The organism is Pseudomonas sp. GW531-T4 (genome assembly GCF_017349615.1).
GTDB lineage: Bacteria > Pseudomonadota > Gammaproteobacteria > Pseudomonadales > Pseudomonadaceae > Aquipseudomonas > Aquipseudomonas chlororaphis_I.
The window spans coordinates 57,137-113,125 of sequence record NZ_JACMZT010000019.1; the positions used below are offsets into that span (position 1 = coordinate 57,137).

The 55,989-nt window shown below is 62.3% G+C and carries 52 protein-coding genes (2 of these 52 only partly in view); 29 read left to right on the top strand and 23 right to left on the bottom strand.

Going from position 1 to position 55,989, the window contains the following annotated elements; genetic code table 11:
* Window positions 1–386, bottom strand: the 5' portion of a protein-coding gene (locus J4D28_RS16840; protein ID WP_009050207.1) for a MarR family transcriptional regulator. It extends 49 nt beyond the left edge of the window; only the first 386 of its 435 coding nucleotides appear in the window; it begins with the start codon at window positions 384–386; its stop codon lies off the left edge, out of view.
* Between the two features lie 82 nt (window positions 387–468).
* Here J4D28_RS16840 and J4D28_RS16845 point away from each other — a divergent pair, with 82 nt between their 5' ends.
* The gene (locus tag J4D28_RS16845; protein WP_103331202.1) at window positions 469–1,635 is read left to right on the top strand and encodes a PLP-dependent aminotransferase family protein; all 1,167 of its coding nucleotides are present in this window, start codon (window positions 469–471) and stop codon (window positions 1,633–1,635) included.
* A 12-nt stretch (window positions 1,636–1,647) separates the two neighbouring features.
* A complete protein-coding gene (locus tag J4D28_RS16850; RefSeq protein WP_053269691.1) occupies window positions 1,648–2,250 on the top strand; it encodes a glutathione S-transferase family protein in 603 nt (200 codons plus the stop codon).
* 172 nt (window positions 2,251–2,422) lie between these two features.
* Here the strand turns inward: J4D28_RS16850 and J4D28_RS16855 are convergent, their stop codons facing one another.
* From J4D28_RS16855 to J4D28_RS16875, 5 genes are all read right to left on the bottom strand, one after another.
* Window positions 2,423–2,794 carry a glutathione S-transferase N-terminal domain-containing protein gene (locus J4D28_RS16855; RefSeq protein ID WP_103331201.1) on the bottom strand — a complete coding sequence of 124 codons (372 nt, stop codon included), beginning with the start codon at window positions 2,792–2,794 and terminating at the stop codon, window positions 2,423–2,425.
* Between the two features lie 100 nt (window positions 2,795–2,894).
* The gene (gene folE, locus J4D28_RS16860; protein ID WP_003204506.1) at window positions 2,895–3,440 is read right to left on the bottom strand and encodes a GTP cyclohydrolase I FolE; all 546 of its coding nucleotides are present in this window, start codon (window positions 3,438–3,440) and stop codon (window positions 2,895–2,897) included.
* Between the two features lie 77 nt (window positions 3,441–3,517).
* Complete coding sequence (locus J4D28_RS16865; RefSeq protein ID WP_009050203.1) at window positions 3,518–4,075, bottom strand: Smr/MutS family protein; 558 nt, start codon at window positions 4,073–4,075, stop codon at window positions 3,518–3,520.
* A 75-nt stretch (window positions 4,076–4,150) separates the two neighbouring features.
* A complete protein-coding gene (locus J4D28_RS16870; RefSeq protein WP_007932271.1) occupies window positions 4,151–4,471 on the bottom strand; it encodes a hypothetical protein in 321 nt (106 codons plus the stop codon).
* Window positions 4,472–4,601: 130 nt separating this feature from the next.
* A complete protein-coding gene (locus J4D28_RS16875; RefSeq protein ID WP_009050202.1) occupies window positions 4,602–5,192 on the bottom strand; it encodes a cysteine hydrolase family protein in 591 nt (196 codons plus the stop codon).
* A 237-nt stretch (window positions 5,193–5,429) separates the two neighbouring features.
* Between J4D28_RS16875 and prmB the strand changes: the two genes are divergently transcribed.
* Entirely contained in the window at window positions 5,430–6,338 is a 909-nt protein-coding gene (gene prmB, locus J4D28_RS16880; protein WP_009050201.1) for a 50S ribosomal protein L3 N(5)-glutamine methyltransferase, read from the top strand.
* 126 nt (window positions 6,339–6,464) lie between these two features.
* Here prmB and J4D28_RS16885 read toward each other — a convergent pair whose 3' ends face one another.
* Window positions 6,465–7,253, bottom strand: a complete 789-nt coding sequence (locus J4D28_RS16885) for a hypothetical protein (protein WP_103331200.1) — start codon at window positions 7,251–7,253, stop codon at window positions 6,465–6,467.
* Between the two features lie 98 nt (window positions 7,254–7,351).
* Entirely contained in the window at window positions 7,352–8,305 is a 954-nt protein-coding gene (locus tag J4D28_RS16890; RefSeq protein WP_103331199.1) for an alpha/beta hydrolase, read from the bottom strand.
* Between the two features lie 141 nt (window positions 8,306–8,446).
* On the opposite strand from J4D28_RS16890, the gene aroC reads away from it, so the two are divergent.
* From aroC to mtnC, 5 genes are all read left to right on the top strand, one after another.
* The gene (aroC, locus tag J4D28_RS16895; protein ID WP_007932265.1) at window positions 8,447–9,538 is read left to right on the top strand and encodes a chorismate synthase; all 1,092 of its coding nucleotides are present in this window, start codon (window positions 8,447–8,449) and stop codon (window positions 9,536–9,538) included.
* Window positions 9,539–9,572: 34 nt separating this feature from the next.
* Window positions 9,573–10,721, top strand: a complete 1,149-nt coding sequence (locus J4D28_RS16900) for an MFS transporter (protein WP_096375119.1) — start codon at window positions 9,573–9,575, stop codon at window positions 10,719–10,721.
* Window positions 10,718–11,338 (top strand): methylthioribulose 1-phosphate dehydratase, encoded by a 621-nt coding sequence (locus J4D28_RS16905; protein ID WP_103331198.1) that lies wholly within the window; start codon window positions 10,718–10,720, stop codon window positions 11,336–11,338. Before J4D28_RS16900 ends, J4D28_RS16905 begins: the two co-directional genes overlap by 4 nt.
* A gap of 99 nt (window positions 11,339–11,437) precedes the next feature.
* Window positions 11,438–11,983 carry an acireductone dioxygenase gene (locus J4D28_RS16910; RefSeq protein ID WP_028683096.1) on the top strand — a complete coding sequence of 182 codons (546 nt, stop codon included), beginning with the start codon at window positions 11,438–11,440 and terminating at the stop codon, window positions 11,981–11,983.
* Between the two features lie 4 nt (window positions 11,984–11,987).
* Window positions 11,988–12,671, top strand: a complete 684-nt coding sequence (mtnC, locus tag J4D28_RS16915) for an acireductone synthase (RefSeq protein ID WP_103331197.1) — start codon at window positions 11,988–11,990, stop codon at window positions 12,669–12,671.
* Between the two features lie 95 nt (window positions 12,672–12,766).
* Here mtnC and J4D28_RS16920 read toward each other — a convergent pair whose 3' ends face one another.
* Window positions 12,767–13,045: a DUF3509 domain-containing protein gene (locus J4D28_RS16920; protein WP_009045039.1), complete on the bottom strand. Its 279-nt coding sequence runs from the start codon at window positions 13,043–13,045 to the stop codon at window positions 12,767–12,769.
* A 659-nt stretch (window positions 13,046–13,704) separates the two neighbouring features.
* Between J4D28_RS16920 and J4D28_RS16925 the strand changes: the two genes are divergently transcribed.
* The 5 genes from J4D28_RS16925 to J4D28_RS16945 all read left to right on the top strand — a co-directional run bounded on the left by J4D28_RS16925 (window position 13,705) and on the right by J4D28_RS16945 (window position 19,504).
* Window positions 13,705–15,537 (top strand): long-chain-acyl-CoA synthetase, encoded by a 1,833-nt coding sequence (locus J4D28_RS16925; protein ID WP_028683094.1) that lies wholly within the window; start codon window positions 13,705–13,707, stop codon window positions 15,535–15,537.
* A gap of 97 nt (window positions 15,538–15,634) precedes the next feature.
* A complete protein-coding gene (locus J4D28_RS16930) occupies window positions 15,635–16,153 on the top strand; it encodes an ankyrin repeat domain-containing protein (RefSeq protein WP_063432609.1) in 519 nt (172 codons plus the stop codon).
* A gap of 114 nt (window positions 16,154–16,267) precedes the next feature.
* The gene (locus J4D28_RS16935; RefSeq protein ID WP_009050191.1) at window positions 16,268–16,798 is read left to right on the top strand and encodes a hypothetical protein; all 531 of its coding nucleotides are present in this window, start codon (window positions 16,268–16,270) and stop codon (window positions 16,796–16,798) included.
* A 98-nt stretch (window positions 16,799–16,896) separates the two neighbouring features.
* Complete coding sequence (locus J4D28_RS16940; RefSeq protein WP_009050190.1) at window positions 16,897–17,088, top strand: PLDc N-terminal domain-containing protein; 192 nt, start codon at window positions 16,897–16,899, stop codon at window positions 17,086–17,088.
* Window positions 17,089–17,410: 322 nt separating this feature from the next.
* Window positions 17,411–19,504, top strand: coding sequence for an LTA synthase family protein (locus tag J4D28_RS16945; RefSeq protein ID WP_009050189.1), 2,094 nt, complete (start codon window positions 17,411–17,413; stop codon window positions 19,502–19,504).
* Between the two features lie 80 nt (window positions 19,505–19,584).
* Here the strand turns inward: J4D28_RS16945 and J4D28_RS16950 are convergent, their stop codons facing one another.
* Entirely contained in the window at window positions 19,585–19,737 is a 153-nt protein-coding gene (locus tag J4D28_RS16950) for a DUF3309 family protein (RefSeq protein WP_009045034.1), read from the bottom strand.
* Between the two features lie 303 nt (window positions 19,738–20,040).
* Between J4D28_RS16950 and J4D28_RS16955 the strand changes: the two genes are divergently transcribed.
* Window positions 20,041–20,856: an SDR family oxidoreductase gene (locus J4D28_RS16955; RefSeq protein WP_009050188.1), complete on the top strand. Its 816-nt coding sequence runs from the start codon at window positions 20,041–20,043 to the stop codon at window positions 20,854–20,856.
* 64 nt (window positions 20,857–20,920) lie between these two features.
* Window positions 20,921–21,253: a YnfA family protein gene (locus J4D28_RS16960; RefSeq protein WP_007932246.1), complete on the top strand. Its 333-nt coding sequence runs from the start codon at window positions 20,921–20,923 to the stop codon at window positions 21,251–21,253.
* Window positions 21,254–21,304: 51 nt separating this feature from the next.
* Here the strand turns inward: J4D28_RS16960 and J4D28_RS16965 are convergent, their stop codons facing one another.
* The 5 genes from J4D28_RS16965 to J4D28_RS16985 all read right to left on the bottom strand — a co-directional run bounded on the left by J4D28_RS16965 (window position 21,305) and on the right by J4D28_RS16985 (window position 27,094).
* A complete protein-coding gene (locus J4D28_RS16965; protein WP_007932245.1) occupies window positions 21,305–21,532 on the bottom strand; it encodes a YheU family protein in 228 nt (75 codons plus the stop codon).
* Window positions 21,533–21,633: 101 nt separating this feature from the next.
* Entirely contained in the window at window positions 21,634–22,818 is a 1,185-nt protein-coding gene (locus tag J4D28_RS16970; RefSeq protein ID WP_009050187.1) for an osmoprotectant NAGGN system M42 family peptidase, read from the bottom strand.
* Between the two features lie 127 nt (window positions 22,819–22,945).
* Complete coding sequence (gene ngg / locus J4D28_RS16975) at window positions 22,946–24,691, bottom strand: N-acetylglutaminylglutamine synthetase (RefSeq protein ID WP_103331196.1); 1,746 nt, start codon at window positions 24,689–24,691, stop codon at window positions 22,946–22,948.
* Between the two features lie 3 nt (window positions 24,692–24,694).
* The gene (locus J4D28_RS16980) at window positions 24,695–26,467 is read right to left on the bottom strand and encodes an N-acetylglutaminylglutamine amidotransferase (protein ID WP_103331195.1); all 1,773 of its coding nucleotides are present in this window, start codon (window positions 26,465–26,467) and stop codon (window positions 24,695–24,697) included.
* Between the two features lie 105 nt (window positions 26,468–26,572).
* Window positions 26,573–27,094 carry a site-specific integrase gene (locus J4D28_RS16985; protein WP_232290977.1) on the bottom strand — a complete coding sequence of 174 codons (522 nt, stop codon included), beginning with the start codon at window positions 27,092–27,094 and terminating at the stop codon, window positions 26,573–26,575.
* A 202-nt stretch (window positions 27,095–27,296) separates the two neighbouring features.
* Between J4D28_RS16985 and J4D28_RS16990 the strand changes: the two genes are divergently transcribed.
* Window positions 27,297–28,943: a glycosyl hydrolase family 28-related protein gene (locus J4D28_RS16990; RefSeq protein WP_009050184.1), complete on the top strand. Its 1,647-nt coding sequence runs from the start codon at window positions 27,297–27,299 to the stop codon at window positions 28,941–28,943.
* 15 nt (window positions 28,944–28,958) lie between these two features.
* On the opposite strand, the gene J4D28_RS16995 is transcribed toward J4D28_RS16990, so the two are convergent.
* The gene (locus J4D28_RS16995; protein WP_080577970.1) at window positions 28,959–29,960 is read right to left on the bottom strand and encodes an acyltransferase; all 1,002 of its coding nucleotides are present in this window, start codon (window positions 29,958–29,960) and stop codon (window positions 28,959–28,961) included.
* Window positions 29,961–30,477: 517 nt separating this feature from the next.
* Window positions 30,478–32,484 (bottom strand): bifunctional tRNA (5-methylaminomethyl-2-thiouridine)(34)-methyltransferase MnmD/FAD-dependent 5-carboxymethylaminomethyl-2-thiouridine(34) oxidoreductase MnmC, encoded by a 2,007-nt coding sequence (gene mnmC, locus J4D28_RS17000; protein WP_103331194.1) that lies wholly within the window; start codon window positions 32,482–32,484, stop codon window positions 30,478–30,480.
* 141 nt (window positions 32,485–32,625) lie between these two features.
* On the opposite strand from mnmC, the gene pap reads away from it, so the two are divergent.
* From pap to J4D28_RS17015, 3 genes are all read left to right on the top strand, one after another.
* Window positions 32,626–34,146, top strand: a complete 1,521-nt coding sequence (pap, locus tag J4D28_RS17005; protein WP_009050182.1) for a polyphosphate:AMP phosphotransferase — start codon at window positions 32,626–32,628, stop codon at window positions 34,144–34,146.
* Between the two features lie 143 nt (window positions 34,147–34,289).
* Complete coding sequence (locus J4D28_RS17010) at window positions 34,290–35,474, top strand: thiolase family protein (RefSeq protein ID WP_009050181.1); 1,185 nt, start codon at window positions 34,290–34,292, stop codon at window positions 35,472–35,474.
* A gap of 217 nt (window positions 35,475–35,691) precedes the next feature.
* The gene (locus J4D28_RS17015) at window positions 35,692–36,657 is read left to right on the top strand and encodes a DMT family transporter (protein WP_009050180.1); all 966 of its coding nucleotides are present in this window, start codon (window positions 35,692–35,694) and stop codon (window positions 36,655–36,657) included.
* A gap of 88 nt (window positions 36,658–36,745) precedes the next feature.
* On the opposite strand, the gene J4D28_RS17020 is transcribed toward J4D28_RS17015, so the two are convergent.
* Window positions 36,746–38,140, bottom strand: coding sequence for a class II fumarate hydratase (locus J4D28_RS17020; RefSeq protein ID WP_009050179.1), 1,395 nt, complete (start codon window positions 38,138–38,140; stop codon window positions 36,746–36,748).
* Window positions 38,141–38,333: 193 nt separating this feature from the next.
* Here J4D28_RS17020 and J4D28_RS17025 point away from each other — a divergent pair, with 193 nt between their 5' ends.
* The 7 genes from J4D28_RS17025 (at window position 38,334) to J4D28_RS17055 (ending at window position 46,157) form a co-directional block, all read left to right on the top strand.
* A complete protein-coding gene (locus J4D28_RS17025; RefSeq protein ID WP_009045024.1) occupies window positions 38,334–38,849 on the top strand; it encodes a DUF2059 domain-containing protein in 516 nt (171 codons plus the stop codon).
* A 12-nt stretch (window positions 38,850–38,861) separates the two neighbouring features.
* Window positions 38,862–39,161 carry a BolA family transcriptional regulator gene (locus J4D28_RS17030; RefSeq protein ID WP_009050178.1) on the top strand — a complete coding sequence of 100 codons (300 nt, stop codon included), beginning with the start codon at window positions 38,862–38,864 and terminating at the stop codon, window positions 39,159–39,161.
* Between the two features lie 101 nt (window positions 39,162–39,262).
* Window positions 39,263–40,204, top strand: a complete 942-nt coding sequence (locus J4D28_RS17035; protein WP_009050177.1) for a rhodanese-related sulfurtransferase — start codon at window positions 39,263–39,265, stop codon at window positions 40,202–40,204.
* Window positions 40,205–40,240: 36 nt separating this feature from the next.
* On the top strand, window positions 40,241–40,843 hold the full coding sequence (locus tag J4D28_RS17040) for a DsbA family protein (protein ID WP_172833393.1): 603 nt from the start codon (window positions 40,241–40,243) through the stop codon (window positions 40,841–40,843).
* Entirely contained in the window at window positions 40,836–42,662 is a 1,827-nt protein-coding gene (locus J4D28_RS17045) for an ABC transporter ATP-binding protein (RefSeq protein ID WP_009050175.1), read from the top strand. The genes J4D28_RS17040 and J4D28_RS17045 overlap by 8 nt, the downstream gene beginning before the upstream one ends.
* A gap of 204 nt (window positions 42,663–42,866) precedes the next feature.
* Entirely contained in the window at window positions 42,867–45,326 is a 2,460-nt protein-coding gene (locus J4D28_RS17050) for an EAL domain-containing protein (RefSeq protein WP_009050174.1), read from the top strand.
* 78 nt (window positions 45,327–45,404) lie between these two features.
* A complete protein-coding gene (locus tag J4D28_RS17055; RefSeq protein WP_219733907.1) occupies window positions 45,405–46,157 on the top strand; it encodes a TenA family transcriptional regulator in 753 nt (250 codons plus the stop codon).
* A 36-nt stretch (window positions 46,158–46,193) separates the two neighbouring features.
* On the opposite strand, the gene J4D28_RS17060 is transcribed toward J4D28_RS17055, so the two are convergent.
* From J4D28_RS17060 to J4D28_RS17080, 5 genes are all read right to left on the bottom strand, one after another.
* Window positions 46,194–47,120 (bottom strand): GGDEF domain-containing protein, encoded by a 927-nt coding sequence (locus tag J4D28_RS17060; protein ID WP_009050172.1) that lies wholly within the window; start codon window positions 47,118–47,120, stop codon window positions 46,194–46,196.
* A 369-nt stretch (window positions 47,121–47,489) separates the two neighbouring features.
* Window positions 47,490–48,230 (bottom strand): YciK family oxidoreductase, encoded by a 741-nt coding sequence (locus tag J4D28_RS17065; RefSeq protein WP_009050171.1) that lies wholly within the window; start codon window positions 48,228–48,230, stop codon window positions 47,490–47,492.
* A 38-nt stretch (window positions 48,231–48,268) separates the two neighbouring features.
* Complete coding sequence (mupP, locus tag J4D28_RS17070) at window positions 48,269–48,940, bottom strand: N-acetylmuramic acid 6-phosphate phosphatase MupP (protein WP_007932213.1); 672 nt, start codon at window positions 48,938–48,940, stop codon at window positions 48,269–48,271.
* Window positions 48,941–48,944: 4 nt separating this feature from the next.
* Window positions 48,945–49,643, bottom strand: a complete 699-nt coding sequence (ubiG, locus tag J4D28_RS17075) for a bifunctional 2-polyprenyl-6-hydroxyphenol methylase/3-demethylubiquinol 3-O-methyltransferase UbiG (protein ID WP_007932212.1) — start codon at window positions 49,641–49,643, stop codon at window positions 48,945–48,947.
* Window positions 49,644–49,707: 64 nt separating this feature from the next.
* Window positions 49,708–51,039, bottom strand: coding sequence for a TRZ/ATZ family hydrolase (locus J4D28_RS17080; protein WP_009050170.1), 1,332 nt, complete (start codon window positions 51,037–51,039; stop codon window positions 49,708–49,710).
* A gap of 108 nt (window positions 51,040–51,147) precedes the next feature.
* Between J4D28_RS17080 and mtnA the strand changes: the two genes are divergently transcribed.
* The 3 genes from mtnA to serC form a co-directional block, all read left to right on the top strand.
* A complete protein-coding gene (gene mtnA, locus J4D28_RS17085; protein ID WP_009050169.1) occupies window positions 51,148–52,224 on the top strand; it encodes an S-methyl-5-thioribose-1-phosphate isomerase in 1,077 nt (358 codons plus the stop codon).
* A gap of 354 nt (window positions 52,225–52,578) precedes the next feature.
* Window positions 52,579–55,248: a DNA gyrase subunit A gene (gene gyrA / locus J4D28_RS17090; protein ID WP_009050168.1), complete on the top strand. Its 2,670-nt coding sequence runs from the start codon at window positions 52,579–52,581 to the stop codon at window positions 55,246–55,248.
* A gap of 64 nt (window positions 55,249–55,312) precedes the next feature.
* A protein-coding gene (serC, locus tag J4D28_RS17095) for a 3-phosphoserine/phosphohydroxythreonine transaminase (RefSeq protein ID WP_009050167.1) crosses the window boundary here: on the top strand, window positions 55,313–55,989 show its 5' portion. 409 nt of this gene lie beyond the right edge of the window; 677 of the gene's 1,086 nt are visible here — the first part of the coding sequence; it begins with the start codon at window positions 55,313–55,315; its stop codon lies beyond the right edge, outside the window.

A 55,989-nucleotide genomic window follows, 5' to 3' on the forward strand; every position in this document is an offset into this window, starting at 1 on the left:
GCTGCTTCGCCGGCCTCGGCGAATACCCGTTGCAGCAGTTTCACCTGCTCGCGCCGCAGCGATTGCTCAAAGCGCGCGCCGTCCTCGGTCAGTTCCAGCAGGCGTTTACGCTTGTCGCTCTCTGGGGCAACGCTGTTGACCAGGTGCATCTCCATCAATTGGCGCAGCGGAATGTTCAGCGCCTGCTTGCTCACGCCCAGTGCCGTGAGCAGTTCCTTCACACTCAGCCCCGGATAACGGGCAATGAAAAACACGATGCGCTGATGCACGCGACTCAGGCCGCGGCGCTCGAGCATTTCGTCGGCCTTGGCGGTGAACGCCTGGTAACCAAAGAAGAAAGCTTCCATGGCGGCTTGTTGCGTGGTCTGGTTTTTAAGGTCAAGCATATTGACGTATCTGCGAAAGTCGGCGTAATTTCGGTCAAGCAGTTTGACGTATTTTCCTCCGCCTTCGCTACGGGTGACCCTCATGGCCTTCTCCGAACGTGTTTCGCGTCTTAAAAGCTCATTGATCCGTGAAATCCTTGCCGCCGCGCAGCGTCCGGAAGTGATGTCGTTCGCCGGAGGCCTGCCCGCCGAAGCGATGCTGCCGAAGACCGATTGGCAGGCGATGCCGGTGTCCATGGGCCAATACGGCATGAGCGAGGGCGAGCCACAGTTGCGCGAGGCCCTGGCGGCGCAGGCCCGGGCGCTGGGCGTGCCGTGCGAGGCGAGCCAGGTGCTGGTGGTCAGCGGTTCCCAGCAGACCCTCGATCTGGCGGCCAAGCTGTACATCGACAAGGGCACCGAGATCATGCTGGAAGCGCCGACCTACCTGGCAGCGTTGCAGATCTTCCAGCTGTTCGGCGCCGATTGCCTGACCGTGCCGCTTCAGGCCGATGGGCCGGACCTGGCGCAATTGCGCGCCCGCCTGGAGCAGCATCGTCCCGCGTTCATCTACCTGATCCCGACCTTCCAGAATCCTTCGGCGGTGCGCTACAGCGAGGCCAAGCGCGATGCCGTGGCGGCGTTGCTCGATGAGTTCGAGGTGACCCTGATCGAGGACGAACCTTACCGCGAGCTGACTTTCGATGGCGGCAGCGCCACGCCCATCGTCGGGCGCCTGCGCAAGGCCAGCTGGATCTACACCGGCACCGTGTCGAAGACGCTGCTGCCAGGGCTGCGGGTCGGTTACCTGATCGCCAGCCCGGACCTGTTTCCCCATCTGCTGCGGTTGAAGCAGTCGGCGGACCTGCACACCAATCGAGTCGGCCAATGGCAGGCGCTGCAATGGATAGGTACCGAGCAGTATCAGCAGCATCTGGGCGAGTTGCGTGATTTCTACCGGGTCCGCCGCGACGCTTTTCAAGCAGCCCTGCAACGTCATTTCGGCGATCTGGCCGACTGGCAGGTGCCCCAGGGCGGGCTGTTTTTCTGGTTGACCTTGAAACAGCCGCTGGACACCCGCACTTTGCTGAAGGCGGCGCTGGAGCAGGATGTGGCATTCATGCCGGGCGAACCCTTCTTCTCCGAGCCGGACCGCAATCCAGGTCACCTGCGGTTGAATTTCAGTCATATCGATCCGGCGCGTCTGGACGAAGGTCTCAAGCGGCTGGCCACCGTGGTACGTCAAGCACAGGCTGCACAGGCAGCCTAAGAGGAGAGGGCCATGTACAAGGTTTATGGGGATTACCGGTCCGGCAACTGCTACAAGGTCAAGCTGATGCTCAATCTGCTGGGCCAGCCTTATGAGTGGCACGCCGTGGATATCTTGAACGGGGATACGCAGACCGAGGCGTTTCTGGCGAAGAACCCCAACGGCAAGATCCCGGTACTGGAGCTGGAAGACGGCACTTGCCTGTGGGAGTCGAACGCGATTCTCAACTTCCTCGCCGATGGCAGCGAATTCCTGCCGAGCGAGCCGCGTTTACGCACGCAAGTGCTGCAATGGCAGTTTTTCGAGCAATACAGCCATGAGCCGTACATTGCCGTGGCACGTTTCATCCAGCTTTATCTGGGCCTGCCGCAAGAGCGCCTTCACGAATACGAGAAGCTGCAAAAGCGCGGCTACAAGGCCCTGGACGTGATGGAGCACCAGTTGGCGCGCACGCCGTATCTGGTAGGCGAGCAGTATTCGATTGCCGATATCGCGCTCTATGCCTATACCCATGTCGCCCATGAAGGCGGCTTCGATCTGGCGCGCTACCCGGGCATCCAGGCCTGGATGCAGCGGGTGGAAAGCCATCCACGGCATGTCGGGATGCTCGACTGAGCTTCTGCGGGAAACAAAAAACCGACCCTTGGGTCGGTTTTTTATGGTCTGGTTCTTGTGGGGGCTGTTCTGGCGCTATCGCGGGCAAGCCTCGCTCCTACAGAAACTCGGTCGTAAACCTGTAGGAGCGAGGCTTGCCCGTGCTGACGTCCTTCAGAACGCCACCAACCATTCAAGCTGTTGCAAAGCGCTTGTCCAGATAATCGATGATCACCTTGGACTCGTACATCCAGGTGGTCTGGCCGTTTTCTTCGATGCGCAGGCACGGCACCTTGATCTTGCCGCCTTGCTCCAGCAGGGTCTGGCGGTCCTGCTCGTTGTTTTTCGCGTCACGCAGGGTCACTGGAACGTTCAGGCGGTGCAGGGTGCGACGGGTTTTCACGCAGAAGGGGCAGGCGTGGAACTGGTACAGGGTCAGGCCCTTGGCGGCCTGTTCGACCTGGGTTTGGGCCGCGGCGGGGCGCTGCTGCTTGCGTGGGCGGGTGATGAAGTCGATGAAGATGATGAGCTGGCCCAGGCCGACTCGAAGCGCTTTGACGATCACGATATTGCCTCTTGCCCATGAAAGAAGGGGCGGCAGCTTACCTGATTTTTGCCAGGCGAAAAAAAACCGGCGATGAACGCCGGTTCTTTCGGGCAGCCGATTACTTGATCAGGCTGAGAAACTCGCTGCGGGTCGCCGCGTTTTCGCGGAATTCGCCCAGCATCACCGAGGTGATCATCGACGAGTTCTGCTTCTCCACACCGCGCATCATCATGCACATGTGCTTGGCCTCGATCACCACCGCGACGCCCAGGGCGCCGGTCACTTGCTGGACCGCATCGGCGATCTGGCGGCTGAGGTTTTCCTGGATCTGCAGGCGGCGCGCGTACATGTCGACGATGCGCGCGACTTTCGACAGGCCCAGCACCTTGCCGCTTGGAATGTAGGCGACGTGAGCCTTGCCGATGAAAGGCAGCAGATGGTGCTCGCACAGCGAGTAGAGCTCGATGTCCTTGACCAGCACCATTTCGCTGTTATCGGAGCTGAACAAGGCACCGTTGGTGACTTCTTCCAGCGTTTGTTCATAACCGCGGCAGAGGTACTGCATGGCTTTGGCGGCACGTTTTGGCGTGTCGAGCAGGCCCTCGCGGGAGACGTCTTCGCCCAATTGGCCGAGGATCGCCGTGTAATTCTGTTCCAGGGACATGAAACTACCTGTGGGATTTTACGCAAAGGGCAAGGGTACGGTGGCGGACTCGACGCTGCAAGCGCGACGAAGCGGCTTTACTCGTCGCGACCTTCCATCATGGTGCGTTTGAGCATCACATAAACGGCCCCAGCGCCGCCGTGCCTGGCCTGGCACGAGGTGAAGCCGAGCACCTGGGGATGCTGGCGCAGCCAGGTGTTGACGTGGCTCTTGATCATCGGCCGCTTGCCGTCCAGGCGCACGGCCTTGCCGTGGGTGACGCGCACGCAGCGGATTTCGAACTTGGTGGCTTCGGCGAGGAACGCCCAGAGGGTTTCCCGGGCCTTTTCCACGTTCATGCCGTGCAGGTCGAGGCTGCCCTCGAAAGGGATCTGGCCGACCTTGAGCTTGCGCATCTGGCTTTCCTGAACCCCGTCGCGGGCCCACATCAACTCGTCTTCCGGGCCGACGTCGATCACGAACTGATCGGACAGCCCGTCGACGGTCGTGGTCTCGGTGCGCACGCTGGCAGCCTGGCGCAGCTTGGCGATCTGCGCCCGGTCAGCCTTGGGTTTGCCGGTTTCGGCGCGATCGTGCTTGATCGGCTTGACGCCTTGGATCGCGCTTTTGAACAGGGAAAAATCGTCGTCTTGCATGTCAGCCTCCGCGAAGACCGAGCAGTTTACCCAACTCGAAGGGAGAGGGGCGGGACAAAACGTGTTGCCATCGATTCAGTCATGTTTCTTCATCAGGTGTGGAGCCATGTTCAAGGTCTGCGGCTGGCGCATGCGGCGCCGGCAGCGACGCCACAGCCAGACGCCGACATACAGCAGTAACAGACCGACCGCTAGAATCACCGCGGAACCTGCCGGACTTGCATTCAATTCGCCCAGCGCCGGAGGGCGCCCCAACAGGCTGGCGGCCCCGGCCATCGCCAGCAGCACACCGAAGGTCGCCAGCAACGCGGAGAATCCCGCGCCCAGGCGCAAACGCCAGTTCCGCGGGCCTTTGGGCCGCAGACGACGTGCGTCAAAACCATCGGATATCTTCATTCCGACCTTCCTCAATGGGTATCGGCCCTTCGACCGAAAGATGACCGGGTGGTTCCTGAGGCTAAGGCAATTACGGCAAATGAGAGGCTTTTACGGATGAGCGGCCCGTGGACCGCTCATTGCAGGTCGATCAGATCAGATCTTTGGTCAGGGCGAGGGTGGCGAAGTTGTCCGCCATGATGGCCATTTCGGTCTGCTGGACGTGCTCGGCGCTGAGGATGCCGCCTTTGTAGGGCAGGTCGCGGGTGGCGCAGGCGTCTTCCACCAGGGTGCAGCGAAAGCCCAGGTTCTTCGCCGCGCGCACGGTGGTGCTGACACTGGAGTGGCTCATGAAACCGCAGACGATCAGGTCCAGGGAGCCCAGGTCCTGCAGGCGCTTTTCCAGCTCGGTGCCATGGAAGGCGCTCGGCAGCAGCTTGCCGATGATGGTCTCGTCGCCCTGGGGTTCGAGGCCGGGGATGAATTCGCCGCGCTCACCCTGGGGGTCGAACAGACCGCCGACGGTGCCGAGGTGGCGCACGTGCACAACCGGGCGGCCGGCGGAGCGGGCGGCAGCGACCAGTTGCTTGATGTTGGCGACCGCGGCGTCCATGCCGGACAGGGCCAGCGGACCGCTGAGGTACTCTTTCTGGGCGTCGATGATCACAAGGGTCGCGTGGCTCAAATTAGCCGCTGCATAACCACGACCGCTGAGTTGAAACATCGTCTTTGGAACGGACATTCTGGGGCTCCTGTGAGTGGGGCTTTTGCGACATTGTCCTCTGGCGGAGCGCTTCTGTGAATCGCTACTAACGTAAGGTGCGTGGTTGCTGGCCTACAGCCGTGTCAAGGGCTATGGAGAATCGGGTCGAATGCGGGGAAAACCGCCTGGACGTCCCGCAGACTCAGATTTTTCATGCGTCGTCCTCAGACGTTTTGGCTGTTAGAATCGCCAGTCGTTTTTTCAGGAGTCTGTCCCGTGATCACTTCCCGCCTGCGCACCCTGCGCGACCACATCCGTTGGGCTGTCAGCCGCTTTCATGGGGAGGATCTGTTTTTCGGCCATGGGACCGACAACGCCTGGGACGAAGCCCGCCAGTTGGTACTGGGTGCCTTGCACCTGCCGTGGGAAATAGCCGACAGCTATCTGGACTGCGCGCTGGAAGATGACGAACTGGTCAATCTGCAGCGTCTGCTCAAGCGGCGCATCGAAGAGCGCGTGCCGACCGCCTACCTGCTGGGCGAGGCCTGGTTCTGTGGCCTGTCGTTCATTGTCGACGAGCGTGTGCTGATCCCGCGTTCGCCGATCGGCGAGCTGATCGAAAAACGTTTCGAACCCTGGCTGGGCGCCGAGCCTGCGCGGATTCTCGACCTGTGCACCGGTTCCGGCTGCATCGGCATTGCCTGCGCCTACGAATTCCGCCATGCGGAAGTGGTGCTGGCCGACTTGTCGTTCGAAGCCCTCGAGGTGGCGAACCAGAACATCGAGCGCCATGGCGTCGATGAGCGGGTGTTCACGGTGCAGGGCGACGGTTTCGAGGGCTTGCCGGGCCAGCGTTTCGACCTGATCGTGTCGAATCCGCCGTATGTGGATGCCGAGGACTTCGCCGACATGCCCGAGGAGTACCAGCATGAACCGGAGCTGGGCCTGGCTTGTGGCGACGATGGCCTGAACCTGGTGCGGCGCATGCTGGCCGAGGCGGCGGATCATCTGACCGAGAAGGGCCTGTTGATCGTCGAGGTCGGCAACAGCCAGGTCCATGTCGAAGCCCTGTACCCGGAAGTCGACTTCGCCTGGCTGGACTTCGAGCGCGGCGGCCATGGCGTGTTCATGCTCACCGCCGAGCAGTGCCGGCAGCACCAGGCGTTGTTCAGCTCCCGGGTCTGATCGGCGTTTCTGTAGGAGCGAGCGGGCGGCGATCCGACTTGCCCGCGATCCAGGCACCGGGGTGTGCCTGGACGGACGCTATCGCGAGCAAGCTTCGCTCCTACAGGTATCCGCGTAAGTCTGGAATCAGCGGTGGGTCGCGATCCAGATCAGCAACCCGGCCTGGAACACCGCAAAGGCCACCAGGCAGGTGATGGTAAAGCGCAGTCCGGTGTCTTCGCGCTTGTACTTGGCAACCTTTTCTTCGTGCTTGCGCAGTTTGACTTCCTGCTCTTCGAGGTTCTGCTCGGCCTGTTGCAGCATCTGCGCGGCTTCGAGGATCTCGACGAATTGCAGTTTTTCGGTGTTCCAGTTGGCCAGCAGTTCGCCGACCTGCACATCCTTGACGCTGCCCTTGAGATGCTGGGCATCGGCGTAAACCACATCGAAACCCTGGACCCTCAGGAAATGATCGCGTCGCAGGCGCGTGGCCTCGTTCAGCGCATCCTTGTTCGCCAGTTCGAAACCGTCCACGCGGTAGTGTGGCCATTTCTTCTGCGCCCAACTCGCCCCCTGCGCCAACAGAAAGCGGCCGATGCCACGGTTCGCCGGCTCGATCTGCAGGTTTTCCGGTTCGAAGCGCACCCGCCGAGTCGTATGGTCGACCCATACATCCAGGTGATTCTGTTCCTTGCGCACCCGTTGGCCCGGCAGCTGGAGGGTCATGCGCAACAGGCTGCGCTCCTTGTTGCTGCGCTCGGCATAACCGAACTCGATAAAGCGCAGCGGCCGTCCGCCCGTGGCGCGATCGGTTTGCAGCGGGGCCAGGCGAAGCATCCGGTGATGCTCGGCGTGGACATCCGCCCACGGCAACACCACGGCTTCGGGAGCGGGGTTTTCAACCTCGGTTTCGGGAGGGTTCTGGGTATCGGTCATAACGGCGAGATCCTGTCCAAGCGCTACTTGCCGACGGCAAGTGAACGGCCGGCAAAGGCTTATCGGCCGTTTTTTTCAGGACTGGAGGGGAAAACGCGTCAACGGGCGTGAAGTCCGTCAATAAAACCGATGATGCGGCTGCCGAGTTCCGAGGCCAGGGGCAGTTGCGGGTCCTTGTAGGAGGCCAGTTGCCGCTTGACGTCGTTGGGCACGATGCGCAGCACATGGTTCATGCCCTCGATCAGCGCCAGCTGGGCATCCGGCTTGGCGACCTTGAGCATCCGCGCGTCGTCGACGCCGACCTGGATATCGTTGCTGCCCTGGATGATCAGGGCCGGCATTTTCAGGCGGGCGAACGCGGCGGCCGGGTCTTCTTTGAACAGGGTGATCAGGTACGGCTGCACGCTGGGGCGGAAGATCACTTCCAGCGGCGGCGGCACGTCGGTGTCGACCCGGCCGGCCTTGAGGCTGTCGAGCAGTTCGTTGCTGCGCAGCATCAGCGGTGCCGGCAGGCGATAGCTCAATTGCTGGCGCAGCACCTGGTCCACCGGGCGGGCGGTGCCGGAGATGGAAATCACTGCCGCCGCATCGACCTGGGGCGCCGCCAGGGTGGCGATCAGCGCGCCTTCGCTGTGGCCGAGCATGATCAACGGGCCCAGGCGCGGGTCGGCCTTGAGTTTTTTGCCCCAGGCCACGGCGTCGGCGACGTAGGCGTCGAGGGTCAGGTTGCGTTCGTCCGGGGTGGCGGCAAGGCTCGCGGCCACGCCGCGCTTGTCGTAGCGCACGCTGGCGATGTTGTGCTTGGCCAGTACCCAGGCCAGGCGCTTGAGACTGTCGTTGCGCCCGCCGTCGGGGTTGTTGCCATCGCGGTCGGTAGGGCCGGAGCCGGAGACGATCAGCACCACCGGCACCGGGGCGTCGGACTTGGGCAACAGCAGCGAGCCGTATAACTCGCCATTGCCAGTGTCCAGGCTGATGGGACGTTGCAGCACGGCCGCGTGGACCAGGCCGGTGAACAGGGTAAGGCTCAAGAGAAGAACTCGCAGCATCATCACGCCATCATGGAGAAGGTGCCGGTTGGACTTCCCGGCACGGATAAGGTTCGAGGATGAACTAGTTGGGTAGGCTGCGTATACTGGCGCGCTCAGTAATCCAGATTGAGTTATTTCGGCTGATTTCACGGAGCGTCCCGCATGTCTGGCAATACCTACGGCAAGCTGTTCACTGTCACCACCGCGGGCGAAAGCCATGGTCCGGCGTTGGTCGCCATTGTCGACGGCTGCCCACCGGGTCTTGAGCTGTCGCTGGACGATCTGCAGCGCGACCTGGACCGGCGCAAGCCCGGCACCAGCCGCCATACCACCCAGCGCCAGGAAGCCGATGAAGTCGAAATCCTCTCCGGCGTGTTCGAAGGCAAGACCACTGGCTGCTCCATCGGCCTGCTGATCCGCAATACCGACCAGAAGTCCAAGGACTACTCGGCGATCAAGGACCTGTTCCGCCCGGCCCACGCCGATTACACCTACCACCACAAATACGGCATCCGCGACTACCGCGGCGGTGGTCGCAGCTCCGCGCGGGAAACCGCCATGCGCGTGGCGGCCGGGGCCATCGCCAAGAAGTACCTGGCCAGCCAGGGCATCGTGGTGCGGGGCTACATGAGCCAGCTGGGCCCGATCGAAATCCCGTTCAAGACCTGGGACTCGGTGGAAGACAACGCCTTCTTCAGCCCTGACCCGGACAAGGTGCCGGAGCTGGAAGCCTACATGGACCAGCTGCGTCGCGATCAGGACTCGGTGGGGGCGAAGATCACCGTGGTCGCCGAGGGCGTGATGCCGGGCCTGGGCGAGCCGATCTTCGACCGCCTGGACGCCGAGCTGGCCCACGCGCTGATGAGCATCAACGCGGTCAAGGGCGTGGAGATCGGCGCCGGTTTCGCCAGTGTCGCCCAGCGTGGCACCGAGCATCGCGACGAGCTGACCCCGCAAGGTTTCCTCAGCAACAACGCCGGCGGCATCCTTGGCGGGATTTCCTCCGGCCAGCCGATCGTCGCGCACCTGGCGCTCAAGCCGACCTCCAGCATCACCACCCCGGGCCGCTCGATCGACATCGACGGTAACCCGGTGGACGTCATCACCAAGGGGCGTCACGACCCGTGCGTCGGCATCCGCGCCACGCCGATCGCCGAAGCCATGATGGCCATCGTGCTGATGGATCACCTGCTGCGTCACCGTGGCCAGAACGCCGACGTGCGCGTCAGCACGCCGGTGCTGGGCCAGTTGTAATGGCGTCCCTGCCAGTCGCCACGGTCTGACGGCCGTGGCGGCGCTCCCGTACTGGCGGCTCTCCAGTTTCTATCTGTTCTATTTCGCCTTGCTGGGTTCGACCGCGCCATTTCTGGCGCTGTATTTCGATCACCTGGGGTTTTCCAGCGCGCGCATCGGCGAGCTGGTGGCGATTCCCATGCTCATGCGCTGCGTGGCGCCGAATATCTGGGGCTGGCTCGGCGACTACACCGGCCAGCGCCTGGCCATTGTGCGTTTTGGCGCGATCTGCACGTTGCTGAGCTTTTCGCTGATTTTCGTCAGCAAGAGCTACGCCTGGCTGGCGATGGTCATGGCCCTGCATGCGTTCTTCTGGCATGCGGTACTGCCGCAGTTCGAAGTGATCACCCTGGCGCACCTGCAAGGCCAGACCGCCCGCTACAGCCAGATCCGCCTATGGGGCTCGATCGGTTTCATCCTCACGGTGGTGGCGCTGGGGCGGCTGTTCGAGTGGCTGAGCCTGGATATCTACCCAGCGGCGCTGGTGTTGATCATGGCCGGCATCGTGCTCAGCAGCGCCTGGGTGCCCAATGCCCAGCCAGTGGCCCAGGGCAGTCGCCTGGCGGCTGGAGGCTTTCTTGGCCAACTGCGCAGCCCCGGCGTGCTGGCCTTCTATGCCTGCGTGGCCTTGATGCAAATGAGCCACGGTCCTTACTACACCTTCCTGACCCTGCACCTGGAACACCTGGGCTACAGCCGCGGCTTGATCGGCTTGTTGTGGGCGCTGGGGGTGGTCGCCGAGGTGCTGATGTTCCTGGCGATGAGCTGGATTCTCTCGCGCTTTTCGGTGCGGCGGGTGCTGCTGGCGAGTTTCCTGCTGGCGGCCCTGCGCTGGCTGCTGTTGGGCGCCTTTGCCGAGCACCTGTGGCTGCTGTTGTTTGCCCAGGTGCTGCATGCCGCGACCTTCGGCAGCTTTCATGCCGCGGCCATTCATTTCGTGCAACGCAGCTTCGGTGACCGTCAGCAGGGCCAGGGCCAGGCCCTGTACGCGGCCCTGGCCGGCACCGGCGGCGCATTGGGCGCGCTGTATTCCGGCTACAGTTGGAACGCCCTGGGCGCGACATTGACCTTTAGTATTGCAAGCCTCGCAGCGCTGGCGGCAGCCGTTATCATTGCCACACGTATGCAAGAGGAGAGGCCATGAGCCTTAGCCGCGAACAGCTGGCACAGGACATCATCGAGGTCGGGCGCTTTCTGTATGCCCGCGGTTGGTCCCCGGCCACCAGCAGCAACTATTCCACGCGCCTGTCGCCAAGCGCGGTATTGCTCACGGTCTCGGGCAAGCACAAAGGCCAGTTGGGCCTGGATGACGTGCTGGTCACCGACTTGGCGGGCAACAGCCTGGAGCCGGGTAAAAAACCGTCGGCCGAAACCCTGTTGCACACCCAGCTGTACAACTGGAACCCGCAGATCGGCGCCGTGCTGCATACCCATTCGGTGAATGCCACGGTGCTGTCGCGCCTGACCGCCGAGGACTTCATCGAGTTCGAGGGTTACGAGCTGCAAAAGGCCTTTGCCGGCATTGCCAGCCACGAGTCGCGGGTGCGCGTGCCGATTTTCGACAACGATCAGGACATCGCCCGGCTGGCGAGCAAGGTCCAGCCCTGGCTCGACGCCCATGCCGATTGCGTTGGCTACCTGATTCGCGGTCATGGCCTCTATACCTGGGGCGCGCGCATGAGTGACGCGCAGCGCCAGATCGAGGCCTTCGAGTTCCTGTTCGAGTGCGAGCTGAAGACTCGCGCCCTGTTAAACCGTTAAGGCTTTCTTCGACTGAAGTAGCCACCGCCTGATGACATGCACTGCCTGGCCGGCCTGGAAAAAGCCGGAGGGCACTGCCGATAACGAGGAATTGCCAAGATGAGCAGCCTGTCCGTTTACCACGTATCCAGCCCGGACCTGCCGAACAAGGTGCTGACCCATTTCGACGATATCGCCGCGACCCTGGCCGAGCAGGGCGTGCGTTTCGATCGTTGGCAAGCCGCCACCAGGATCCAGCCGGGCGCCAGCCAGGAGGAAGTGATAGGCGCCTATCAGGAACAGATCGACCGCCTGATGACCGAACGCGGCTACATCAGCGTCGATGTGATCAGCCTCAATAGCGATCACCCGCAGAAGGCCGAGCTGCGCGCCAAGTTCCTCGACGAACACCGCCACGCTGAGGACGAAGTGCGCTTTTTCGTCGCCGGTCGTGGTCTGTTCAATCTGCACATCGGCGACTACGTGTACGCCGTGCTCTGCGAGAAGAACGACCTGCTTTCGGTGCCGGCCGGTACCGCGCACTGGTTCGACATGGGCGAGAACCCGTACCTGGTGGCGATCCGCATGTTCAACAACCCGCAAGGCTGGGTCGCCAACTTCACCGGTTCCGATATCGCCAGCCAGTTCCCGCTTCTGGAGGATTGAGCGGATGCCGATCAAGGCCATTCTCACCGACATCGAAGGCACCACCAGCGCGGTGAGTTTTGTCTTCGAGGTGCTGTTCCCCTACGCGGTGCAGCAACTGCCGGACTTCGTGCGCAAGCACGCCACCCGGGCCGATGTCGCCGAGCAGTTGCAGGCGGTGCGTGAGGCCAGCAGCGAGCCGGCGGCGGATGTCGAGCGGGTGATCGAGATCCTCCTGGGCTGGATCGCGGAAGATCGCAAGGCCACGCCACTCAAGGCCTTGCAAGGCATGGTCTGGGAGCAGGGGTACCGGGCCGGGCAGCTCAAGGGCCATGTCTACCCGGATGCGGCGGCGGCGTTGCAGCACTGGCATCAGGCTGGTTATCGGTTGTACGTCTATTCGTCGGGCTCGATCCAGGCGCAGAAGCTGATTTTCGGTCACTCCACTGCCGGGGACCTGGCGCCGCTGTTCAGCGGTTTTTTCGACACCACTTCCGGGCCCAAGCGCGAAGTGCAATCTTACCAGCGCATTACCCAGGCCATCGGTTGTGCACCTGGGCAGATTCTCTTTCTGTCCGATGTCGTCCAGGAACTGGATGCGGCCAAGTCCGCCGGCCTGGCCACCTGCGGCCTGGTGCGCGAAGGCGGGGTGTTGGCGGGGCATGCGAATGTGGCGAGCTTCGCCGAGATCGATCCGCAGCGTTTCTGAAAGCAATCAGGCCGTGTCAGCGTAAGGCTGGCACGGCCTGATTGGGGCTATCCGTCATGTCTGCGTTGTCACCGCGAATCCGCAGCGGTACGGATTTAAAGCGAGTGATACGACGGCAGGGCAAAACGGTTCTGGCTTTGCAGCAGGGAAATCTGTGGCAATTCGCTGGCCTGTTCAGCCAGGTCGCGACGCAACGCGCTGATCACCCACGACAGCTGATCGCCCGCATGCAACTGCGCATAAGAGATCGAGCGCTTGAGCTGTTTACCTTCGCTGTTACGCAGCGTCAGCAGGATGCCGCCATCGGGCCGTGGCTGAGTGGTCACTTCGTAGTTGGAGAACAGGGAAGCGAATTTTTCTTGGATCAGGCTCATGTCTATCAGCTCCATTGGTTCTTGAATGGCAAACCTGGAGTGATAGGTGCAGTGATTGTGCCAGTACTGTATTTTTAAAAAATCTTTATAAATCAGTCGTTTACTATTTTTTGTGATTTACGTGTCCGTGCAATTTGCATGAATGGCCATCGTGCATCCTGCATTTTGCGAGATCGGCGCCGTGGGCAAGGGCAGGGGCGTAACCCTGTGACTGGCGGTTCACGCAAAAGATTCAGCCGGCAAGCCCGGCCCTCGAGTGCGAGGAAGCCGGCATCACGGGGGAGATACAAAACTTTGCAAAAACTCCGTGTACAGGCCAAGAAGCGCTGACGTATTTTTTCGCCAGCAACAGGCTTTGCCGCGATCCTTTTGCAAAGCCCCAAGCCTCGATGTTCCGGGCTGTACAAGTCAATCAGACGCTTCACCGACATGGACAGTCATGCGTCGTGATCCTCTGGGTCGCAGGCGCCTGATAATAAGAAAATAGGACGTCATCCATGAACGCCATGCTCTGTATTACTGCCAATAGCTTGCCCCCTGTTCTTCTCCAGTTTGCCGTGGCGGCCCGCCCTCGGCCCCCAGCCGAATAGCCCCATCGACCCTTGTCTGCCTGCCGGTCTGGCCCGTGCAGGATCCTTTTGCGTCGAACAGGAGCCGTCATGAGCACTCGTCAGCACGACATGATCACCTGGGGCATGATGCTGCGAAAGTTGCCCTCCATCGCCCGGGCGTTGCCGCGGGTCATCAAGGGCATGCAGATAGCCAACGTCAAGCGTGCCGATCAGCCCTGCGGGCTGGGCTGGACCTTCGAGCAGGCCACGCAACGCAACCCTGACGGCCCGGCGCTGCTGTATGGCGACCGGGTGTTGAGTTATGCACAGGCCAACCAGTGGGCCAACCGGATCGCCCATTACCTGGCGAGCCAGGGCATCGGCAAGGGCGACGTGGTGGCGATCTTCGTCGAGAACCGTCCCGAGTTGCTGGTGAGCGTGCTGGCGGTGGCCAAGCTCGGCGGTATCTGCGCCATGCTCAACACCGCGCAGACCGGCAGTGTGCTGGTGCACAGCGTGAACCTGGTGAAGCCGGTGGCGATGATCGTCGGCGTCGAACTGCTGGATGCCTATTCGGCGATTCGCGACCAGGTCGCCATCGACGAGGCGCGTACCTGGTTCGTCGCCGACCCAGATGTGGCGCCCGGGCCAACGCCCGCCGGCTGCATCGACCTGATGGCCGCCAGCGCCGCCAGCGACTCGGGCAACCCCCCGAGCACCGCGCGGATCTACCTCGACGATCCGTGCTTCTATATCTACACCTCGGGCACCACCGGGCTGCCCAAGGCCGGCATTTTCAAGCATGGCCGCTGGATGCGCACCTCGGCCAGCTTCGGCATGATCGCCCTCGATATGCAGCCGGCCGACATCCTCTACTGCACCTTGCCGCTGTATCACGCCACCGGGCTGTGCGTGTGCTGGGGCTCGGCCATCAGCGGGGCCTCGGGGTTTGCCATTCGCCGCAAGTTCAGCGCCAGCCGGTTCTGGGAGGATGCCCGCCGGTTCAAGGCCACCACCATCGGCTACGTGGGCGAGCTGTGTCGTTACCTGATCGACCAGCCCGCCAGCGAGCACGACCGTGACAACAGCGTGGTGAAGATGGTCGGCAACGGCCTGCGCCCCGGCGTGTGGGGGGCGTTCAAACAGCGTTTCGGCGTCGAGCATATCTGCGAGTTGTATGCCGCCAGCGACGGCAATATCGGCTTTACCAACGTGCTCAACTTCGACAATACCGTGGGCTTTTCCCTGGCGCCCTGGGCGCTGGTGGAGTACGCCCACGACACCTGTGCGCCGATCCGCAACGGCTCGGGTTTCATGCAGAAGGTCGCCCGGGGCGGGCAGGGCTTGCTGCTGGCGAAGATCGACGACAAGGCGCCGCTGGACGGCTATACCGAGCCGGAAAAGAACCTGAAGGTGATCCTCACCGACGTGTTCGAGAAGGGCGACCGTTACTTCAATACCGGCGACCTGCTGCGCGATATCGGTTTTGGCCATGCGCAGTTCATCGATCGCCTGGGCGATACCTATCGCTGGAAGGGCGAAAACGTCTCCACCACCGAGGTGGAGAACATCCTCCTGCAACATCCGCAGGTCGCCGAGGCGGTGGCCTATGGCGTCGAGGTGCACAACACCAACGGTCGCGCCGGGATGGCGGCGATCACTCCGGCCGAGTCCCTGGCGACCCTGGATTTCACCGAGCTGTTGCAGTTCGCCCGCGAGCATCTGCCGGGCTACGCGGTGCCGCTGTTCCTGCGGGTCAAGGTGAAAATGGAGACCACCGGCACCTTCAAGTACCAGAAGACCCGGCTCAAGGAAGAAGCCTTCGACCCGTCGAAAACCGGCGGCGACCCGGTGTACGCCTGGTTGCCGGGATCGGCGACCTACGTCCAGGTCACGGAGGCGGTCCTGGCGGATATTTGTGCCGGCCGGCACCGTTATTGATTCTGGCTATGGCCGCTCTTGAGAAAAAAGGGATGACAGGGCTGGAGGCGCTTGGGGACACTAGCGGCTTTCCGATTGGCCGAAAGTGGAGTTCCCGATGTCAGACAACAGCCGCCAGATGACCGCAGAAGAAGCCGCCGCGTTTACCGAGCAGGTCTTCAACGTCGCCCGTCAAGGCGACGCCCAGATGCTCGACAAGCTGGCGAGCAGCGGTCTGCCGGTCAACCTGCGCAATCACAAGGGCGACACCCTGCTGATGCTGGCCAGCTACTACGGGCATGTGGACGCGGTGCAGGTGCTGCTCAAGCACAAGGCCGACCCCGAGATCCGTAACGACAACGGCCAGAGCCCGATCGCCGGCGCGGCCTTCAAGGGCGACCTGGCAGTGGTCAAGGCGCTGGTGGAAGGCGGCGCCGAGGTGGAAGGTTCGTCCTTCGACGGGCGTACCGCGCTGATGATGGCGGCGATGTTCAACCGCACGGAAATCGTCGACTACCTGATCGGCAAGGGCGCCAACCCGCGAGCCACCGACGCCAACGGCGTGAGCGCACTGGACGCGGCGAAGACCATGGGCGCCGTCGACACCACCGCGCAGTTGCAGAAGTTGCTGGGCTGAGCTGAATGGCGCATGCCGCCGGGCCAAGGCCAGGCCTTGGTCGCGGCGGTAGGTTCGCGGGGCGGGTTTAGGCTATCCTGCGCGCCCGCCATTGACCCGTAACAGGATTCGCCCATGAAAACCGTCCTCGCCGAACTCATCACCAAAATCAGCTCCGGCTGCATGGGCGAAGAAGAAATCCTGCGGATCGCCGACGAGGCCGCCCAGGCCTACGCCGATCCCCAGGCCTTCCTGGCCGCCAACCCGGACATCAACTACGACGACAGCTTCCCGATCCCGCTGGGCGAATGGGTGGTGGTCGGCAGCCTGCCGGAAACCGTGCTGTTCCAGGCCGACACCTACATGGACCTGTTCGCGCAGATCGTCGCGTCTTTCGGCCCGGGCGTGGCGTTCAACATCAAGCCCAAGCAACTGGCCAAGACCGAGGCCCTGACCGCGCTCAACCGCATCCAGATCCAGATGGGCAGCATGAACCCGGAAAACGGTGGCTACGTGCTGATGAACTTCAGCCAGCTGCTGGACGACGAGCTGCAAGTGGTACTGGTCTACGGCAACGATGTGCCGCGCGTGCTGGAGCTGTGCGCCGAAGCCGGTATCGCCGCCGCTCCGTCCCTGGAAGCGCTCAAGGTCGCGGTTCACGTCTGAGCTGCCGAGCCACGGACCTGACCGCGCGGGCGATAAAAAGGAACCCAGGCGCTGGCCGGCTATCCTAAGTGGGCAAGCCCTCACTTAGGAGCGACACCATGGGTTCCACCTTCAATACGCTGGTCGGCCTGATCATCCTCGCGCTGGACATCTGGGCGATCATCAATGTGCTAAAAAGCAGTGCCGAAACCGGGATGAAAATCCTCTGGGTGCTGCTGATCATCCTGTTGCCGGTTCTGGGCCTGATCATCTGGGCGATTGCCGGGCCGCGCGGTAACGTGAGGTTCTGAAGGCTGGCGCGGGTTCGAAAAGGGGCCGCCAGGCCCTTTTTTATGTGACCAAATATGCGCTGCACGAAATTTTCACAAAGTCTCCATGACAATTCGCCAGCGCTGTTTTTCCGCTGCACCCCGTGCGATCTCCGGTTGCGATCCCTGACTCTGGCCATTGCCGGCCGGGTGAGGGCGCCTGCCAGTAATCAATGGCAATGCCGCTGCTGATCGTGCAACATTTGCGCACCGCGCCATCCCCCCAGCCCTGAATGGCTACAAGAGGGCAAAGCGCAGCTGCATTTTTTTCGCAACTTCAACTTCCATTGGGTCCTAAAACGATATGGCAAACCCGGACGCCCTGAGTCAGCAGCGAGCCTCGAGTCGCCTGCTGCAACCGACCGTCAAATCGCATCTGGCTTATACGCTGCTCTGCGCGCTGGCCATGATGGTCATGCTGTCCTTGCTGCGCGTGGCGCTGCTGGTCTACAACCGCGAGATGATCCTCGACACACCGGCCTCGACCTTCCTTGAAGCCTTCGCCAACGGCCTGCGCTTCGACGTGCGCCTGGTGGTCTACCTCAGCATCCCGCTGCTGCTGGCCCTGTTCAGTGCCCGGGCCATGGCGGCTCGCGGTTTCTTCCGCTTCTGGCTGACCATCGTTTCGAGCATCGCGCTGTTCCTCGGCCTGATGGAGATGGACTTCTACCGCGAGTTCCACCAGCGCCTCAACGGCCTGGTCTTCCAGTATGTGAAGGAAGACCCGAAAACCGTGATGAGCATGCTCTGGTACGGCTTCCCGGTGGTGCGCTACCTGCTGGCCTGGGCGCTCGGCACCTGGCTGCTGAGCCTGGCGTTCAAGGGCGCCGACCGCGCGACCCGGCCACGCGGCCCGTTCAGCGGCGGCAGCATCGGCACCCGGCAGGTCGCCCCGTGGTACGCCCGTATCGGCGTATTCGTGGTCTGCCTGCTGGTCTGCGTGGTCGCCGCCCGCGGCACCCTGCGCCAGGGCCCGCCGCTGCGCTGGGGTGACGTCTACACCACCGAATCGAACTTCGCCAACCAGCTGGGCCTCAACGGCACGCTGTCGCTGGTCGAAGCGGCCAAGAGCCGGATGGGCGAAGACCGCAGCAATATCTGGAAAGCCACCCTGCCGCAGCCCGAGGCGCAGCAAGTGGTGCGCGACCTGCTGGTGATGCCGGACGACAAGCTGGTGGACGCCGATATCGCCGCCGTGCGCCGCGACTACACGCCACCGGCCGACAAGACCCTGCCGATCAAGAACGTGGTCGTGATCCTGATGGAAAGCATGGCCGGTCACTCGGTGGGCGCCCTGGGCGCTCCGGGCAACATCACCCCGTACCTGGACCAACTGTCCAAGGAAGGCCTGCTGTTCGACCGCTTCTTCTCCAACGGCACCCATACCCACCAGGGCATGTTCGCCACCATGGCCTGCTTCCCCAACCTGCCGGGTTTCGAATACCTGATGCAGACCCCGGAAGGCAGCCACAAGCTGTCCGGCCTGCCGCAGGTGCTGAGCGCCCGCAAGTATGACGACGTGTACGTCTACAACGGCGATTTCGCCTGGGACAACCAGTCGGGCTTCTTCAGCAACCAGGGCATGACCAACTTCGTCGGTCGCAACGACTTCGTCGATCCGGTGTTCTCCGATCCGACCTGGGGCGTGTCCGACCAGGACATGTTCAACCGTGGCCTGGAAGAGTTGAAGGCGCGGGAAAACGGCAAGCCGTTCTATGCCCTGCTGCAGACCCTGTCCAACCACACCCCGTACGCCTTGCCGACGCCGTTGCCGGTGGAGAAGGTGACCGACCGTGGCAGCCTGAACGAACACCTGACCGCCATGCGTTATTCCGACTGGGCCCTGGGCCAGTTCTTCGAGAAGGCGCGCAAGGAGCCGTACTTCAAGGAGACGCTGTTCGTGATCGTGGGTGACCATGGTTTCGGCAACGAGCGCCAGATCACCGAAATGGACCTGGGCCGCTTCAACGTGCCGATGCTGATGATCGCCCCGGGCATCCAGGAGAAATTCGGCCAGCGCAACCACACCGTGGGTACCCAGGTCGATATCGTGCCGACCATCATGGGCCGCCTGGGTGGCGAAGTGCGTCACCAGTGCTGGGGCCGCGACCTGCTCAACCTGCCGCAGGGCGATACCGGCTTTGGCGTGATCAAGCCGTCGGGCAGCGAGCAGACCACCGCCATCGTCACCGCCGACCAGATCCTGGTACTGCCGCGCGAGAAGGAAATGGCGCCGAAGATCTACCAGTACGAACTGGGGGCCAATCCCCATGCCGAAGTCGTGCCGGACGCACCGCGTACCGCCGAGTTGAAGCACAAGCTCGAAGCCTTCCTGCAAACCGCTACCAAGAGCCTGCTGGATAACACCGCAGGCGTGGTGCACGGCACGCCGGACTGATTCATCGCGCGAATGAAAAGAGGCCCTCGGGCCTCTTTTTTTTCGACGGTTGAACAGTACCGAGCTTGAACGAGCGATGCCTATATCCGGCCCAGTAGCACGAGAATCAGCAACACCACCAGGACCACACCGATGATGCCGGATGGGCCATAACCCCAGCTTCTGGAGTGCGGGAACACTGGAAGACCACCGATCAGCAGAAGAATCAGAATAATGATCAGGATTGTGCCCATGTCGTTGTCCTTATTGGATGATCGAAGGCGCGGCTGGATTCAAGGCAATTAATCCGCACCGCTTAATCATTCCGACTCTGGGCTTTCAAGGATGATTCCAAGTTTTCTTAATGCTTTTTGCACGCAGGACTATTTCCTTTCGTACCTGCTGCCGGTGGCCATCGAGTTGAACTTGCAACACCGCGGGAAGTCGCACCGAGGCCCCGGTTTGCCTGGGGCATTCAGCAATCTGATGGTGCGTGGGCGGCATAAAATCCTTCGCTACACTCGCCTCATCTTTCCCGGAACAACAAGGCAACTCTTATGCAAAATCGCATGATGATCACTGGCGCCGGATCCGGCCTGGGTCGCGAAATCGCTCTGCGCTGGGCGCGCGAAGGCTGGCAGTTGGCCTTGTCGGATGTCAGCGAGCCCGGCCTGCAGGAAACCCTCAGGCTGGTGCGCGAAGCCGGCGGCGACGGCTTCGTGCAACGTTGCGACGTGCGTGACTACAGCCAGTTGACAGCCTTCGCCCAGGCCTGCGAGGTCAAGTTCGGCGGCATCGATGTGATCGTCAATAACGCCGGCGTGGCGTCCGGCGGTTTCTTCAGCGAGTTGTCCCTGGAAGACTGGGACTGGCAGATCGCGATCAACCTGATGGGCGTGGTCAAGGGTTGCAAGGCGTTCCTGCCGCTGCTGGAAAAGAGCAAGGGCCGGATCATCAATATCGCCTCGATGGCGGCCTTGATGCAGGGCCCGGCCATGAGCAACTACAACGTGGCCAAGGCCGGTGTGGTGGCTCTCTCCGAAAGCCTGCTGATCGAGCTGGCCCAGCAGGAAATCGGCGTGCACGTGGTATGCCCGTCGTTCTTCCAGACCAACCTGCTGGATTCGTTCCGCGGCCCGACCCCGGCGATGAAGGCCCAGGTCGGCAAGCTGCTGGAGAGCTCGCCGATCAGCGCGGCGGACATCGCCGATTACATCTACACCCAGGTCGCCGCCGGCGAATTCATGATCCTGCCCCATGAACAGGGGCGCATGGCCTGGGCCCTGAAGCAGAAGAACCCGCAACTGCTGTACGACGAAATGACCCTCATGGCCGACAAGATGCGCGCCAAGGCCAAGCAAAACGCCAGCTGAGCTTGCCGCTGACCCTGTGCGTCGTTAGGGTTGCCAGCATCTGGCATCCCTGACGAGACCTTGCATGCTCAATTACCTGTGGTTCTTCCTCGCCGCGCTGTTCGAGATCGCCGGCTGCTACGCCTTCTGGATGTGGCTGCGCCAGGGCAAAAGCGCCTGGTGGATGGTCCCGGCGCTGGCGAGCCTGATGCTCTTCGCCCTGTTGCTGACCAAGATCGAAGCGAGCTACGCCGGCCGCGCCTATGCGGCGTACGGCGGGATCTACATCATCGCCTCGATCGGCTGGCTGGGCATGGTGGAGCGGGTGCGGCCGCTGAGTTCGGACTGGCTCGGGGTGGCGCTGTGCGTGATTGGCGCGAGCATCATTCTGTTCGGGCCGCGCTTTACCAACGGTTGAGGCGCTGGCCGGGTTTTGGGCGCCGCCATGGCGCCCGATCCCGGCCGAAGATCAGTCGAACAATTCCTTGGGCACGTCGTGCTTGAGCATCAACTGGCACTGCTCGCTGTCCGGATCGAACACGATCACCGCCTGGCCCTTGGTCAGCGCCTGGCGCACGCGCAGGACGCGGGTTTCCAGCGGGGTGTCGTCGCCATTGTCGGTGCCGTCGCGGGTGACGAAGTCTTCGATCAGGCGGGTCAGGGTGTCGACTTCCAGTTGGTCATGGGGAATCAGCATAGGGGCCTCCGGCAAACAATCCCGGATCCTACTGCGCCGGGCCCCGCGCGGCTAGGCAAACCTCGCGCGGGGCCCGGCTTTTCACTTCAGGGCTTATCACCTCAGGACTTTTGCCCCACCAGGCTGTCCACCGACGGCACCCGGGTGTCGCTTTCCATTTGTGCGTCGTGCTCCAGCTGATGGCTGAAGCGGTCCAGGGAGCCCTGGGCCGGCTGCGCGTCGCTGGCGAACACCGGCGGGCTGAGGATGTAGGCGCCCAGCAGGCGACTGAGGGCCGCCAGGCTGTCGATATGGGTGCGTTCATAGCCGTGGGTAGCGTCGCAACCGAAGGCCAGCAGGGCGGTGCGGATGTCATGGCCGGCGGTGACCGCCGAATGGGCATCGCTGAAGTAGTAGCGGAACAGGTCGCGGCGCACCGGCAGTTCGTGCTCCGTGGCCAGGCGCAGCAGGTGCCGCGACAGGTGATAGTCGTAAGGCCCGCCGGAGTCCTGCATGGCCACGCTCACCGCGTGCTCGCTGGAGTGCTGGCCGGGGGCGACCGGGGCGATGTCGATGCCGACGAATTCGCTGACGTCCCAGGGCAGGGCCGCCGCCGCGCCGCTGCCGGTTTCTTCGGTGATGGTGAACAGCGGATGGCAGTCGATCATCAGCGGCTCACCGCTGTCGACTATGGCCTTGAGCGCGGCCAGCAACGCGGCGACCCCGGCCTTGTCGTCGAGGTGGCGGGCGCTGATATGGCCGCTTTCGGTGAATTCCGGCAAGGGGTCGAACGCGACGAAATCGCCGACACCGATGCCCAGCGACTCGCAGTCGGCGCGGGTGGTGCAGTAGGCGTCCAGGCGCAATTCGATGTGGTCCCAACTGATGGGCATCTCGTCCACCGCGGTGTTGAAGGCGTGCCCGGAGGCCATCAGCGGCAGCACGCTACCGCGCACTACGCCGTTGTCGGTGAACAGGCTGACCCGGCTGCCCTCGGCGAACCGGCTGGACCAGCAGCCCACCGGGGCCAGGGTCAGGCGGCCGTTGTCTTTCACCGCGCGCACGCTGGCGCCGATGGTGTCCAAGTGCGCCGAGACGGCGCGGTCCGGGCTGTTCTTCTGGCCCTTGAGGGTGGCGCGAATGGTGCCGCGGCGAGTCAGCTCGAAGGGAATGCCCAGTTCCTCCAGGCGCTCGGCCACGTAACGCACGATGGTGTCGGTGAAGCCGGTGGGGCTGGGAATGGCGAGCATTTCCAGGAGGACTTTCTGCAGGTAGTTGAGGTCCGGTTCGGGAATCGATCGGGTCATGGAAACTCCTGGTGAAGTGGAGCCAGTGGGTGCGTCATCGCGGGCAAGCCTCGCTCCTACATGAATATCTGTGCCGTTAGGAGCGAGGCTTGCCCGCGATGAGGCCGGTACTGTCAGCACATGGCTTTCAAATCGCCGGCTGACTGTGGGGAAACAGCAGGTCGACGAACCTTTCGGCCGTCGGCTGCGGCTCATGGTTGGCCAGGCCGGCGCGCTCGTTGGCCTCGATGAACACGTACTGCGGCTGGTCCGCCGCCGGCACCATCAGGTCGAGGCCGACCATGGGGATATCCAGCGCCCGCGCCGCGCGGATCGCGGCGTCCACCAGTTCCGGATGGAGAATCGCGGTGACATCCTCCAGGGTGCCGCCGGTATGCAGGTTGGCGGTGCGTCGCACGAACAGCCGTTCGCCGGCCGCCAGGATGCTGTCGTAGCCATGCCCGGCGGCCTGAAGGGTGCGCTGGGTTTCGTGGTCCAGGGGGATCTTGCTTTCGCCGCCGGTGGCGGCCTGGCGACGCCGGCTTTGTGCCTCGATCAGCTCTCTGATGGAATGCTGGCCATCGCCGATCACCTCGGCCGGCCGGCGAATGGCCGCGGCGACCACCTCGAAGCTGATCACCAGAATGCGCAGGTCCAGACCCTCGTGGAAGCTCTCGAGCAACACCCGGCTGTCGAACCGCCGAGCGTTGTCGATCGCCTGTTGCAGCTCTTCGATGGTACGCAGATCCACGGCCACACCTTGGCCTTGTTCCCCGTCGAGTGGCTTGACCACCACCCGTTCATGCTCGTCGAGAAACGCCAGGTTGTCGTCGGCGTTGCCCGCGAGTTGTTGCGCCGGCAGGTTCAGCCCGGCCTGTTTCAGCACCTTGTGGGTCAGGCTCTTGTCCTGGCACAGGCTCATGCTGATGGCGCTGGTCAGATCGCTCAGGGATTCGCGGCAGCGCACCCGGCGGCCGCCATGGCTGAGGGTGAACATCCCGGCTTCGGCGTCGTCGACCTGCACGTCGATGCCGCGACGATGGGCTTCCTCGACAATGATCCGCGCATAGGGGTTGAACGCCGCCTCGGGCCCGGGGCCGAGGAACAGCGGCTGGTTGATGCCGTTCTTGCGCTTGATGGCGAAGGTGGAGAGGGTGCGAAAACCCAGCTTGGCGTAGAGGCTCTTGGCCTGGCGATTGTCGTGCAGTACCGACAGGTCGAGGTAGCTCAGGCCGCGGCTCATGAAGTGTTCGATCAGGTGCCGGACCAGCACTTCGCCGACCCCCGGGCGGGTGCAATGCGGGTCCACCGCCAGGCACCACAGGCTGCTGCCGTGCTCCGGATCATGGAAGGCCTTCTGGTGATCCAGGCCCATGATGCTGCCGATCACCGCGCCGCTGTCTTCGTCTTCGGCCAGCCAGTACACCGGCCCGCCGGCATGGCGCGGGGTCAGCAGATTCTGGTCGACCGGCAGCATGTTGCGGGCCAGGTACAGCTGGTTGATGGCCTGCCAGTCCGCCGCGCTCTGCGCCCGGCGGATGCGGAAGCCGCGAAACACCCGGGTGGCCTGGCGGTAGTCGCTGAACCACAGGCGCAGGGTGTCCGACGGGTCGAGGAACAACTGGGTCGGCTCCAGGCCGAGAATCTGCTGCGGCGCGGCGACATACAAGGCGATGTCGCGTTCGCCGGGGTGTTCGTTGAGCAGCTCCTCGGCCAGGCTCGTCGGGTCGGGAAAGGTATGGCCGATCAGCAGCCGGCCCCAGCCGCAGTGCACGGCGATGGGGTCGGTGCCGAGGGCGCTGCGGTCTTCGGCGAAACGCGCCTGCAGACGCTCGTAGGAGGGCGCCTGACCGCGCAGCAAGCGTTGGCTGTAAGCCGTGGCGTGGGGTTTCATGGGTCAGATTCCTTGTTCGCTGAGCCACAGGTTCAGCGCGGCCAGTTGCCACAGCTTGGAGCCGCGCAACGGCGTCAGTTGGCCTTGTGGGTCGGTCAGCAGGCGGTCGAGCATCGCCGGGTTGAACAGGCCGCGGTCCTGGCTTGGGTCGAGCAGCAGCTCACGCACCCAGTCCAGGGTGTCGCCCTGCAGGTGCTTGAGGCCGGGCACCGGGAAGTAGCCTTTCTTGCGGTCGATCACCGCGCTGGGGATCACCAGGCGCGCGGCTTCCTTGAGCACCTGCTTGCCGCCATCGGCCAGCTTGAACTTGGCGGGTACTCGCGCCGACAGTTCCACCAGCCGGTAGTCGAGGAACGGCGTGCGCGCCTCCAGGCCCCAGGCCATGGTCATGTTATCCACACGCTTGACCGGGTCGTCGACCAGCATCACCGTGCTGTCCAGGCGCAGGGCCTTATCCACAGGCGCGGTGGCGCCGGGCTGGGCGAAGTGCTCGCGGACGAAATCGCCGGCGGCGTCGTTGGCGGTCAGCCACTGCGGCTGCACGGTGGCCGCGTAGTCGTCGTAGCTGCGGTCGAAGAACGCCTCGCGGTAGGCCGCGTAAGGGTCGCTGGCGCCATCCACCTGCGGGTACCAGTGATAACCGGCGAACAGCTCGTCGGCGCCCTGGCCGCTCTGCACCACCTTGCAATGCCTGGCGACTTCCCGCGACAGCAGGTAGAAGGCGATGCAATCGTGGCTGACCATGGGTTCGCTCATGGCGCGGAACGCCGCCGGCAGCTGTTCGATGATCTCGCGCTCGTCGATGCGTAACTGATGGTGATCGGTGCCGTAGTGCTGGGCGATCAGGTCCGAATACTGGAACTCGTCACCGCGTTCGCCCCCGGCATCCTGGAAGCCGATGGAGAAGGTCGACAGGTTATCCACACCCACTTCGCGCAGCAGGCCGACCAGCAGGCTCGAATCGACGCCGCCGGACAGCAGCACGCCGACATCCACCGCCGCCCGTTGGCGGATCGCCACCGCTTCGCGGGTGCTGTCGAGCACCCGATCGCGCCAGTCTTCCAGGCTCAGCCCGGCTTCATCGGCGCGCGGGCCGTAGGGCAGGGTCCACCAGGTTTGCTGCTCGGTGCGGCCGTCGGCTTCGATGCGCATCCAGGTGGCCGGCGGCAGTTTCTCGATGCCCGCCAGCAGGGTGCGCGGCGCGGGCACCACGGCATGGAAGTTCAGGTAATGGTTGAGCGCCACCGGGTCGAGCAGCGGGTTGATGTCGCCACCCTTGAGCAGCGCCGGCAAGGCCGAGGCGAAACGCAGGCGCTGGCCGGTGCGCGACAGGTACAGCGGCTTGACGCCCAGGCGGTCGCGGGCGATGAACAGGCGCTTGGCGTCGCGTTCCCAGATGGCGAAGGCGAACATGCCATTGAGCCGCGGCAGCAGCTCGGCACCCCAGGCGTGATAACCCTTGAGTAGCACCTCGGTGTCGCCGCCGGAGTAAAAGGCGTAGCCCAGGCTTTCCAGCTCGGCGCGCAGTTCGGGGAAGTTGTAGATCGCGCCGTTGAAGGCCAGGGACAGGCCCAGTTGGTTGTCGATCATCGGCTGGGCCGAGCCGTCCGACAGGTCCATGATTTTCAGGCGTCGGTGGCCCAGGGCTATCGGGCCCTGGCTATGGAAGCCCCAGGCATCGGGGCCACGAGGGGCGAGGTGGTGGGTGATTCGTTCAACCGCTGCCAGGTCGGCGGGTTGATGATCAAAACGTAGTTCTCCAGCTAATCCGCACATAAGACTAAAACCCTTGTGTTTCTTAGTGTGTGACGCTATTGGAGTTTTTCGTGTACCAAATTTGTACCTGTTTCAGCAAAATTCAGTTTCTCCAATTCAGCCCAATCACTCGGCGAGTTGATCCACTTGGCGTAGGTTGAAAGCAGGACCTGTACGCTGTGCGGCGATGAACGCAGGGTTCATGCCCGACATCAGGCACATCGTTGCGTAGGTGTGGCGCGTGTCATACATTCGACGTTGCCTGATCCCAAGCTTTCGCATCGCGCTTACCCAATAGCGCTTAGCGCCAGTCTCTGACTTCACGTACAGCTCTGACCTATCCCCAGCGCCACTTGGCGCAAACACGTAATCCGAGTGAGCCATGGTTAATGGCTTAGCTTTATCGAGTGCCTGAAGAGCGCGATCGTTCAATAAAACCTCACGAACGGTCTTCGTCTTCGTCCTTTCCTTGATCTCCCCGTAGATCCGAATTCGGCAAACCCTTGCCGTTTTCTTCCTTGTATCTATCTCCTCCCAGCGTAGTGCCATCGCCTCACCCGGGCGCATTCCGGTATAGAAAGAGAACTCGAAGAACGCTGCATATATCGATTGAAGGCCGCCCGTAATCTCATAAAGCTTATCGATCATGAGATCAGCCTCTTCCCGGGTGAACGGATCAATCTCACGCTTCACCACCCGCGATGGCGGGATTCCTTTCAGCGACTGGTCGATTATCAGGAGAACGGGGACTTTCTTTCGTCAACGGTAAACCGTGATTTCGACAGGATCTGGCAGGCCCTCAAGCAGCTTCTGAGGTGGTCCGATAGATCGCTTCGGCTCGGAGATAGCGATGTTGATGGGGCTGGGTGGTATCGAGCTGGGGGGTAATGGCATCAGGGAATTGAGCGATCCTGTCGAGATGCAGGATGCCGCGACCAAAAACTGGACCGAGCAGTACATCGGCGACCTGATCGGAACCGGCCAGGGCCCAATCAACTCAGCAGCGAATATTCTGTACGTCGGCCCTGATGGGGTCACCGTAACGGTCCAGAGCCTATCAGGGTCTGCTGGCTCTAACCTGATCGGGTTCCTTCAGGCGGGGACGGGCGCTGTATCCAGAACACTTCAGGCTAAGGCCAGAGAGGCAATAAGCGCACTCGATTTCGGCGTCATCGGAGACGGTGTTGTTGATGACACCGCGAAGCTGCAGCTCGCGATAAATGCTGCAAGGTTCTTCTCAAAAACTCTTTACATTCCAAAGGGAATTTACAAAACAAGTTCTGCATTAAATATTAGCGGCGTTCGAGTTGCAGGTGATGCACTTGGATACAGGAACGGAAGTGGCACAGTAATTCAAGGTAGCGGTGCGCATGATATTTTCGCTCAGTCCACAGCGACACTTGATGATACTTGGATTGAGCTTCACGACATTCGCATAAAGGGCGGGCTGTGGGGTGTTAAGTGCCGATATATGATCAGTTCAGAATGGTCAAATGTCGTCATCACTGATTGCCAGAATGGTATCCAGATGGGCAACTCCACCGATGTCGGACCACTTCTGAATATGTTCAATCATATTGATATCGATGTGGTAGATACGGCGATGGATCTTAACGGCAATGGCTTCGTCAACTCCAACGTATTCAATCAGTGTCAGTTTAAAGGCTTGCAGTTTGCTGCAAGGGTTCGATGCACTGGCGGTATCGGCGCTGTAGGAAACGTGTTCAACAGTACGAACTTTATGGGAGACCGCTATGGCGCGACTGTCGAGAACACAAAAAACACAGCATTCAATAAATGTTATTTCGAATCGCACGGACCATCTGTAGGATTTCTTGGCGTCAACATTGGATGGTCGTTTGATGATTGCACTTTTGCGGGGCTGAGAAACGATAACCCAACAACGAAAACCTCATTTCTTTATCACTTCGTTGGAGACGTTTGTCGCGGATCTGTTAAGGGAGGCTATGTTTACATCCCAGCCGGGACAGTATTCAACAACCAGAGCCTTCTGGCTTCTGAGGACCCTGCAAACTTCTTTGAAAACTTGATCGATGAGCCAGAGCAAGATGTTGCAGCATCTGGCTTTGTTATTTTCAACACCAGCCTTCTCAGTCAGAACCTGATCTACTCAAAAGCATCTACCTACACCCCAACCTGGAGCGGGACTGTAGGGAATGGAACCATCCGCGGACGCTGGGTCCGAGACGGGAACATCGTCACGGTGAGTGTGTACCTGCTCTTCGGGACGACCACTGCGCCTGGCGGAACCTTCTGGACCTTTGGATTGCCCTTCGCGTCGAGGGAGAATGCCGTTGGCTCAGTGCTGATGCGCGACGCCGGGACAAGCTTTTATACCGGGGTTGCCGCGCTCAACTCAGGCGTCAACAGCTTTACGATCAACATAAATGGCTCGGCCAACCTCGTAGGCCCGACTGTTCCATTCACCTGGGGATCAACTGACGACATCAGCATAACCCTGACCTATCAGTGCTGATTGAGATGGCCCCGGTTAAGCGCCGGGGCTTGCTGCCTTAGAAATACTGCTGCTGCGCGCCGGCCTTGTCATAAGCCTAAGCAGGGGGCTCTCGACGTACTTGAACGCGATAGCCCCGATCAGCAGCGACAGCAGCGCCGCGGTTAATACCATTTCTGGCCCTGGCTGCCCTGGCCATATCCAGCTGACAACCCATATTGCGATCGCATGGAACAAGTAGATTGAGTAGCTGGACTCGCCGAAGAATTGCACAACTCTGCCCTTGATAAGTTTGGAATCTTCAAATCCAAGGGCGCCCAGTACCAGGAGAACGCTGGGTATTCCCCACGCAATAACGCCATCTGAAACAGCGATGTTATGAATTGAAAATAGAAGTACGGAGGCGGCTATAAATAATGCAGCCTCTGGTTTTTTCGGCCTGTATCCTGACTTTATTACGTGTCCGATTACCAGACCGGCAGCGAACTCCAGAATTATTTGATTGAAATAGTATTGCTTAATAATCTGTATCTCTGGAAGCGCGGCGCCCAGAGTTATTATCAGGCATATGGTTGCCGGTATGGCCAACCGCCCGATGCACAGCATAAGTCCAAGAACTGCGTAGAAAAACATTTCATAGTTCAGTGTCCAGCCAGGGTAAAGAACCGGCATGTTAAATCCGGCAGGCGGCGGCGCAAAAAGAAACGACCTTATGATGTGTTCTGATGATGGCGGAACGTCTGGATAGCGTGCGTAGAAGTATGCAACAGCTATTGCTGATGCGATCCAGTACATTGGTATGACTCTAATGCACCGCTTCTTTAAGAAATCAAAAGGGCTTGTTGTTGGCTTGACGGATAAGTACATGACAACGCCGCTAATCACGAAGAATAAATCTACTCCGGCTGCACCAGCCCTGAAATTCATAAAAGGGAATAGTGATAGGGCGTGAAATATTACGACAGATATTGCACCTAGACCACGCAGAGCCTGTAGTGACTTTAATTGCTTGTTGCTCATTGACTTATCGATATCCATATATTCTTTTCTGCAAGCTGGCGTGATGGCGCGGACCGGAATGTATCAGAAATCAAACAGTCCAGACACAAGCGCAGGCATGGAGGCTGGCTTGACAATGGGTGGTTCGGTCAAACGTGGGAGGGGTGACTGGTCGGCAGGGCGCCGGAGGAGGGCATGTGGCTCTCGTACCACTTTTTGTACCATGTTCAGTTCCCGATAGGGGATATCAGGGACAATAAGAGGCGCTAGGCGCCCTTGTTTAGCGCATATCACATACTCCAGCTAATCCGCACATATGTCCTTACCGGTTTTTCCGTTGGGGAGGGGGGAATCGCGACCGGCCAGAAACGGCAGGTACCCGGAAACTGACCCAGGTGAAACCCTGGAGTTTTAGACCGATGGGTTATAAGCGGCGGGGTGCTAGTGCGTTGCGGGCCGAGGTAAAGGCCTTGATCTGCCTGGAGTTTTGCCGCTCGGGCAGGGCCCGTGGGCGTTTGCGCGGCGATGCCAGGGCGCCTGGCATCGCGGTTTGTTTTCATGGCTTGCCGCGAATCAACCGACGCAAGGCAAAGCGATTGGGGTGACAGGCTTCGGCCACGCTGCGTGGCAGGGGTAGCGGTTCATTGTCCAGCCAGGCGGCCAGCAACTCGCCCGACAGTGGCGCGGTGATCAGCCCGCGCGAGCCGTGGCCGCTGTTGATATACAGGCCGTCCAGCCAGGGGCAGGGCAGGTCCGGGACCTGGCGCGCATCCTTGCCCAGCACCGCGTAGACCTCGGCGAATGTCGCCTGGTCCGCCAGGGGACCGACGATCGGCAGATAGTCCGGGCTGGTGCAACGGAAGGCGGCCCGTCCTTCGAGGGTTCCCGCTTGCAGGCGGTCGGCTTCCAGGCGTTCCACCAGGTCCTGGGAGATCTCTTCGAGCATCTGCAGGTTGCCCGCGTGCTCGGCGGCGGTGGGCGTCAGGTCTTCGCTCTTGAAGTCGAAACTGGCGCCCAGGGTGTGTTCGCCCAGGCGCGCGGGGGCGACATAGCCTTCGGCGCACACCACCGTGGCCAGGTCCTGGCTGCGCGCGGTCTGCGGCAGGCGGGTGATCTGCCCGCGGATGCGCTTGAGCGGCAGCTCGGCGCTGGGCGGGAAGCGCTTGATCTCGGCGGCGCCGGCGAGGATCACCACCTCGGCACTGGCCAGCAGCCGCTCGCCGTCCCAGGCCTGCCACTGGCCATCGACCCGGCGCAATTCCAGTACATCGTGATGGGGCAGCAGGCGAATCTGTGGGTGCGCGGCTTGCCATTGGCACAGGGCCGGCGGATGCACCCAGCCGCCTTCCGGGTAGAACAGCCCGCCGTGAGCCAGGCCGATGCCGGCCAGGGCCTGGGCCTGGGGCTGGTCCAGCTGATGCAACAGGTCCGTCGGGAAGGCGGCCGCCAACTGCGCCTGGCGCTCGGCTTCCTTGGCGTTGAAGGCCAGTTGCAGCACGCCGCAGCTGTCCCAGTCGACGCCCCGTTGCAGCTGCTCGAGCAGGCGCCGGGTGTAGCCGAAACCGCTGAGAATCATCTGCGACAGGGCGGTGCCATGGGCCGAGAGTTTCAGGTACAGCACGCCCTGCGGGTTGCCCGAGGCTTCCTGGGCCAGTTGCCCGTGGCGCTCCAGCAGGCTGACCTGCCAACCCCGCGCGGCGAGGCTGGCGGCGCTGGCGCAACCGGCCAGGCCGGCGCCGATCACCAGGGCATGTTTGTCCTGGATCCGTTGAGTGGGGCGGGCGAACCAGGGCTTGCTGGCGGCAGGCTTCGGCGTGTCTTCGGGCCAGCCGAGAAACTCGCCGCGCAGCACTTCCCACTTGTGGCCGATGCCCGGGGTGCGTTTCATCTTGAAGCCCGCGGCATTCAGCAGGCGGCGCACCCAGCCGGTGCTGGTGAAGGTGCTGATGCTCGAACCCGGAGCGGCCAGGCGCGCCAGTTCGGCGAACAGCTCGGCGGTCCACATCTCGGGGTTTTTCGCCGGGGCGAAGCCGTCGAGGAACCAGGCATCGACCTGCCCGTCGAGTTGCGGCAACTGCTCCAGGGCATCGCCGATCAGCAGGGTCAGGGTAACGCGGCCCTCGTCCAGCACCAGGCGTTGAAAGCCCTGATGCACGGCGACATAGGCGCGCAACAGGCGCTCGGCCAGGGGTGCGAGCTCCGGCCACAGGGCCAGGGCGCGCTGCAGGTCGGCTGGCGTCAGCGGGAATTTTTCCACGCTGACGAAATGCAGGCGTGCGCTGGGGTTGGCCTGTTGCTCGAACAACTGCCAGGCGCAGAGAAAATTCAGGCCGGTGCCGAAGCCGGTCTCGCCGATGACGAAGCGGCCACTGGGCGGCAACGCGGCAAAACGCTCGCGCAGGCGGTTCTGTTCGAGAAACACATGGCGGGTTTCATCCAGGCCCGAGTCGGTGGAGAAATACACGTCGTCGAAAACCCGCGAACGCGGGCGGCCCTGGTCGTCCCAGTCGAGTTGGGCATGGGACTGGGCATGGGGCTGGGTGTGGGACAGTTCAGCGGTCATGTTCGGCTCGGTAACGGCAAGGCGACCATTCTAGCCGATCGACACAGGGGGTAATGATCCACGGCAATGGCTGGCATCTTCCCTGCCGACAAATCAGGTGTCGATCCGCTAGTCTTGCTCCATCTTGCCAGGGAGTCGCTCATGTTCGAATCAGCCGAAATCGGTCACGCCATCGACAAAAAAACCTTTGACGCCGAAGTCCCGGCCCTGCGCGAAGCCCTGCTGGAAGCCCAGTTCGAGCTGAAGCAGAAAGCTCGTTTCCCGGTGATCGTATTGATCAACGGCATCGAAGGCGCCGGCAAGGGCGAGACGGTGAAACTGCTCAACGAGTGGATGGACCCACGCCTGATCGAGGTCCGCACCTTCGACCAGCAGACCGACGAAGAGCTGGCGAGGCCACCGGCCTGGCGCTACTGGCGGATGCTCCCGGCCAAGGGACGCATGGGCGTGTTTTTCGGCAACTGGTACAGCCAGATGCTCCAGGGACGGGTGCACGAGCTGTTCAAGGACGGCCGTTTCGACCAGGCCATCGCCGGCGCCGAGCGCCTGGAGAAGATGCTGTGCGACGAAGGCGCGCTGATCTTCAAGTTCTGGTTCCACCTGTCCAAGAAACAGATGAAGGCCCGCCTCAAGTCGCTGCAGGACGACCCGCTGCACAGCTGGCGCATCAGCCCGCTGGACTGGCAGCAGTCGGAGACCTACGACAAGTTCGTCAAATATGGCGAGCGGGTGTTGCGCCGCACCAGCCGCGACTACGCGCCCTGGCATGTGATCGAAGGCGTGGACCCGCATTACCGCAGCCTGGCGGTGGGCAAGATTCTCCTCGAGGGCCTGCAGAGCGCGCTCAACCGGCCCGCGGTCGAAGCCGAGCCCCATGTGGCGCCGTTGGCCGAGGCGGTCGACAAGCTGACCCTGCTCGACAGCCTGGACATGAGCCAGCAACTGGACAAGGACGACTACGAGGAACAATTGATTACCGAGCAGGCGCGCCTGGCCGGCCTGCTGCGTGACAAGCGTATGCGCAAGCACGCGCTGGTGGCGGTTTTCGAGGGCAACGACGCCGCCGGCAAGGGCGGGGCGATCCGCCGGGTAGCGGCGGCGCTGGACCCGCGCCAGTACAGCATTGTGCCGATTGCCGCACCGACCGAGGACGAGCGTGCCCAGCCTTATCTGTGGCGCTTCTGGCGGCATATTCCGGCGCGGGGCAAGTTCACCGTGTTCGACCGTTCCTGGTATGGCCGGGTGCTGGTGGAGCGGGTCGAGGGCTTTTGCAGCCCGGCGGACTGGTTGCGCGCCTATGGCGAGATCAACGACTTCGAGGAGCAGCTCGAGGACGCCGGAGTGATAGTGGTCAAGTTCTGGCTGGCGATCGACAAGCAGACCCAGCTGGAGCGTTTCCAGGCCCGCGAAGAGATCCCGTTCAAGCGTTTCAAGATCACCGAGGACGACTGGCGCAACCGCGACAAATGGGATGCCTACCGCGCCGCCGTCGGCGACATGGTCGACCGCACCAGCACCGAGGTCGCGGCCTGGACCCTGGTGGAGGCCAACGACAAGCGCTGGGCCCGGGTCAAGGTGCTGCGCACCCTCAATCGCGCGCTGGAAGAGGCATTCGACAAGTCCGAGAAAAGGGACAAGAAAGGCAAGAAGAACAAGAAATAACCGTCGCCGGCGATGAGCGGGTCAAGGCACGGGCCCGGCGGCGCGATGGTTTTGCATATGCCGGATGAATGATCGTCGCGGTCGGGCAAGGGCTGGATTTATGCTCGACCCACTCACAACCGACAACAACAATGAGGTATGCCATGCGTGAAGTGGTGATCGTCGATAGCGTGCGGACCGGCCTGGCCAAGTCCTTTCGCGGCAAGTTCAACCAGACCCGTCCGGATGACATGGCCGCCCATTGCGTCAATGCGCTGCTGACCCGCAACGGTATCGACCCGGCCAGCGTCGAGGACTGCATCGTCGGCGCCGGTTCCAACGAAGGCGCCCAGGGCTACAACATCGGGCGCAACGTCGCGGTGCTGTCCCGCCTGGGCACCGGTACCGCGGGCATGACCCTCAACCGTTTCTGTTCTTCCGGCCTGCAGGCGATCGCCATCGCGGCCAACCAGATCGCGTCCGGTTGCAGCGACATCATTGTCGCCGGCGGCGTCGAGTCCATCAGCCTGACGATGAAAAGCGTCAACACCGACAACCTGATCAACCCGCTGCTCAAGGAGCAGGTGCCGGGCATCTATTTCCCCATGGGCCAGACCGCCGAGGTGGTCGCCCGGCGTTACAACGTGAGCCGTGAGGAGCAGGACCTGTACGCCCTGCAAAGCCAGCAGCGCACCGCGGCAGCCCAGGCGGCCGGGCTGTTCGACGACGAGATCGTGGCGATGGCGGTGAAGTACCGGGTCGAGGACAAGAACAGCGGCCAGGTGCAGATCCTCGACGGCGTGGTCGATCGTGACGACTGCAACCGCCCGGACACTACCCTGGAAAACCTGGCCGGCTTGAAACCGGTGTTCGCCGAAGACGGTTCGGTGACCGCGGGTAACTCCTCGCAGCTGTCCGATGGTGCGTCCATGACCCTGGTCATGAGCCTGGAGCGGGCCCTGGCGCTGGGGCTCAAGCCCAAGGCGTTCTTCCGCGGTTTCACCGTGGCCGGCTGCGAGCCGGACGAAATGGGCATCGGCCCGGTGTTCTCGGTGCCCAAGCTGCTCAAGGCCAAGGGCCTGCAAGTGGACGACATCGACCTCTGGGAGTTGAACGAGGCCTTCGCGTCGCAATGCCTGTACAGCCGCAACCGGCTGCAGATCGACAACGCCAGGTACAACGTCAACGGTGGCTCGATCTCCATCGGCCACCCGTTCGGCATGACCGGTTCGCGCCAGGTCGGCCACCTGGTGCGCGAACTGCAACGGCGCAACCTGCGCTACGGCATCGTCACCATGTGCGTGGGTGGCGGCATGGGCGCGACCGGGTTGTTCGAAGCGGTGCGCTAAGTCCGTCAGGCGGGGGCGGATCTGTCTGCCTTACGAACCTATCGCGGGCAAGCCTCGCTCCTACAGATACAGCACTGTTCTGTAGGAGCGAGGCTTGCCCGCGATGCTTTTTACGACCAGCACAATCCCAATCACGCTCAGCCGGCAATTGTCCCTGTGTTCGCCGCAGCCCCGGGCCTAGAATGCGGGCTCCCTCCATCAGGCTTTTGGGGTTCGCATGCACATCTCGTCCGGTCGCTGGGTCTACGGCTTGTTCCTTGCGCTGCTGACGGCGCTGTTGTGGGGCATCCTGCCGATCAAGCTCAAGCAGGTGTTGCTGGTGATGGACCCGGTGACCGTGACCTGGTTTCGCCTGTTGGTGTCCGGTGGGTTCCTGCTGATCTACCTGGCGGCGGTCAAGCGTTTGCCGAGCTGGCGGGTGCTTGGGCCGCGCGGCGGCTGGCTGGTATTGATGGCGGTCTGCGGGCTGGTGGGCAACTACGTGCTGTACCTGATGGGGCTGAACCTGCTGAGCCCCGGCACCGCGCAACTGGTGGTGCAGATGGGGCCGATCCTGCTGCTGATCGCCAGCCTGTTTGTGTTCAAGGAGCGTTTCAGCCTGGGGCAGGGGATTGGCCTGGCGGTGCTGCTGATCGGTTTCGGGCTGTTTTTCAATCAGCGCCTGACCGAGCTGCTGACGTCCCTGAGCAACTACACCGCCGGGGTGCTGACGGTGCTCGCCGCCTCGGCGGTCTGGACCTTCTACGCCCTGGGCCAGAAACAGTTGCTGACGGTGTGGAATTCCCTGCAGGTGATGATGGTGATCTACCTGTTCTGCGCGCTGTTGCTCACGCCGTGGGCCCATCCCCTCGAGGCGCTGGAGTTGAGCCCGCTGCAAGGCTGGCTGTTGCTGGCCTGTTGCCTGAATACCCTGATCGCCTACGGTGCCTTTGCCGAAGCGCTGGCCCATTGGGAGGCGTCGCGGGTCAGCGCCACCCTGGCGATCACCCCCTTGGTGACCTTCGCCGCGGTGGCTGTGGCGGCCTGGTTGTGGCCCGAATATGTGCATGCCGAACAGATCAACGGCCTGGGTTATGGCGGGGCGGTGTTGGTGGTGCTGGGCTCGGCGTTGACGGCCCTGGGGCCGTCGCTGATGGCCGGGCTCAAGGCGCGGCGGGTGCGTATGCAAGTGCCGGAGAGCTAGGGCGCGTTATCCTTGATCGCGGGCAATCCCCCTATCCTGTAGGAGCGAGGCTTGCCCGCGATAGCGTCTGTTCAATCACCGCCTTCCATCAGCCCTGCTTGCCAGCCTCCAGCATGTTTTCCGGCCGCACCCAGGCATCGAACTCTTCGTCCGTCAGATACCCCAGCTCCAGGGCCGCTTCACGCAAGGTGCGGTTCTCGGCATAGGCCTTCTTGGCGATCTCGGCGGACTTGTCGTAGCCGATATGGGTGTTGAGCGCGGTGACCAGCATCAGCCCGCGTTCCAGGTGGTCGGCCATCTGCACCGGGTCGGGCTCCAGCCCGGCGATGCAGTGCTGCTGGAAGTTGCTGCAGCCGTCGGCGAGCAGGCGTACCGATTGCAGCAGGTTGTGGATGATCACCGGCTTGAATACGTTCAGCTGCAGGTGGCCCTGGCTGGCGGCGAAGCCGATGGCGACGTCGTTGCCCATCACCTGGCACGCCAGCATCGACAGGGCTTCGCACTGGGTCGGGTTGACCTTGCCTGGCATGATCGAGCTGCCCGGTTCGTTGGCCGGCAGCCTGACCTCGGCCAGCCCGGCGCGTGGCCCGGAGCCGAGCAGGCGCAGGTCGTTGGCGATTTTCATCAGGCACACCGCCAGGGTCTTCAGGGCGCCGGAGAGGGTGGTCAGAGGTTCATGGCCGGCGAGGGCGGCGAACTTGTTCGGCGCGGTAACAAACGGCAGTCCGGACAAGGCCGCCAGCTCGGCGGCGATCGCCTCGCCGAAACCGTGGGGCGAGTTCAGCCCGGTACCGACGGCGGTACCGCCCTGGGCCAGTTCGCAGACCGCCGGCAGGGCCGCGCGAATGGCGCGCTCGGCGTAGTCCAGTTGCGCGATGAAGGCCGACAGCTCCTGGCCGAAGGTGATGGGCGTGGCGTCCATCATGTGGGTGCGCCCGGTCTTCACCAGCTTCATGTGGCGTGCCGCGAGTTCGGCCAGGCCGCCGGACAGCTCGGCGATCGACGGCAACAGATGCTGCTGCACCGCCTGGGCCGCGGCGATGTGCATCGCCGTGGGGAAGCAGTCGTTGGAGCTTTGCGAGCGATTCACGTGGTCGTTGGGGTGCACCGGCGACTTGCCGCCGCGCGGGTTGCCGGCCAGTTCGTTGGCGCGACCGGCGATCACCTCGTTGACGTTCATATTGCTCTGGGTGCCGCTGCCGGTCTGCCAGACCACCAGCGGGAACTGGTCGTCATGCTGGCCGTCCAGCACCTCGTCGGCGGCCTGTTCGATCAGCCGGGCGATATCGGCGGGCAGGTCGCCGTTGCGGTCGTTGACCCGGGCCGCGGCCTTCTTGATCAACGCCAGGGCATGCAGGACCGACAGCGGCATGCGCTCGTTGCCGATGGCGAAGTTGATCAGCGAACGCTGGGTCTGGGCGCCCCAATAGGCGTCGTCCGGGACTTCAACCTGGCCAAGGCTGTCGGTTTCGATTCGACTCATCGTGCTCACTCCTGTAGGTCTGATTGCGCAGTTTAGGCCGTGATCCACAGCCTGGGTTCCATAAAGCGCCTTTCTGTGTCATTTGGTCGAGCAAATGCAGGCACCACAAGGCTTGGGGTTGAGCGACAGAGTTTTTTAGGCGCAGAATGGTCGCCCTTGGGGTTATACCTCGCCTGCTAGAAAAGGAAACTCGATGACTCGTCTTCGTGCCATCTGTACCGCGGTTGCTCTGGTTTGCGCCAGCGGCCAGGTGCTTGCCGATACCGCCAGCCACAACGCCAGTGCCGAAGCTTTCCTGACCCTGGCGCACGCTGACAAGCTGGGCACTCCGGTGTACATGCAAGTGCAGCAAATGTTTGCTCAGCGTTTTGAACAGACCAAAGCCCCAGAGTCGAAAAAAGCCGTGCTGGAAACCTACCAGGCCAAGGCCAACGCCGCCCTGGACCAGGCCATCGGCTGGAACAAGCTGAAGCCGGACATGGTCAAGCTCTACACCAGCAACTTCAGCGAATCCGAGCTCAAGGACCTGGTGGCGTTCTACCAGTCGCCGCTGGGCAAGAAAGTCCTGGAAAAAATGCCGCAGCTGACCCAGCAATCGGCCCAGATGACCCAGGCCAAGCTGGAAAGCGCGGTACCGGTAGTCAACAAGCTGCTGGCCGACATGACCGCCGAGCTCGAGCCTAAGGCCGCACCGGCGAAGAAGAAGTAAGCGGAGCCAGGAATGACCATGCAACAACGTATCGAATCGGCACTGGGCGCATTGCAGCCTGAGCATTTGCAGGTGCTGGATGAAAGCCACATGCACAGCCGCGGCCTGGAGACCCACTTCAAGGCCGTGCTGGTCAGCGAGCAGTTTGCCGGGCTCAACAGCGTCAAGCGTCACCAGAAGGTCTACGCGACCCTGGGCGAGCTGATGGGCCAGTTCCATGCGTTGGCGCTGCATACCTACACGCCGCAAGAATGGGCGAAGATTGGCGTGGCCCCGGCCTCGCCGACCTGCGCTGGCGGCAGCAAGCATTAACCACAGGTTTTTTGCTAGAATCCGCAACGCGCCGCTCAGTCGGCGCGTTTTTTTTGCATCCGGTTCACCCTTTACGAGGGTAGCCACCTGGAGAATTACCCATGACACAACCTATTGTCGTGGCGGCACTGTATAAGTTCGTCACCCTCGAAGATTACGTTTCCCTGCGCGAACCGCTGCTCAACGCGATGCTCGACAACGGCATCAAGGGCACCCTGCTGATCGCCGAAGAAGGCATCAACGGCACCGTGTCCGGCAGCCGCGAAGGCATCGACGGGTTGCTGGCCTGGCTCAGGAACGACCCGCGCATGGTCGACATCGATCACAAAGAGTCCTACTGCGACGAGCAGCCGTTCTACCGCACCAAGGTCAAGCTCAAGAAAGAGATCGTGACCCTGGGCGTGCCCGGCGTCGACCCGAACAAGAAGGTCGGCACCTATGTCGAGCCGCAGGACTGGAACGCGCTGATCAGCGACCCGCAAGTGCTGCTGATCGACACCCGCAACGACTACGAAGTGTCGATCGGCACCTTCGAAGGCGCCATCGACCCGAAGACCACCAGTTTTCGCGAGTTCCCCGACTACATCAAAGCCAACTTCGACCCGAGCAAGCACAAGAAGGTCGCGATGTTCTGCACCGGCGGCATTCGTTGTGAGAAGGCTTCGAGCTATATGCTCAGCGAAGGTTTCGGCGAGGTCTTCCACCTCAAGGGTGGCATCCTCAAGTACCTCGAAGAGGTGCCGCAGCAGGAGAGTAAATGGCAGGGCGACTGCTTCGTCTTCGATAATCGGGTGACTGTGCGTCACGACCTCAGCGAAGGCGACTACGATCAATGTCATGCCTGCCGCACGCCGGTAAGCGTCGAAGATCGCGCCAGCGAGCACTATGTACCGGGTATCAGCTGCCCGCATTGCTGGGACACGCTGAGCGAGAAAACCCGCCGCAGCGCCATCGACCGGCAGAAGCAGATTGAACTGGCCAAGGCTCGCAACATGCCGCACCCGATCGGTTACAACTACAAGCAATCTTCTTCCGAGGCCTGAGCCATGTCTGCCCGCCTGCTCTATGTGATGGACCCGATGTGTTCGTGGTGCTGGGGCTTCGCTCCAGTGGCCGAGGCCCTGGTCGAGCAGGCGCGCGCAGCGGGCGTCGAGTTGCATCTGGTGGTGGGCGGCCTGCGTACCGGCAGTGGCTCGGCACTGGAGCCGACCACTCGCCGCTACATCATCGAACACTGGCAGGCGGTCACCGAGGCCACCGGCCAGCCGTTCAAGTTCGAGGGCGCCTTGCCCGACGGTTTTGTCTATGACACCGAGCCTGCGTGCCGCGCCATTGTGACGGCGCGCAGCCTGGCTCCGGATTGCGCCTGGAAACTTTTGCGGCTGATCCAACAGGCTTTTTACGTCGAAGGCCGGGATGTCACTCGCGCCAGCGTTCTGGTGGAACTGGCCGAAGCAGCGGGTGTGCCGCGCATCGAGTTCGCCGAGGCTTTTGATCGCGCCGAGCAGCATGCCGCCACCGCCGCCGATTTCACCTGGGTCCAGGACCTGGGGATCGCCGGCTTCCCGACCTTGCTGGCCGAACGCAATGGCCAGCTGGCCTTGTTGACCAATGGCTATCAGCCCCTGAGTGAGCTGTCTCCACTGCTCGGCCGCTGGCTGGAGCGTGCCGCCTGTGCGTGATCTGGTTGGTGATCCACAAGCGCCGGAACCCGTCGATCGCCTGAGCTGGGCGGAAGTCCGCCGGCTGGCACTGCAGCATAAAAAAGCGTTGTGGATCGCCAATGGCGTGGCCGTCCTGGCGACGCTGTGCAGCGTGCCGATTCCGTTGCTGCTGCCATTGCTGGTGGACGAAGTGCTGCTGGGGCACGGCGATGCCGCGCTGAAGGTGATGAACCACGCCTTGCCCGCGGGCTGGCAGAGCGCCGCCGGCTATATAGGCCTGATGTTGCTGATCACCCTGATGCTGCGTTGCTCGGCGCTGCTGTTCAACGTGCTGCAGGCCCGGTTGTTTGCCGGGTTGGCCAAGGACATCGTCTATCGCATCCGCCTGCGGCTGATCGAGCGCCTCAAGCGCATTTCCCTGGGCGAATACGAAAGCCTGGGCAGCGGTACGGTGACGACTCACCTGGTCACCGACCTCGACACCCTGGACAAGTTTGTCGGCGAAACCCTCAGCCGTTTTCTGGTGGCCATGCTCACGCTGGTGGGCACCGCGGGCATCCTGATGTGGATGCACTGGCAACTGGCGCTGCTGATCCTGCTGTTCAACCCCCTGGTGATCTACGCCACGGTGCAGCTGGGCAAGCGGGTCAAGCACCTGAAGAAGCTCGAGAACGACAGCACCTCGCGGTTCACCCAGGCCCTGACCGAAACCCTGGATGCGATCCAGGAAGTCCGCGCGGGCAACCGCCAGGGCTTTTTCCTCGGCCGTCTCGGCCGGCGTGCCCAGGATGTGCGGGACTACGCGGTGGCCTCGCAATGGAAGAGCGACGCCTCCAATCGCGCCAGCGGGCTGCTGTTCCAGTTCGGGATCGATATCTTCCGCGCGGCGGCCATGCTCACCGTGCTGTTTTCCGATCTGTCCATCGGCCAGATGCTGGCTGTGTTCAGCTACCTGTGGTTCATGATCGGCCCGGTGGAACAACTGCTGAACCTGCAATACGCCTACTACGCCGCCGGTGGCGCGCTGTCGCGCATCAACGAGCTGCTGTCGCGGGCCGACGAGCCGCAGTACGCCGGCGGTGTCGACCCGTTCCAGGGGCGCGAGACCGTGGGGATCGAAGTCAGCGGCCTGAGCTTCGGCTACGGCGACGAGCTGGTGTTGGATCAGATGAACCTGTCGATCGAACCGGGGGAGAAGGTGGCGATCGTCGGCGCCAGCGGCGGTGGCAAAAGTACCCTGGTGCAGCTGTTGCTGGGGCTCTATACACCGCAGGCGGGCGTGATTCGTTTTGGCGGCAAGACCCAGCAGGAAATCGGCCTGGAAACCCTGCGCGAAAACGTCGCGGTGGTGTTGCAGCATCCGGCGCTGTTCAACGACAGCATCCGCGCCAACCTGACCATGGGCCGCGAGCGCAGCGACGAGGCCTGTTGGCGGGCGCTGGAGATCGCCCAGCTGGATTCGACGGTGCGCGCCCTGGCCAACGGCCTGGACAGTGTGGTCGGCCGCTCCGGCGTGCGTCTGTCCGGCGGCCAGCGCCAGCGCCTGGCGATCGCGCGGATGGTCCTGGCCGAGCCCAAGGTGGTGATCCTCGACGAAGCCACCTCCGCCCTGGACGCCGCCACCGAGTACAACCTGCACCAGGCGCTGACCCGTTTCCTGCATGGCCGGACTACCCTGATCATTGCCCACCGCTTGTCCGCGGTAAAACAGGCGGATCGGGTTCTGGTGTTCGATGGCGGACAGATTGCCGAAGATGGCGACCATCAGCAGCTAATTGCCGACGGCGGCCTTTACGCCAAGCTTTACGGGCATTTGCAGCAAGTCCAACGACCTTGAGTTTTATCCGGTTTTCTGTGCTTAGTGCTTGAATTCTCTGGTGGAAATGACCCTCCTGGGGCACGGCCCTGTCGTGTCTCGACTGGCAGCGTGCTCGAACGTCACGGCCTGTGCGTTCGAAGCCGCGGAAATTAGCCTAGTCTGTGCTGTCAGGAGCGTTATTTTCTCGGGTGTTCATCTGGCAGTGCTTATGCAAGGGACCTCATGAAGCAAAAGCGGACTCTCGGAACGCCACGGTTATTGGGCATCGTCTGGCCATTTATTGCGGTGGTGTTGTTTCAAGCGCTGTTGGGTGGCCTCAGCTTATATGTCCTTTCGGCGGTACGTGGTTACGTTGCCGGGGAGAGCCTTTGGTCCAAGGGCCAGAAGGACGCCATCTACTACCTCAATCTCTACGCCGACAGCCGCGACGAATCGATCTTCCTGAAGTACCAGAACGCCATTGCCGTGCCTCAGGGCGGGCATGAGCTGCGGGTCGCGCTGGATCAGCAACCGCCCGACCTGAATGCCGCGCGGGCGGGGATTCTCAAGGGCGGCAACCACCCCGACGACAGCGACAGCGTGATCTGGCTGTACCTGAACTTCCGCCATTTCAGCTACCTGGAAAAAGCCATCGACCTGTGGACCGTGGGCGACAGTTATCTGGTGCAGCTCGATAGCGTGGCCCATGAAATGCACCGCAGCATTACCAGCAACCAGGCCTCCGAAGCCGATATCCAGCGCTGGAAGAACCAGATTTTCGCCATCAACGATGGCGTAACGCCCGCGGCCAAGGCCTTTAGCGATGCACTGGGCGAGGGCTCGCGGGTCATCCTGCGGCTGTTGCTGATCACCAACCTGGCCACCGCGCTGGGGCTGATTGTCCTGGCGTTGCTGCGCACCCATAAGCTGCTGGCCCAGCGTCATGAATTCGCCAGCGCCTTGCAGCTGGAAAAGGAGCGGGCGCAGATCACCCTGCAATCCATTGGCGACGGCGTCATCACCACCGACGTGGACGGCGCCATCGCCTACATGAACCCGGCCGCCGAGGAAATGACCCACTGGAAGGCCGAGCAGGCCGTGGGGCTGCCGCTGGCGGCCTTGTTCAATCTGCTCGATGAAAATGCCCAGACCGACGGCTTCACCCTGATCGAACATATCCTCAGCGGCCAGCTCAGTGGTGGCAGCGAGCATTCGAAGCTGATCCAGCGCCTGGATGGCAGCACGGTGTCGGTGACCCTGGTCGGCGCGCCTATCCAGAACGCCGGCAAGGTCAGCGGCACGGTGCTGGTGCTGCACGACATGACCCAGGAACGCCAGTACATCGCCAATCTGTCCTGGCAGGCGACCCACGATGCCTTGACCGGCCTGGCGAACCGCCGCGAGTTCGAATACCGCCTGGAGCAGGCGCTGCACAACCTGAGCCGGCAGTCGGGGCGGCATGCGCTGATGTTCCTCGACCTGGACCAGTTCAAGCTGGTCAACGACACCTGCGGCCATGCGGCAGGGGACGAGCTGCTCCGGCATATCTGCGCCTTGCTCCAGTCGGGCCTGCGCGAGGGCGATACCCTGGCGCGCCTGGGTGGCGACGAATTCGGCATCCTGCTGGAAAACTGCTCGCCGGAAGCGGCGGAAAAGATCGCCGAAGGCCTGCGCCAGACGGTGCAGAACCTGCATTTTGTCTGGAAGGGCCGGCCCTTCGTGACCACGGTCAGTATCGGCCTGGTGCACGTGGCGCACACCCCGACCACCCTCGAAGCATCACTGCGGGCAGCGGACATGGCGTGCTACATGGCCAAGGAGAAAGGGCGCAACCGGGTTCAGGTCTATCACGCGGACGACTCGGAGCTGTCCCTGCGGTTCGGTGAAATGGCCTGGGTCCAGCGCCTGCACATGGCCCTGGAGGAAAACCGCTTCTGTCTTTATGCCCAGGAAATAGCCGCCCTGGGGCATGTGGACCGGCTTGGCGGGCATATCGAGATTCTGCTGCGCCTGCACGACGAGGCCGGGCGGATGATCCTGCCCGACAGTTTCATTCCGGCCGCCGAGCGTTACGGCCTGATGACCTCTCTGGACCGTTGGGTGGTGGAGAATGTGTTCAAGATCATCGCCGAATGCATCCGCGAGGAGCGTGAAGGGCCGCTGGCGATGTGTGCGATCAATCTGTCGGGCGCGACCATCGGTGACGAGGCTTTCCTGGACTTCCTGCGCGAGCAGTTCATCGTCCATGGCGTGCCGCCGGACCTGATTTGTTTTGAAATCACCGAGACCAGCGCTATCTCCAATCTCGGCAGTGCGATTCGATTTATCAACGAGCTCAAGGGCTTGGGCTGCCATTTTTCGTTGGACGACTTTTGCGCGGGAATGTCGTCATTCGCTTATCTCAAACATTTGCCTGTAGACTTCCTGAAGATCGATGGAAGTTTCGTAAAGGATATGCTGGACGACCCGATCAATCGCGCGATGGTCGAGGTGATCAACCATATCGGTCATGTGATGGGCAAACGCACGATTGCCGAGTTTGTCGAAACACCGCAGATTGAGCAGGCATTGTTGGAGATCGGCGTGGATTACGCTCAGGGCTACCTGATCGAGCGCCCGCAACTCTTTACCTGCGACAGCCTGCAGTGCCGGCCTTCACGACCACAGCCTCTGCTATTCAAGGCTCCTGGCACGTTCCGTTGAATCTCTCGCTGATCCGTACCATCACCATCAAAAGGAGCCCCGACAGTGATCGACGCATTCAACAGGACCGGTCCGCTCATGGACGCTGCAAGCTATCCGGCCTGGGCCCAGCAGCTGATCCAGGATTGCAGCGAGAGCAAGCGCCGCGTGGTCGACCATGAACTGTACCAGCGCATGCGTGACAACAAGCTCAGCAACAAGACCATGCGCCAGTACCTGATCGGTGGCTGGCCGGTTGTCGAGCAGTTCGCCCTGTACATGGCGCAGAACCTGACCAAGACCCGTTTTGCCCGTCACCCCGGTGAGGACATGGCGCGGCGCTGGCTGATGCGCAATATCCGGGTCGAGCTCAATCATGCCGATTACTGGGTGAACTGGAGCCGCGCCCACGGCGTGAGCCTGGAAGATCTGCAGGCGCAGCAGGTCCCTCCGGAGTTGCATGCCTTGAGTCATTGGTGCTGGCACACCAGCTCCGCCGACTCGCTGATCGTGGCGATCGCTGCGACCAACTATGCAATCGAGGGGGCAACGGGTGAGTGGTCGGCGCTGGTCTGCTCCACTGGCGTGTATGCGGCGGCCTTTCCCGAAGAAGAGCGCAAGCGGGCGATGAAGTGGCTGAAAATGCATGCCCAGTACGACGATGCGCATCCTTGGGAGGCGCTGGAAATCATCTGTACCCTGGCCGGCATGAAGCCGAGCAAAGCCTTGCAGAGCGAACTGCGCCAGGCGATCTGCAAGAGTTATGACTACATGTACCTGTTCCTGGAGCGTTGCCTGCAACAGGAAAAGACCCCCGCGGCCCGTGAGCGGATGGCGCTGGTCGAAGGTTGAGTGGCTGCCTCCGATGGAGGCGGCCCAGCCATTCTCTCAGCCGGCCATCGCCAGGCGATTGCGGCCTTCGCGCTTGGCCACGTACAGCGCGCTGTCCGCACGGCGCAGCAGGCTCTCGGCTGATTCCCCTGGCAGCAGGGTCGAGCAACCCAGGCTGACCGTCAGCTCGATCAACTTGCCATCCGCCCAGTAATCCTTGGCCTGGGCCGCCTGGCGCAGCCGTTCTCCCACCATGGCGGCAGCATCGCGGCCGGTGTTGGACAGCAGGATCAGGAACTCCTCGCCGCCAAAACGAAACACCATGTCGACGTTGCGCAACTGCGCCTTGATGGCTGCGGCAACGGCCTTGAGCACTTCATCGCCGGCGCTGTGGCCGTGGCTGTCGTTGATTCTCTTGAAGTGATCGATATCCAGCATCAGCAGCGACAGCGGGTGCAAGTGGCGGCGGGCCATTTCAATTTCCCGCTGCAGCGTCTGGTCCATGGCGATCCGGTTGCCGGTGTCGGTCAAGGGATCGCGCAGGGCGCTACGGGTGGCGGCCCGATAGAGCAGGGCATTGCGCATCGGGTAAAGCAGGGTGGACAGCAGGGATTCCAGATGGCTCTGTTCCTGGTCGCTGAAGCGCTGATTGCGCCGAAACACCAGCTCACCCATGGTCTCGCCTTCATGGCTCAGGCTGTAGCTGATGGAGTGGTGGCCGCGCTGGCCGAACTCCAGGCGCAGGTCGCTGGGCTTGTGCTGGTAAACCAGGGCATCCAGGGGCACAAGGCGTTGGGTTTCGCGGAAGAACAGGCCGAGAATGCGTTGCGGTTCCAGGCTGGTCTGCAATTGCAGGCTCAGTTGCTGGCGCAGCTGGGCGAGGCTGACCGGGCGTTGCAGGAGTGGTGACTGCTGGCCAAAGCCCAGGCGTTGCAATTTGGCACTATCGAAGTCAATTGCGTTGGTCTGGGTCGGTGTTTTCATATGGCGTGAGCCCCTGAGCACGTAATGCAATCTTTACTGGCTGGGTGAGAGCGGCTCATGGCTGCACGTCATACTGTTCCATCAGTCCCGCAGGACAAAGTGCCCACAGTCTAATCCGCTTTAGAGCCCGTTATAAGCCCCGACCCGATCGCCGCCGAGTTTCGCCAATACACTGCCTATCTGAGGGAGATTAGAGCGAAAGGCGTGCCATTTGCTTCATCTGAGCAAAATGCTTTTGAATTCAGATGGTTGGCTGACAGTGCCGAGGTTTGGCGTGGCCAAGGGTGGCATTTGTCTGGCGATGGCTCGGCAAAGGCCGGCGAAGAAAGGAGCGCCGCGACGGTATTCCGCCGCGGCCAAAAGAAAGGATTACTGGGCGTCGAATGCCTGGCCGTTGATCCCGCTACTGTCCGGACCCATGAGGTACAGGTAGACCGGCATGATCTCCTCGGGGGCCGGGTTGTTGCTCGGATTTTCCCCCGGGTAGGCCTGGGCGCGCATGCTGGTGCGGGTAGCGCCCGGATTGACGCTGTTGGCGCGCACCGGGGCAACGCCGTCGACTTCGTCGGCCAGGGTCTGCATCAGGCCTTCGGTGGCGAATTTCGAAACGCCATAGGCGCCCCAGTAGGCACGGCCCTTGCGGCCAACGCTGCTGGAGGTGAACACCACCGAGGCGTCCTGGGACAGCTTGAGCAGCGGCAGCAGGGTACTGGTCAGCATGAACATGGCGTTGACGTTGACTTGCATCACACGCATGAAGTTCTCGCCCGACAGCTGTTCCAGCGGCGTGCGTGGACCAATGATCGAGGCGTTATGCAGCAGGCCATCGAGGTGGCCGAACTCGGCTTCGACCATGGCGGCCAGTTCGTCGTACTGGTGCGGCAGGGCGGTTTCCAGGTTGAACGGAATCACCACCGGCTGAGGATGGCCGGCGGCTTCGATCTCGTCGTAGGCCTGGGTCAGGTTGGCTTCGGTCTTGCCCAGCAGCAGCACGGTGGCGCCGTGGGCGGCGAAGGTCTTGGCGGCAGCGGCACCGATGCCGCGGCCAGCGCCGGTGACCAGGATGACCCGATCCTTGAGCAGTTCGGGGCGGGCGGAATAATCAAACATAAAAACCTCGGGAAATCAGAAGCGAAAGCCTGGGCCGGTCAGCAGCTGCACAGCGCCTGATCCAGGACCTGGCGCAGTTCCAGTGGGTGATCGACCACCACGTCGGCGCCCCAATGCTTGGGATTGTCGTCCGGATGGATGTAGCCGTAGGTCACGGCGGCGGTCCTGGTGCCTGCATCGCGGCCCGATTCGATGTCGCGCAGGTCGTCGCCGACGAACAGGACGCTGGCCGGGTCGAGGTCGAGCATCTTGCACGCGAGGATCAACGGTTCCGGATCGGGTTTGCTGTTCTTTACGTGATCCGGGCAGATCAGCAGGGCGGAACGTTCCGCCAGGCCCAGCTGCTGCATGATCGGCTCGGCAAAGCGCACCGGCTTGTTGGTGACCACGCCCCAGAGCAGATTGGCCTTCTCGATATCGGCCAGCAGCTCGGCCATGCCGTCGAACAGCTTGCTGTGCACCGCGCAATGCTTGAGGTAGCGCTCCAGGAACTCCAGGCGCAGTTCCTCGAAGCCCGGGGATTCCGGGTCCATCGAGAAGGTCACGGCCACCATCGCCCGGGCGCCGCCGGAGATTTCGTCGCGAATATGCTTGTCCGCGATCGGCGCCAGGCCGCGGTCGGCGCGCATGGCCTGGCAGATGGCGATGAAGTCCGGCGCGGTGTCGAGCAGGGTGCCGTCCATGTCGAAAAGAACTGCTCTGATACGCATGGGCTTATTCCTCTCGCAGGGTCTGGATCATGTAGTTGACGTCGACGTCGGCGGCCAGCTTGTAGTGTTTGGTCAGCGGGTTGTAGGTCAGGCCGATGATGTCCTTGACGGTCAGGCCGGCGTCGCGGCTCCAGGCGCCCAGTTCGGAAGGGCGGATGAATTTCTTGAAGTCATGGGTGCCGCGCGGCAGCAGCTTCATGATGTATTCGGCGCCGATGATGGCGAACAGGTAGGCCTTCGGATTGCGGTTGATGGTGGAGAAGAACACCTGGCCGCCGGGCTTGACCATGCGGAAGCAGGCGCGGATCACCGAGGACGGGTCCGGTACGTGCTCGAGCATCTCCAGGCAGGTGACGACGTCGAACTGCTCGGGCATCTCCTCGGCCAGGGCTTCGGCGGTGATCTGCCGGTATTCGACGTTCACCCCGGACTCCAGTTGATGCAGCTGTGCCACCGCCAGCGGGGCCTCGCCCATGTCGATGCCGGTTACCGTGGCGCCGCGCTGGGCCATGGCTTCGCTGAGGATACCGCCGCCGCAACCGACGTCGAGGACTTTCTTGCCGGCCAGGTTGACGCGCTCGTCAATCCAGTTGACCCGCAGCGGGTTGATATCGTGCAGCGGCTTGAATTCGCTTTCGCGGTCCCACCAACGATGGGCGAGGGCTTCGAATTTGGCGATTTCGGCGTGGTCGACGTTGCTCATGGGTAATCCTCTGAATCTGGAAAATGCTTGCTATCGGTCTCGAGCCGCGGCTCGAGGGTTCCTGCTATTCGGTATGGCCGCTGATGCGCCGGCCCCAGGCTGTCGCCGTGGCGTGCAGCTGTTGTTCGTCCAGGCGCGTCAGGCGCCGGTCGTCGAGCAATTGCTTGCCGGCGACCCAAAGGTGTTTCACGCAATCGCGGCCGGTGGCATATATAAGCTGCGAAACCGGGTCGTAGATCGGTTGCTGCGCCAGGCCAGACAGGTCGAAGGCCACCAGGTCCGCGGCCTTGCCGAGCTCCAGCGAGCCGATTTCGCTCTCCAGGCCCAGGGCCCGCGCGCCGTTGAGCGTGGCCATGCGCAGTGCCTGGTGGGCATTCAGGGCGGTGGCCGAGCCCGCCACGGCCTTGGCCAGCAGCGCGGCGGTGCGGGTTTCGCCGAGCAGGTCCAGGTCGTTGTTGCTGGCGGCCCCGTCGGTGCCTACTGCAACATTGACGCCAGCCTGCCACAGCCGTTCCACCGGGCAGAAGCCGCTGGCCAGTTTCAGGTTCGACTCCGGGCAATGAATGACATTGCTGTTGGTTTCTACCAGCAAAGCCAGGTCGTCATCGCTGATTTGGGTCATGTGTACGGCCTGGAAGCGCGGCCCGAGCAGTCCCAGCCGCGCCAGGCGGGCCAGGGGGCGTTCGCCGTGCCGGGCGATGGCCTGTTCCACCTCGAAGGCGGTTTCATGGACATGCATATGAATGGATGCATCGAGTTCTTCGGCAATGATCCGGATCTTCTCCAGGTTTTCGTCGCCGACCGTATAGGGCGCGTGGGGGCCGAAGGTGATCTTGATGCGCGGATGATGCTTGAGGTCGCTGAACAGCTCGACGCCCTGGCGGATGGCCTCGTCGGCGCTGTGGGCGCCCGGAATCGGAAAGTCGAGGATCGGAATGGCGATCTGCGCCCGAATGCCGCTGTTGTGCACGCGCTCGCTGGCAACCTTCGGGAAGAAGTACATGTCGGAAAAACAGCTGATGCCGCCTTTGAGCTGTTCGGCGATGGCCAGGTCGGTACCGTCGCGGACGAAGGCTTCATCGACCCATTTGGCTTCGGCGGGCCAGATGTGGTTTTCCAGCCAGGTCATCAGCGGCAGGTCGTCGGCCAGGCCGCGGAACAGGGTCATCGCCGCGTGGCCGTGGGCATTGATCAGGCCGGGGCTGAGCAGCATGCCAGGCAGCTCGCGGACCTCGGCAGCCTGCAGCTTCAAGGCGTCGGCACGCGGGCCGATGAACACGATGCGGCCGTCGCGGATACCCAGGCCGTGCTCCTTGAGCACTACGCTGGCCGGTTCAACAGGCACCAGCCAGGTCGGCAACAGGAGTAGGTCGAGCGCAACGACAGGGTTCGGCATCGAAGATCGGTTCCAGGGCGTTTGTGGAGGATGGCGAAGTATACCCGAGCGTCTTCGCCGGGGGATCGCTATAATCGGCGGCTTTTGTTCATGAGTGCGGGGTGAGGGATGCGCGACCGACTGTTGGCTGCGGAGAAGGTGAAGGCCATCGATTGGCGGGATGACGCCCTGTATCTGCTCGATCAGCGTATTTTGCCCTTCGAAGAACGCTGGATCGCCTACACCAGCGCGGCGGGCGTCGCAGGCGCCATTCGCGAAATGGTGGTGCGTGGTGCGCCGGCGATCGGTATCAGCGCCGCGTATGGCGTGGTCCTGGCCGCGCGCGCGCGTTTTGCCGCCGGTGGCGACTGGCAGGCGGCGATGGAGGAAGACTTTGCGCTGCTCGCCGATTCGCGCCCGACCGCGGTCAACCTGTTCTGGGCGCTGAACCGCATGCGTGAGCGTCTGGAGCGCCTCAAGGGCCACGCCGACCCGCTGGCGGTGCTGGAAGCGGAAGCCCTGGCCATTCATGAAAGCGACCGCGAAGCCAACTTGACCATGGCCCAGCTGGGTGTCGACCTGATTCGCCGGCATCAGGGCAATGCCCAGGCCATCCTGACCCATTGCAACACCGGCGCCCTGGCGACCGGAGGCTTCGGCACGGCCCTGGGGGTGATTCGCGGGGCCTTTATCGAGGGGATGGTCGAGCGGGTGTATGCCAATGAGACCCGTCCCTGGCTGCAGGGCTCGCGGCTGACCGCCTGGGAGCTGGCCAACGAAGGCATCCCGGTGACCTTGAATGCCGACTCCGCCGCTGCGCACATCATGAAAACCAAGGGCGTGACCTGGGTGATCGTCGGTGCCGACCGCATTACTGCCAACGGCGACGTGGCGAACAAGATCGGCACCTATCAGCTGGCGGTCAATGCGATGCACCACGGGGTGCGTTTCATGGTGGTCGCGCCGAGTTCGACCATCGACATGGCCCTGGCCAGCGGCGAAGACATTCCGATCGAAGAGCGTGATGGCAAGGAGTTGCTCGAGGTCGGTGGCAAGCGGGTCGGGGCGGATGTGGAGGCCTACAACCCGGTATTCGACGTCACCCCGGCGGACCTGATCGACGCCATCGTCACCGAGAAAGGCATCGTCGAGCGTCCCGACACCGCAAAAATGGCCCAGTTGATGTGCCGCAAGCGCCTGCACTGAGGTCATTTTGCAAAAAGTTTCGCTGGCGGCTGTCGAGGGACGGTCGTCAGTCCGGAAAAAATCCGCATTTATGCGCGAAATCCGCCTCTGAGCTTCTCTCGTCTCTTATCAGCCTGTCATCGGTCAACTAACTATGCTCCATGCGCATCAGGGGGATAGGTGCGTGGCGGCGATTGTGATAACATCCGGCGGTTTCCAAGGTGGTCCGAAGTGACCGCCTTCACTGCGCAAATCCATGGCATAACTTGTTGATTTGTCGTAAGTCGGTGCATGGCACTAGGCCTGCAGCGGCGAGCTTCGTTCGTCCCATATGGATGTGACGAAGTTTCACCAGAAAAAGGAATCAGGCTTCTCATGGGCGAACTGGCCAAAGAAATCCTCCCGGTCAATATCGAAGACGAGCTGAAACAGTCCTATCTCGACTACGCGATGAGCGTAATCGTCGGGCGGGCACTGCCTGATGCGCGCGATGGCTTGAAGCCCGTGCACCGGCGTGTGCTGTACGCGATGAGCGAGCTCGGTAACGACTGGAACAAGCCGTACAAGAAATCTGCCCGTGTTGTCGGTGACGTGATCGGTAAGTATCACCCGCACGGTGATACCGCGGTGTACGACACCATCGTTCGTATGGCCCAGCCATTCTCCCTGCGCTACCTGCTGGTAGACGGCCAGGGTAACTTCGGTTCGGTCGACGGCGACAACGCGGCGGCCATGCGATACACCGAAGTGCGCATGACCAAGCTGGCGCACGAGCTGCTGGCCGACCTGCACAAGGAAACCGTGGACTGGGTGCCGAACTACGACGGCACCGAGCTGATCCCCGCGGTCATGCCGACCAAGATCCCCAACCTGCTGGTCAACGGCTCCAGCGGTATCGCCGTGGGCATGGCGACCAACATTCCGCCGCACAACCTCGGCGAAGTCATCGACGGTTGCCTGGCGTTGATCGACAACCCGGAACTGACCGTCGATGAGCTGATGCAGCACATCCCGGGCCCGGATTTCCCGACTGCGGCGATCATCAACGGTCGCGAAGGCATCATCGAAGCCTACCGTACCGGTCGCGGACGCATTTACATGCGTGCCCGCTCGATCATCGAGGACATCGACAAGGTCGGTGGCCGTCAGCAGATCGTCATCACCGAGCTGCCTTACCAGTTGAACAAGGCGCGTCTGATCGAGAAGATCGCCGAGCTGGTCAAGGAGAAGAAGCTCGAAGGCATCACCGAGCTGCGCGACGAGTCCGACAAGGACGGTATGCGCGTGGTGATCGAGCTGCGCCGTGGCGAAGTGCCGGAGGTGATCCTCAACAACCTCTACGCCCAGACCCAGCTGCAGAGCGTGTTCGGTATCAACATCGTTGCGCTGATCGACGGTCGTCCGCGGATCCTCAACCTGAAGGACCTGCTGGAAGCCTTCGTGCGTCACCGCCGTGAAGTGGTGACCCGCCGCACTGTGTTCGAACTGCGCAAGGCCCGTGAGCGTGGCCACATTCTCGAAGGCCAGGCCGTTGCCCTGTCGAACATCGACCCGGTCATCGCCCTGATCAAGGCTTCGCCGACCCCGTCGGAAGCCAAGGAAGCGCTGGTCAGCACGCCTTGGGAATCCAGCGCGGTGATGACCATGGTCGAGCGCGCCGGCGCGGATTCCTGCCGTCCGGAGAACCTCGATCCGCAATACGGTCTGCGCGACGGCAAGTACTTCCTGTCGCCAGAGCAGGCACAGGCCATTCTGGAACTGCGTCTGCACCGCCTGACCGGCCTCGAGCATGAAAAACTGCTGGCCGAGTACCAGGAGATCCTCAACCAGATCGGCGAGCTGATCCGCATCCTCAACAGCGCCACGCGCCTGATGGAAGTGATCCGCGAAGAGCTGGAAGTGATTCGCGCCGAATACGGCGATGTGCGTCGCACCGAGATCCTTGATGCCCGTCTCGACCTGACCCTGGGCGACATGATTCCGGAAGAGGAACGCGTCGTGACCATTTCCCACGGCGGTTATGCCAAGACCCAGCCGCTGGCTGCGTACCAGGCCCAGCGTCGTGGCGGTAAAGGCAAGTCGGCAACCGGCGTCAAGGATGAGGACTACATCGCTCACCTGCTGGTGGCCAACAGTCACACCACGCTGTTGCTGTTCTCCAGCAAGGGCAAGGTCTACTGGCTGAAAACCTACGAAATCCCCGAGGCTTCCCGTGCCGCCCGCGGCCGCCCGCTGGTCAACCTGCTGCCGCTGGATGACGGTGAATACATCACCACCATGCTGCCGGTCGAGGAATACACCGAAGGTCACTACATCTTCATGGCGACCGCCAACGGCACTGTGAAGAAGACCCCGCTGGAATCCTTCAGCCGTCAGCGCAGCGTCGGTCTGATCGCGCTGGAACTGGACGAGGGCGATGTGCTGATTTCCGCCGCGATCACCGATGGCGAGCGCGAAGTCATGCTGTTCTCCGATGGTGGCAAGGTGACTCGCTTCAAGGAGTCCGACGTTCGTGCCATGGGCCGTACCGCCCGCGGTGTGCGCGGCATGCGTCTGCCGGAAGGGCAGAAACTGATCTCCATGCTGATCCCGGAAGAAGGCAGCCAGATCCTCACCGCTTCGGCGCGGGGTTATGGCAAGCGTACGGCGATCACCGAGTTCCCTGAGTACAAGCGTGGCGGTCAGGGCGTTATCGCCATGGTCAGCAACGAGCGTAACGGCCGTCTGGTCGGCGCGGTTCAGGTGCTCGACGGCGAGGAAATCATGCTGATTTCCGACCAGGGCACCCTGGTGCGCACCCGGGTCGACGAAGTGTCCAGCCTGGGTCGTAACACTCAGGGCGTGACCTTGATCAAGCTGGCCAACGACGAAACGCTGGTAGGCCTGGAGCGGGTTCAGGAGCCGTCCGAAGTCGAAGGCGACGAATTGGAAGACGAAGATGGCGAGGTGCTCGAGGGTGCCGTGCTGGATGCGGCGACCGACTCGGATGATGCCGTCGAAGGCCAGCAGGCTGACGCCGCAGGCGAAGAAGAGTCGCAAGACTAAATAAATCGTAGCAGGGCAGAGTGTTTGCTCTGTCCGCTACCGTGAATGCATAGCGAGAGTGGATGTGAGCAAACGAGCCTATAACTTCTGCGCAGGTCCCGCTGCGCTACCTGAAGCTGTCCTGTTGCGTGCCCAGGCCGAATTGCTGGATTGGCATGGCAAGGGCCTGTCGGTCATGGAGATGAGCCATCGCAGCGATGAGTTCGTCTCCATCGCCACCAAGGCCGAGCAGGATCTGCGTGATCTGCTGAATATCCCCTCGAACTATAAAGTGCTGTTTCTGCAAGGCGGCGCCAGCCAGCAATTTGCTCAGATTCCACTGAACCTGCTGCCGGAAAATGGCACTGCCGACTATATCGACACCGGTATCTGGTCGCAGAAGGCCATTGAAGAAGCCTCGCGCTACGGCCATGTCAATGTGGCTGCCACCGCCAAGCCTTACGATTATTTCGCCATCCCTGGCCAGAACGAATGGCAGCTGTCGAAAGACGCGGCCTACGTGCACTACGCGCCGAACGAAACCATCGGCGGCCTGGAATTCCAGTGGGTCCCGGAAACCGGCGACGTTCCGCTGGTGGCCGACATGTCTTCCGACATCCTATCGCGCCCTGTGGATATCTCCCGTTTCGGCATGATCTACGCCGGCGCGCAGAAAAACATTGGCCCGAGCGGTATCCTGGTCAATATCGTTCGCGAGGACCTGCTGGGTCGCGCGCGCTCGCTGTGCCCGACCATGCTCGA

Excerpts from the sequence above, each read along its gene's own strand:
- J4D28_RS16845 (WP_103331202.1), top strand. The coding sequence starts at position 469 with ATGGCCTTCTCCGAACGTGTTTCGCGTCTTAAAAGCTCATTGATCCGT.
- J4D28_RS16850 (WP_053269691.1), top strand. The coding sequence starts at position 1,648 with ATGTACAAGGTTTATGGGGATTACCGGTCCGGCAACTGCTACAAGGTC.
- folE (WP_003204506.1), bottom strand. The coding sequence starts at position 3,440 with ATGTCCCTGGAACAGAATTACACGGCGATCCTCGGCCAATTGGGCGAA.
- J4D28_RS16865 (WP_009050203.1), bottom strand. The coding sequence starts at position 4,075 with ATGCAAGACGACGATTTTTCCCTGTTCAAAAGCGCGATCCAAGGCGTC.
- J4D28_RS16870 (WP_007932271.1), bottom strand. The coding sequence starts at position 4,471 with ATGAAGATATCCGATGGTTTTGACGCACGTCGTCTGCGGCCCAAAGGC.
- J4D28_RS16875 (WP_009050202.1), bottom strand. The coding sequence starts at position 5,192 with ATGTCCGTTCCAAAGACGATGTTTCAACTCAGCGGTCGTGGTTATGCA.
- J4D28_RS16885 (WP_103331200.1), bottom strand. The coding sequence starts at position 7,253 with ATGACCGATACCCAGAACCCTCCCGAAACCGAGGTTGAAAACCCCGCT.
- J4D28_RS16890 (WP_103331199.1), bottom strand. The coding sequence starts at position 8,305 with ATGATGCTGCGAGTTCTTCTCTTGAGCCTTACCCTGTTCACCGGCCTG.
- aroC (WP_007932265.1), top strand. The coding sequence starts at position 8,447 with ATGTCTGGCAATACCTACGGCAAGCTGTTCACTGTCACCACCGCGGGC.
- J4D28_RS16905 (WP_103331198.1), top strand. The coding sequence starts at position 10,718 with ATGAGCCTTAGCCGCGAACAGCTGGCACAGGACATCATCGAGGTCGGG.
- J4D28_RS16910 (WP_028683096.1), top strand. The coding sequence starts at position 11,438 with ATGAGCAGCCTGTCCGTTTACCACGTATCCAGCCCGGACCTGCCGAAC.
- mtnC (WP_103331197.1), top strand. The coding sequence starts at position 11,988 with ATGCCGATCAAGGCCATTCTCACCGACATCGAAGGCACCACCAGCGCG.
- J4D28_RS16920 (WP_009045039.1), bottom strand. The coding sequence starts at position 13,045 with ATGAGCCTGATCCAAGAAAAATTCGCTTCCCTGTTCTCCAACTACGAA.
- J4D28_RS16925 (WP_028683094.1), top strand. The coding sequence starts at position 13,705 with ATGAGCACTCGTCAGCACGACATGATCACCTGGGGCATGATGCTGCGA.
- J4D28_RS16930 (WP_063432609.1), top strand. The coding sequence starts at position 15,635 with ATGTCAGACAACAGCCGCCAGATGACCGCAGAAGAAGCCGCCGCGTTT.
- J4D28_RS16935 (WP_009050191.1), top strand. The coding sequence starts at position 16,268 with ATGAAAACCGTCCTCGCCGAACTCATCACCAAAATCAGCTCCGGCTGC.
- J4D28_RS16940 (WP_009050190.1), top strand. The coding sequence starts at position 16,897 with ATGGGTTCCACCTTCAATACGCTGGTCGGCCTGATCATCCTCGCGCTG.
- J4D28_RS16945 (WP_009050189.1), top strand. The coding sequence starts at position 17,411 with ATGGCAAACCCGGACGCCCTGAGTCAGCAGCGAGCCTCGAGTCGCCTG.
- J4D28_RS16950 (WP_009045034.1), bottom strand. The coding sequence starts at position 19,737 with ATGGGCACAATCCTGATCATTATTCTGATTCTTCTGCTGATCGGTGGT.
- J4D28_RS16955 (WP_009050188.1), top strand. The coding sequence starts at position 20,041 with ATGCAAAATCGCATGATGATCACTGGCGCCGGATCCGGCCTGGGTCGC.
- J4D28_RS16960 (WP_007932246.1), top strand. The coding sequence starts at position 20,921 with ATGCTCAATTACCTGTGGTTCTTCCTCGCCGCGCTGTTCGAGATCGCC.
- J4D28_RS16965 (WP_007932245.1), bottom strand. The coding sequence starts at position 21,532 with ATGCTGATTCCCCATGACCAACTGGAAGTCGACACCCTGACCCGCCTG.
- J4D28_RS16970 (WP_009050187.1), bottom strand. The coding sequence starts at position 22,818 with ATGACCCGATCGATTCCCGAACCGGACCTCAACTACCTGCAGAAAGTC.
- ngg (WP_103331196.1), bottom strand. The coding sequence starts at position 24,691 with ATGAAACCCCACGCCACGGCTTACAGCCAACGCTTGCTGCGCGGTCAG.
- J4D28_RS16980 (WP_103331195.1), bottom strand. The coding sequence starts at position 26,467 with ATGTGCGGATTAGCTGGAGAACTACGTTTTGATCATCAACCCGCCGAC.
- J4D28_RS16985 (WP_232290977.1), bottom strand. The coding sequence starts at position 27,094 with ATGATCGATAAGCTTTATGAGATTACGGGCGGCCTTCAATCGATATAT.
- J4D28_RS16990 (WP_009050184.1), top strand. The coding sequence starts at position 27,297 with ATGTTGATGGGGCTGGGTGGTATCGAGCTGGGGGGTAATGGCATCAGG.
- J4D28_RS16995 (WP_080577970.1), bottom strand. The coding sequence starts at position 29,960 with ATGGATATCGATAAGTCAATGAGCAACAAGCAATTAAAGTCACTACAG.
- mnmC (WP_103331194.1), bottom strand. The coding sequence starts at position 32,484 with ATGACCGCTGAACTGTCCCACACCCAGCCCCATGCCCAGTCCCATGCC.
- pap (WP_009050182.1), top strand. The coding sequence starts at position 32,626 with ATGTTCGAATCAGCCGAAATCGGTCACGCCATCGACAAAAAAACCTTT.
- J4D28_RS17010 (WP_009050181.1), top strand. The coding sequence starts at position 34,290 with ATGCGTGAAGTGGTGATCGTCGATAGCGTGCGGACCGGCCTGGCCAAG.
- J4D28_RS17015 (WP_009050180.1), top strand. The coding sequence starts at position 35,692 with ATGCACATCTCGTCCGGTCGCTGGGTCTACGGCTTGTTCCTTGCGCTG.
- J4D28_RS17020 (WP_009050179.1), bottom strand. The coding sequence starts at position 38,140 with ATGAGTCGAATCGAAACCGACAGCCTTGGCCAGGTTGAAGTCCCGGAC.
- J4D28_RS17025 (WP_009045024.1), top strand. The coding sequence starts at position 38,334 with ATGACTCGTCTTCGTGCCATCTGTACCGCGGTTGCTCTGGTTTGCGCC.
- J4D28_RS17030 (WP_009050178.1), top strand. The coding sequence starts at position 38,862 with ATGACCATGCAACAACGTATCGAATCGGCACTGGGCGCATTGCAGCCT.
- J4D28_RS17035 (WP_009050177.1), top strand. The coding sequence starts at position 39,263 with ATGACACAACCTATTGTCGTGGCGGCACTGTATAAGTTCGTCACCCTC.
- J4D28_RS17040 (WP_172833393.1), top strand. The coding sequence starts at position 40,241 with ATGTGTTCGTGGTGCTGGGGCTTCGCTCCAGTGGCCGAGGCCCTGGTC.
- J4D28_RS17050 (WP_009050174.1), top strand. The coding sequence starts at position 42,867 with ATGAAGCAAAAGCGGACTCTCGGAACGCCACGGTTATTGGGCATCGTC.
- J4D28_RS17055 (WP_219733907.1), top strand. The coding sequence starts at position 45,405 with ATGGACGCTGCAAGCTATCCGGCCTGGGCCCAGCAGCTGATCCAGGAT.
- J4D28_RS17060 (WP_009050172.1), bottom strand. The coding sequence starts at position 47,120 with ATGAAAACACCGACCCAGACCAACGCAATTGACTTCGATAGTGCCAAA.
- J4D28_RS17065 (WP_009050171.1), bottom strand. The coding sequence starts at position 48,230 with ATGTTTGATTATTCCGCCCGCCCCGAACTGCTCAAGGATCGGGTCATC.
- mupP (WP_007932213.1), bottom strand. The coding sequence starts at position 48,940 with ATGCGTATCAGAGCAGTTCTTTTCGACATGGACGGCACCCTGCTCGAC.
- ubiG (WP_007932212.1), bottom strand. The coding sequence starts at position 49,643 with ATGAGCAACGTCGACCACGCCGAAATCGCCAAATTCGAAGCCCTCGCC.
- J4D28_RS17080 (WP_009050170.1), bottom strand. The coding sequence starts at position 51,039 with ATGCCGAACCCTGTCGTTGCGCTCGACCTACTCCTGTTGCCGACCTGG.
- mtnA (WP_009050169.1), top strand. The coding sequence starts at position 51,148 with ATGCGCGACCGACTGTTGGCTGCGGAGAAGGTGAAGGCCATCGATTGG.
- gyrA (WP_009050168.1), top strand. The coding sequence starts at position 52,579 with ATGGGCGAACTGGCCAAAGAAATCCTCCCGGTCAATATCGAAGACGAG.